At 73.4% G+C, this 55178-nt stretch carries 53 protein-coding genes and 1 pseudogene (2 of these 54 only partly in view); 29 read left to right on the forward strand and 25 right to left on the reverse strand.

Going from position 1 to position 55178, the window contains the following annotated elements:
• Together ACIBCJ_RS02725 and ACIBCJ_RS02730 are read left to right on the forward strand one after the other, a co-directional pair.
• On the forward strand, positions 1-1028 hold the 3' portion of the coding sequence (locus ACIBCJ_RS02725; RefSeq protein ID WP_399281855.1) for a FecCD family ABC transporter permease. The gene continues 1 nt to the left of window position 1, outside the view; only the last 1028 of its 1029 coding nucleotides appear in the window; the start codon is cut by the window's left edge — 2 of its three bases fall inside, at positions 1-2; its stop codon occupies positions 1026-1028.
• Positions 1025-1798 (forward strand): ABC transporter ATP-binding protein, encoded by a 774-nt coding sequence (locus tag ACIBCJ_RS02730; protein WP_365978703.1) that lies wholly within the window; start codon positions 1025-1027, stop codon positions 1796-1798. Before ACIBCJ_RS02725 ends, ACIBCJ_RS02730 begins: the two co-directional genes overlap by 4 nt.
• 40 nt (positions 1799-1838) lie before the next feature.
• On the opposite strand, the gene ACIBCJ_RS02735 is transcribed toward ACIBCJ_RS02730, so the two are convergent.
• Both ACIBCJ_RS02735 and abc-f read right to left on the reverse strand, forming a co-directional pair.
• Positions 1839-2294 (reverse strand): NAD(P)H-dependent oxidoreductase, encoded by a 456-nt coding sequence (locus ACIBCJ_RS02735; RefSeq protein ID WP_365978702.1) that lies wholly within the window; start codon positions 2292-2294, stop codon positions 1839-1841.
• Positions 2295-2371: 77 nt separating this feature from the next.
• The gene (gene abc-f, locus ACIBCJ_RS02740) at positions 2372-4006 is read right to left on the reverse strand and encodes a ribosomal protection-like ABC-F family protein (RefSeq protein ID WP_362092510.1); all 1635 of its coding nucleotides are present in this window, start codon (positions 4004-4006) and stop codon (positions 2372-2374) included.
• Between the two features lie 511 nt (positions 4007-4517).
• On the opposite strand from abc-f, the gene ACIBCJ_RS02745 reads away from it, so the two are divergent.
• The 7 genes from ACIBCJ_RS02745 to ACIBCJ_RS02775 all read left to right on the forward strand — a co-directional run bounded on the left by ACIBCJ_RS02745 (position 4518) and on the right by ACIBCJ_RS02775 (position 13121).
• A complete protein-coding gene (locus ACIBCJ_RS02745) occupies positions 4518-5036 on the forward strand; it encodes an N-acetyltransferase (protein ID WP_365978701.1) in 519 nt (172 codons plus the stop codon).
• Between the two features lie 201 nt (positions 5037-5237).
• Entirely contained in the window at positions 5238-6299 is a 1062-nt protein-coding gene (locus ACIBCJ_RS02750; protein WP_365978700.1) for a LacI family DNA-binding transcriptional regulator, read from the forward strand.
• 66 nt (positions 6300-6365) lie between these two features.
• Positions 6366-7964, forward strand: a complete 1599-nt coding sequence (locus tag ACIBCJ_RS02755; protein WP_365978699.1) for an FAD-dependent oxidoreductase — start codon at positions 6366-6368, stop codon at positions 7962-7964.
• 101 nt (positions 7965-8065) lie between these two features.
• Positions 8066-10195 carry a hydantoinase/oxoprolinase family protein gene (locus tag ACIBCJ_RS02760; RefSeq protein ID WP_365978698.1) on the forward strand — a complete coding sequence of 710 codons (2130 nt, stop codon included), beginning with the start codon at positions 8066-8068 and terminating at the stop codon, positions 10193-10195.
• The gene (locus ACIBCJ_RS02765) at positions 10192-10806 is read left to right on the forward strand and encodes a hypothetical protein (RefSeq protein WP_362092522.1); all 615 of its coding nucleotides are present in this window, start codon (positions 10192-10194) and stop codon (positions 10804-10806) included. Before ACIBCJ_RS02760 ends, ACIBCJ_RS02765 begins: the two co-directional genes overlap by 4 nt.
• A 3-nt stretch (positions 10807-10809) precedes the next feature.
• A complete protein-coding gene (locus tag ACIBCJ_RS02770) occupies positions 10810-12090 on the forward strand; it encodes a TRAP transporter large permease subunit (protein WP_362092525.1) in 1281 nt (426 codons plus the stop codon).
• Between the two features lie 26 nt (positions 12091-12116).
• Positions 12117-13121: a twin-arginine translocation signal domain-containing protein gene (locus ACIBCJ_RS02775; RefSeq protein WP_365978697.1), complete on the forward strand. Its 1005-nt coding sequence runs from the start codon at positions 12117-12119 to the stop codon at positions 13119-13121.
• A gap of 83 nt (positions 13122-13204) precedes the next feature.
• On the opposite strand, the gene ACIBCJ_RS02780 is transcribed toward ACIBCJ_RS02775, so the two are convergent.
• The 3 genes from ACIBCJ_RS02780 to ACIBCJ_RS02790 all read right to left on the reverse strand — a co-directional run bounded on the left by ACIBCJ_RS02780 (position 13205) and on the right by ACIBCJ_RS02790 (position 16241).
• Positions 13205-14776: an MDR family MFS transporter gene (locus ACIBCJ_RS02780; protein WP_362107694.1), complete on the reverse strand. Its 1572-nt coding sequence runs from the start codon at positions 14774-14776 to the stop codon at positions 13205-13207.
• A gap of 92 nt (positions 14777-14868) precedes the next feature.
• Positions 14869-15528 (reverse strand): helix-turn-helix domain-containing protein, encoded by a 660-nt coding sequence (locus ACIBCJ_RS02785; protein ID WP_362107643.1) that lies wholly within the window; start codon positions 15526-15528, stop codon positions 14869-14871.
• A gap of 92 nt (positions 15529-15620) precedes the next feature.
• Positions 15621-16241, reverse strand: a complete 621-nt coding sequence (locus ACIBCJ_RS02790) for a rhodanese-like domain-containing protein (RefSeq protein ID WP_399281857.1) — start codon at positions 16239-16241, stop codon at positions 15621-15623.
• A 110-nt stretch (positions 16242-16351) separates the two neighbouring features.
• Between ACIBCJ_RS02790 and ACIBCJ_RS02795 the strand changes: the two genes are divergently transcribed.
• A complete protein-coding gene (locus ACIBCJ_RS02795) occupies positions 16352-16630 on the forward strand; it encodes a metal-sensitive transcriptional regulator (RefSeq protein ID WP_003978241.1) in 279 nt (92 codons plus the stop codon).
• 23 nt (positions 16631-16653) lie between these two features.
• On the opposite strand, the gene ACIBCJ_RS02800 is transcribed toward ACIBCJ_RS02795, so the two are convergent.
• Together ACIBCJ_RS02800 and ACIBCJ_RS02805 are read right to left on the reverse strand one after the other, a co-directional pair.
• A complete protein-coding gene (locus tag ACIBCJ_RS02800; RefSeq protein WP_365978696.1) occupies positions 16654-17397 on the reverse strand; it encodes a sulfite exporter TauE/SafE family protein in 744 nt (247 codons plus the stop codon).
• On the reverse strand, positions 17394-18776 hold the full coding sequence (locus ACIBCJ_RS02805; protein WP_365978695.1) for an MBL fold metallo-hydrolase: 1383 nt from the start codon (positions 18774-18776) through the stop codon (positions 17394-17396). Before ACIBCJ_RS02805 ends, ACIBCJ_RS02800 begins: the two co-directional genes overlap by 4 nt.
• A 424-nt stretch (positions 18777-19200) precedes the next feature.
• Here ACIBCJ_RS02805 and ACIBCJ_RS02810 point away from each other — a divergent pair, with 424 nt between their 5' ends.
• Both ACIBCJ_RS02810 and ACIBCJ_RS02815 read left to right on the forward strand, forming a co-directional pair.
• The gene (locus ACIBCJ_RS02810; protein ID WP_362513513.1) at positions 19201-21591 is read left to right on the forward strand and encodes a phosphoketolase family protein; all 2391 of its coding nucleotides are present in this window, start codon (positions 19201-19203) and stop codon (positions 21589-21591) included.
• Positions 21588-23963, forward strand: coding sequence for a glycosyl hydrolase family 65 protein (locus ACIBCJ_RS02815; protein ID WP_365978694.1), 2376 nt, complete (start codon positions 21588-21590; stop codon positions 23961-23963). Before ACIBCJ_RS02810 ends, ACIBCJ_RS02815 begins: the two co-directional genes overlap by 4 nt.
• Positions 23964-24014: 51 nt before the next feature.
• Here the strand turns inward: ACIBCJ_RS02815 and ACIBCJ_RS02820 are convergent, their stop codons facing one another.
• A complete protein-coding gene (locus ACIBCJ_RS02820; protein ID WP_365978693.1) occupies positions 24015-24473 on the reverse strand; it encodes a hypothetical protein in 459 nt (152 codons plus the stop codon).
• Positions 24474-24759: 286 nt separating this feature from the next.
• On the opposite strand from ACIBCJ_RS02820, the gene ACIBCJ_RS02825 reads away from it, so the two are divergent.
• A complete protein-coding gene (locus ACIBCJ_RS02825; RefSeq protein WP_362107662.1) occupies positions 24760-25065 on the forward strand; it encodes a hypothetical protein in 306 nt (101 codons plus the stop codon).
• Positions 25066-25225: 160 nt separating this feature from the next.
• Here ACIBCJ_RS02825 and ACIBCJ_RS02830 read toward each other — a convergent pair whose 3' ends face one another.
• From ACIBCJ_RS02830 to ACIBCJ_RS02850, 5 genes and pseudogenes are all read right to left on the reverse strand, one after another.
• Positions 25226-26089, reverse strand: a complete 864-nt coding sequence (locus tag ACIBCJ_RS02830) for a DMT family transporter (RefSeq protein ID WP_362107667.1) — start codon at positions 26087-26089, stop codon at positions 25226-25228.
• A 68-nt stretch (positions 26090-26157) separates the two neighbouring features.
• Positions 26158-27036: a hypothetical protein gene (locus ACIBCJ_RS02835; protein WP_365978692.1), complete on the reverse strand. Its 879-nt coding sequence runs from the start codon at positions 27034-27036 to the stop codon at positions 26158-26160.
• 154 nt (positions 27037-27190) lie between these two features.
• Entirely contained in the window at positions 27191-27529 is a 339-nt protein-coding gene (locus ACIBCJ_RS02840; RefSeq protein ID WP_399281664.1) for an SCO0607 family lipoprotein, read from the reverse strand.
• A 91-nt stretch (positions 27530-27620) separates the two neighbouring features.
• Positions 27621-28574, reverse strand: a complete 954-nt coding sequence (locus ACIBCJ_RS02845) for a hypothetical protein (RefSeq protein ID WP_365978691.1) — start codon at positions 28572-28574, stop codon at positions 27621-27623.
• Between the two features lie 89 nt (positions 28575-28663).
• Positions 28664-29211 (reverse strand): annotated as a pseudogene (locus ACIBCJ_RS02850) (DUF488 family protein).
• Positions 29212-29420: 209 nt separating this feature from the next.
• Between ACIBCJ_RS02850 and ACIBCJ_RS02855 the strand changes: the two are divergent.
• The gene (locus ACIBCJ_RS02855) at positions 29421-30584 is read left to right on the forward strand and encodes a GDSL-type esterase/lipase family protein (protein WP_365978690.1); all 1164 of its coding nucleotides are present in this window, start codon (positions 29421-29423) and stop codon (positions 30582-30584) included.
• A gap of 49 nt (positions 30585-30633) precedes the next feature.
• On the opposite strand, the gene ACIBCJ_RS02860 is transcribed toward ACIBCJ_RS02855, so the two are convergent.
• Both ACIBCJ_RS02860 and ACIBCJ_RS02865 read right to left on the reverse strand, forming a co-directional pair.
• Positions 30634-31335 (reverse strand): type 1 glutamine amidotransferase, encoded by a 702-nt coding sequence (locus ACIBCJ_RS02860; RefSeq protein WP_362513494.1) that lies wholly within the window; start codon positions 31333-31335, stop codon positions 30634-30636.
• A 24-nt stretch (positions 31336-31359) separates the two neighbouring features.
• Positions 31360-32481, reverse strand: a complete 1122-nt coding sequence (locus ACIBCJ_RS02865; RefSeq protein WP_365978689.1) for a peptidoglycan bridge formation glycyltransferase FemA/FemB family protein — start codon at positions 32479-32481, stop codon at positions 31360-31362.
• Between the two features lie 254 nt (positions 32482-32735).
• Here ACIBCJ_RS02865 and ACIBCJ_RS02870 point away from each other — a divergent pair, with 254 nt between their 5' ends.
• Positions 32736-33860, forward strand: a complete 1125-nt coding sequence (locus tag ACIBCJ_RS02870; protein ID WP_365978688.1) for a Ku protein — start codon at positions 32736-32738, stop codon at positions 33858-33860.
• A gap of 14 nt (positions 33861-33874) precedes the next feature.
• Here the strand turns inward: ACIBCJ_RS02870 and ACIBCJ_RS02875 are convergent, their stop codons facing one another.
• From ACIBCJ_RS02875 to ACIBCJ_RS02885, 3 genes are all read right to left on the reverse strand, one after another.
• Positions 33875-34720: an RNA polymerase sigma factor SigF gene (locus ACIBCJ_RS02875; protein WP_365978687.1), complete on the reverse strand. Its 846-nt coding sequence runs from the start codon at positions 34718-34720 to the stop codon at positions 33875-33877.
• Positions 34721-34846: 126 nt separating this feature from the next.
• Entirely contained in the window at positions 34847-35776 is a 930-nt protein-coding gene (locus tag ACIBCJ_RS02880) for an anti-sigma factor RsbA family regulatory protein (protein ID WP_365978686.1), read from the reverse strand.
• Positions 35773-36126, reverse strand: a complete 354-nt coding sequence (locus ACIBCJ_RS02885; RefSeq protein WP_365978685.1) for an STAS domain-containing protein — start codon at positions 36124-36126, stop codon at positions 35773-35775. The genes ACIBCJ_RS02880 and ACIBCJ_RS02885 overlap by 4 nt, the downstream gene beginning before the upstream one ends.
• Positions 36127-36299: 173 nt before the next feature.
• Between ACIBCJ_RS02885 and ACIBCJ_RS02890 the strand changes: the two genes are divergently transcribed.
• Positions 36300-36656: a PRC-barrel domain-containing protein gene (locus ACIBCJ_RS02890; protein ID WP_003978264.1), complete on the forward strand. Its 357-nt coding sequence runs from the start codon at positions 36300-36302 to the stop codon at positions 36654-36656.
• 72 nt (positions 36657-36728) lie between these two features.
• Here the strand turns inward: ACIBCJ_RS02890 and ACIBCJ_RS02895 are convergent, their stop codons facing one another.
• Entirely contained in the window at positions 36729-37292 is a 564-nt protein-coding gene (locus ACIBCJ_RS02895) for a Dps family protein (RefSeq protein WP_133884787.1), read from the reverse strand.
• Between the two features lie 93 nt (positions 37293-37385).
• The gene (locus ACIBCJ_RS02900; protein ID WP_362107996.1) at positions 37386-37991 is read right to left on the reverse strand and encodes a flavodoxin family protein; all 606 of its coding nucleotides are present in this window, start codon (positions 37989-37991) and stop codon (positions 37386-37388) included.
• Between the two features lie 320 nt (positions 37992-38311).
• On the opposite strand from ACIBCJ_RS02900, the gene ACIBCJ_RS02905 reads away from it, so the two are divergent.
• A complete protein-coding gene (locus tag ACIBCJ_RS02905) occupies positions 38312-39034 on the forward strand; it encodes an FAD binding domain-containing protein (protein ID WP_362107999.1) in 723 nt (240 codons plus the stop codon).
• Positions 39035-39064: 30 nt separating this feature from the next.
• Here ACIBCJ_RS02905 and ACIBCJ_RS02910 read toward each other — a convergent pair whose 3' ends face one another.
• Positions 39065-39904: a lysozyme gene (locus tag ACIBCJ_RS02910; protein ID WP_365978684.1), complete on the reverse strand. Its 840-nt coding sequence runs from the start codon at positions 39902-39904 to the stop codon at positions 39065-39067.
• Positions 39905-39972: 68 nt separating this feature from the next.
• Positions 39973-40833 carry a PhzF family phenazine biosynthesis isomerase gene (locus tag ACIBCJ_RS02915; protein ID WP_365978683.1) on the reverse strand — a complete coding sequence of 287 codons (861 nt, stop codon included), beginning with the start codon at positions 40831-40833 and terminating at the stop codon, positions 39973-39975.
• A gap of 86 nt (positions 40834-40919) precedes the next feature.
• Here ACIBCJ_RS02915 and ACIBCJ_RS02920 point away from each other — a divergent pair, with 86 nt between their 5' ends.
• The 6 genes from ACIBCJ_RS02920 to ACIBCJ_RS02945 all read left to right on the forward strand — a co-directional run bounded on the left by ACIBCJ_RS02920 (position 40920) and on the right by ACIBCJ_RS02945 (position 46673).
• Positions 40920-41807, forward strand: coding sequence for a LysR family transcriptional regulator (locus ACIBCJ_RS02920; protein ID WP_365978682.1), 888 nt, complete (start codon positions 40920-40922; stop codon positions 41805-41807).
• A 297-nt stretch (positions 41808-42104) separates the two neighbouring features.
• A complete protein-coding gene (locus ACIBCJ_RS02925; RefSeq protein ID WP_365978681.1) occupies positions 42105-43829 on the forward strand; it encodes an ATP-binding protein in 1725 nt (574 codons plus the stop codon).
• 148 nt (positions 43830-43977) lie between these two features.
• Positions 43978-44397: a roadblock/LC7 domain-containing protein gene (locus tag ACIBCJ_RS02930; protein ID WP_166661561.1), complete on the forward strand. Its 420-nt coding sequence runs from the start codon at positions 43978-43980 to the stop codon at positions 44395-44397.
• A complete protein-coding gene (locus ACIBCJ_RS02935; protein WP_362514214.1) occupies positions 44394-44750 on the forward strand; it encodes a DUF742 domain-containing protein in 357 nt (118 codons plus the stop codon). The genes ACIBCJ_RS02930 and ACIBCJ_RS02935 overlap by 4 nt, the downstream gene beginning before the upstream one ends.
• The gene (locus ACIBCJ_RS02940; protein ID WP_365978680.1) at positions 44731-45414 is read left to right on the forward strand and encodes an ATP/GTP-binding protein; all 684 of its coding nucleotides are present in this window, start codon (positions 44731-44733) and stop codon (positions 45412-45414) included. Before ACIBCJ_RS02935 ends, ACIBCJ_RS02940 begins: the two co-directional genes overlap by 20 nt.
• Positions 45411-46673 carry a cytochrome P450 gene (locus ACIBCJ_RS02945; RefSeq protein ID WP_362107710.1) on the forward strand — a complete coding sequence of 421 codons (1263 nt, stop codon included), beginning with the start codon at positions 45411-45413 and terminating at the stop codon, positions 46671-46673. The genes ACIBCJ_RS02940 and ACIBCJ_RS02945 overlap by 4 nt, the downstream gene beginning before the upstream one ends.
• A gap of 15 nt (positions 46674-46688) precedes the next feature.
• Here ACIBCJ_RS02945 and ACIBCJ_RS02950 read toward each other — a convergent pair whose 3' ends face one another.
• From ACIBCJ_RS02950 to ACIBCJ_RS02960, 3 genes are all read right to left on the reverse strand, one after another.
• The gene (locus ACIBCJ_RS02950) at positions 46689-47912 is read right to left on the reverse strand and encodes a cytochrome P450 (RefSeq protein WP_365978679.1); all 1224 of its coding nucleotides are present in this window, start codon (positions 47910-47912) and stop codon (positions 46689-46691) included.
• 226 nt (positions 47913-48138) lie between these two features.
• On the reverse strand, positions 48139-48864 hold the full coding sequence (pepE, locus tag ACIBCJ_RS02955) for a dipeptidase PepE (protein ID WP_365978678.1): 726 nt from the start codon (positions 48862-48864) through the stop codon (positions 48139-48141).
• A gap of 34 nt (positions 48865-48898) precedes the next feature.
• Positions 48899-49741, reverse strand: coding sequence for an IclR family transcriptional regulator (locus ACIBCJ_RS02960; protein ID WP_362514201.1), 843 nt, complete (start codon positions 49739-49741; stop codon positions 48899-48901).
• Positions 49742-49872: 131 nt separating this feature from the next.
• Between ACIBCJ_RS02960 and ACIBCJ_RS02965 the strand changes: the two genes are divergently transcribed.
• From ACIBCJ_RS02965 to ACIBCJ_RS02990, 6 genes are all read left to right on the forward strand, one after another.
• Entirely contained in the window at positions 49873-50826 is a 954-nt protein-coding gene (locus ACIBCJ_RS02965) for a DUF1177 domain-containing protein (RefSeq protein ID WP_362107721.1), read from the forward strand.
• Positions 50827-50828: 2 nt separating this feature from the next.
• Positions 50829-52232 (forward strand): cytosine permease, encoded by a 1404-nt coding sequence (locus tag ACIBCJ_RS02970; protein ID WP_362107724.1) that lies wholly within the window; start codon positions 50829-50831, stop codon positions 52230-52232.
• Complete coding sequence (locus ACIBCJ_RS02975; protein ID WP_365978677.1) at positions 52229-53566, forward strand: M20/M25/M40 family metallo-hydrolase; 1338 nt, start codon at positions 52229-52231, stop codon at positions 53564-53566. The genes ACIBCJ_RS02970 and ACIBCJ_RS02975 overlap by 4 nt, the downstream gene beginning before the upstream one ends.
• Before the next feature lie 104 nt (positions 53567-53670).
• The gene (rpmG, locus tag ACIBCJ_RS02980; protein ID WP_003978292.1) at positions 53671-53835 is read left to right on the forward strand and encodes a 50S ribosomal protein L33; all 165 of its coding nucleotides are present in this window, start codon (positions 53671-53673) and stop codon (positions 53833-53835) included.
• 29 nt (positions 53836-53864) lie between these two features.
• Positions 53865-53987, forward strand: coding sequence for a type B 50S ribosomal protein L36 (gene ykgO / locus ACIBCJ_RS02985; RefSeq protein ID WP_003978293.1), 123 nt, complete (start codon positions 53865-53867; stop codon positions 53985-53987).
• 229 nt (positions 53988-54216) lie between these two features.
• Positions 54217-55178 carry the 5' portion of a polyprenyl synthetase family protein gene (locus ACIBCJ_RS02990; protein ID WP_365978676.1) on the forward strand. The gene runs 112 nt beyond the window's last position, so the window shows 962 of its 1074 coding nt (coding positions 1-962); the start codon lies at positions 54217-54219; its stop codon lies off the right edge, out of view.

Here is a 55178-nt window from a genome sequence, read left to right on the forward strand (position 1 = left end):
TACGCGCGCTGCGCCGCGCCCTCCCCGTGTGGGCGGCGGCCGGGACCGTCGCCCTGTGCGCGTCGGTGGCCGTCGCCGTCACCGTCGGACCCGCGGACATCGGCGTCGCCGACGTGTGGTCCGTGATCGCCGCCCACCTCGGGGCGGGCACCACCGCCGGGGACGTGACGCCGATCCGCGACGGCATCGTCTGGGACCTGCGGCTGCCGCGCACCCTCCTCGCGGCGGTCTGCGGCGCCGGACTCGCCGTGTGCGGGGCCGTTCTCCAGTCCCTGCTGCGCAACCCGCTCGCCGACCCCTTCGTGCTGGGCGTCTCCTCCGGTGCCTCGACCGGCGCCGTCCTGGTCGTGGTGCTCGGCGTGGGCGGCGGGGCGCTGTCGGTCCCGGGCGGGGCGTTCATCGGCGCGGTCTGCTCCTTCGCGCTGGTGATGCTGCTCAGCCACAGCCTGGGCGGCACCACGGACCGGGTGGTGCTCGCGGGCGTGGCGGCGATGCAGCTGTTCTCCGCGCTCACCTCCTTCGTGGTCATGACCGCGGCCGACGCCGAGACCACCCGCGGCGTGCTGTTCTGGCTGCTCGGCTCGCTCGGCGGCGCGGGCTGGAGCGACGTGTGGACCGGCGCCGCGGCGCTGTCGCTGGTCCTGGCCGTCTGCCTCGGGCACGCCAGGACCCTGGACGCCTTCGCCTTCGGCCAGGACGCCGCGGCCGCGCTCGGCGTCCGGGTGGCCCGTACCCGCCTGGTGCTGCTGTGCGCCACGGCCCTGCTCACCGCCGCCCTGGTCGCCTCGGCCGGCGCGATCGGCTTCGTCGGCCTGGTGCTGCCGCACGCGGTACGGGCGCTCACCGGCCCTGGACACGCCCGGCTGCTGCCGGTCTGCGCACTCGCCGGGGCCGTGTTCCTGGTGTGGGTCGACACCCTGGCCCGCACCGTCCTGGAACCGCAGGAGGTCCCGGTGGGCGTGGTGACCTCGCTGATCGGGGTGCCCGCCTTCGTGCTCGTGCTCCACCGCACCCGGAGGACACGGTGACCCTGAGCGCCGAACGGGTCTCCCGCACCGCCGGCGGACGGCTCGTCCTGGACGGCGTCGACCTGAGCCCGCGCACCGGCGCCACGACCGGACTGCTCGGGCCCAACGGCTCCGGCAAGTCCACCCTGCTGCGGATGCTCGCCGGTGTACTCGCTCCGGCCTCCGGCGTCGTCACCCTCGACGGACGCCCCCTGGACCGGGTGGCCCGCCGGGACGTCGCCCGCCGGGTCGCCGTGGTCGAGCAGCAGACCGACACCCAGGTGGAACTGACCGTCCGGGACGTCGTCCGGCTCGGCCGCATCCCGCACCGCCGCGCCTGGGCACCGGCGTCGGCGGCCGACGAGGAGGCGGTCGCGGACGCCCTCGACCGCACCGGCCTGACGGGGCAGACCCAGCGGCTCTGGCACACGCTGTCCGGCGGCGAACGCCAGCGGGTCCAGATCGCCCGCGCACTGGCCCAGCAGCCGCGCGAACTCCTCCTCGACGAACCGACCAACCACCTCGACGTCCAGCACCAGCTCGACGTGCTGGCCCTCGTCGCCGCCCTTCCCGTCACCAGCGTGATCGCCCTGCACGACCTCAACCTCGCCGCGATGTACTGCGACCACCTCGTCGTCCTCGCCGAGGGACGGGTCGTGGCCCGCGGCGCACCCGAGGAGGTCCTGACGGCCGACCTGGTCGCGAAGGTCTACCGGGTCGACGCCGAGATCACCCGTACCGGCCCGGGCGGCCGCCCGCACGTGCGCTACCTGGGCACGCTGCCCGGCTGAGAGACGGCGCGCGGCTCCCCGGGCCACCGGACCGGGGAGGTCAGCCGTCCATCAGGCCGGCGGCGAGCGTGGCACCCAGCTCCCAGCAGGCGGCCAGGTCGGCCTTGCCCGGCTCACCGGCCACCGTGACCGCGGGCGCCGCGCGCCGCCAGCCGAGGCCGGTCGTGACCGACTCGACGGCGCGCACCGCGCCGGTGGTGTCGCTGCCCCCGTGCACGTAGTAACCGAAGGGGCGGCCGCGCGTCCCGTCCAGGCACGGGTAGTAGACCTGGTCGAAGAAGTGCTTGAGCGCACCCGACATGTAGCCCAGGTTGGCCGGGGTGCCCAGCACGAAGCCGTCCGCCTCCAGCACGTCGACGGCCGTGGCCGCCAGGGCCGCCCGCCGGACCACCCGCACCCCCTCGATCTCGGGCGCGCTCGCCCCGGACACGACGGACTCCAGCATCGCCTGACAGTTCGGCGACGGCGTGTGATGCACGATCAGCAAAGTGGCCACCCCGGCAGCCTGCCGCCCGGCACCCTCCGACCGCAAACGCAGACCATCGCGCCCGGGCGGCCTGCCCCACCGTCGCCTCACACCTCGGGCGCTCCCGTCTCCGTCAGCTCGCCGTCCGCCAGCCGCAGCCAGCGGTCGACGCCGATCTCGCGCAGGAACCGCCGGTCGTGGCTGACGACCACGAAGGCTCCGCGGTAGGAGTTCAGCGCGCTCTCCAGCTGGCCCACCCCGACCAGGTCGAGGTTGTTCGTCGGCTCGTCGAGGAGCAGCAGGTGCGGGGCCGGTTCCGCGCACAGGACGCAGGCCAGGGTGGCCCGCAGCCGCTCGCCGCCGGAGAGCAGCCCGACGGGCAGGTGGGCGCGCGCGCCCCGGAAGAGGAAGCGGGCGAGGAGGTTCATCCGCTCGGCCTCCGGCCGGTGCGGGGCACTGGCGGCGAAGTTCTCGGCGACGGTGCGCTCCTCGTCCAGCAGGTCCAGCCGCTGGGAGAGGTACGCGACGCGCCCGTCGGCCCGCCGGATCTCGCCGCCCGCCGGCTCCAGGTCACCGTTGACCAGACGCAACAGGGTGCTCTTGCCCGCGCCGTTGGCGCCGGTCAGCGCGATCCGCTCCGGGCCCCGGACCGTCAGGTCGGCCCCCGCCGGGCCGAACACGTCCCGCTCGCCCAGCCGGATCCGCAGCCGCTCACCGAGGAAGAGGGTGCGCCCGGCGGGGACACGGGTGTCCGGCAGGTCCAGCGTGATGCGCTCCTCCTCGCGCAGCGACCGCTCCGCCTCGTCCAGCCGCGCCTTCGCCTCCCCGACCCGGTTGGCATGGGTCTGGCCCGCCCGGCCCGCGGACTCCTGCGCCCCGCGCTTCATGTTGCCGGCGAAGATGCGGGGCAGCCCGGCGTTCTTCAGGTTGCGGGCGGCGTTGCTCGCCCGGCGGTCGGCGCGCTCGCGGGCCTGCTGCAGCTCCCGCTTCTCCCGCTTCAGCTCCTGCTCGGCGTTGCGGACGTTCTTCTCGGCGACCTCCTGCTCCGCGCGGACGGCCTCCTCGTACGCGGTGAAGTTGCCGCCGTACTGGCGCAGTTCGCCGCGGTCGAGCTCGGCGATGCGCTCCATGCGGTCGAGCAGCTCCCGGTCGTGGCTGACGAGGAGCAGACAGCCGTTGTAGTCGGAGAGCACGTCGTGGAGCCTGCCGCGGGCGGCCGCGTCGAGGTTGTTGGTGGGCTCGTCGAGCAGGAGCACGTCGGGCCGCTTCAGCAGCTGGGCGGCGAGCCCGAGGGAGACCACCTGGCCGCCGCTGAGCGTGCCGAGGCGCCGGTCAAGGGCGAGGTCGGCCAGGCCCAGGCGGTCGAGCTGGGCGCGGGTGCGCTCCTCGATGTCCCAGTCGTCGCCGATGGCGGTGAAGTGCTCCTCGGCCACGTCCCCGGACTCCACGGCGTCGATGGCCCGGATCACGGCGTCGACGCCGAGGACCTCGGCCACGGTGAGGCCGGAGGTCAGCGGGAGGGTCTGGGGCAGGTGGCCGAGGACACCGGAGACCGTCACGGAGCCCGCGGTGGGCCGCAGCTCTCCGGCGATCAGCTTCAGGAGGGTGGACTTGCCGGCCCCGTTGGGGGCCACCAGACCCGTGCGCCCCGCGCCCACGGTGAACGACAGGTCCTCGAAGACAGGGGTGTCGTCGGGCCAGGAGAAGGACAGGTGGGAACAGCGAAGGACAGCGTCGGACATGGAGACGACCTCGTCGCGGTGAGGGGCAGCGGCAGGAATCAGACCTCTGCCCGGGAGGGAGGACAGGAAAAAGGGAACGACGAAGGGGCCACTGCGACGGCGCTCGAGAACGCCCACTGCGGCCTACCGGAACCGGGTCTCACCCGGAGATGTCGTCGTCACCCACCATGTCCGCGACTCCTCGCTGCACGATCAACGTCTCCACCAGCCTAACAGCCGGTTCCCCTGCCGTCCGGGCGCCGACCCGGCCCGCGCAGCCCCTGCGGCCACGCACGGCGCGCACACCCGCCCGGCTACAGTGTTCGTCGTTCGCGTTTCGATCGAGCTCCGCGGGAGCGGAAGGACAGGGAGGTGGGGCAGATGACCGAGCCCGACGCCGTCCGCCGCGACGCCCGGACCTCCCCTGCGGCCTGAGCCCCGCAGCCCCGGCAGGCTCCCTCGTGTCAGAGCGGCGGCCTGGACCCCGCATCCCTCGAACCGAACGCACACGGAAAAGGACCCCAGTCCCGTCATGCCTTCATCTCGTTCCTGGACCACCCGCACCGAGACCGGCGCCGACATCCCTGCCGTCCGCGCCCTCGTCCGCGCCGCCTTCCCCACGCCGGAGGAGGCCGCCCTCGTGGACGCCCTGCGCGCCAACCCCACGGCGTGGATCGACGGCCTGTCCCTCGTCGCCGTCGACGCGTCGGACCGGCCCGTCGGGCACGCCCTGCTGACCCGCTGCCACATCGGTGACAGCCCGGCGCTGTGCCTGGCGCCCGTCGCCGTCCGGCCCGAGCACCAGAACTCCGGTGCCGGCACGGCCGCCGTACGGGCCGGGCTGCGCGCGGCCGAGCGCCTCGGCGAGCACCACGTCGTCGTGCTCGGACACCCGGAGTACTACCCCCGGTTCGGCTTCACCCGGGCCTCCGCCCACGGCATCCGCCTGACCGTCGACGTGCCGGACGAGGCCCTGATGGCCCTCACCCTGGACGCCGCTCACCCGCTGCCCGCCGGAACGGTCCGGTACGCGGCACCGTTCGGCATCTGATCCGGCACCGCGCGGGGCGGCGGGGAAACCCCGCCGTCCCACGCGTTTTCCTTCGCGCAACCCCTTGACCCGGCGGCCCCGGTCCTCCACATTACTCGGTAATGCGCATGAGGTAATGCGCATTAACAGCGTCGGTCACGACGGGGAGGAGCAGTGGTGGCGAAGGAAGCCGCAGGGCGGGGCAGGCCCGGGAGGGCCCCCGTGCAGCCCGGCCGGCGGGCCCGGCCCCGGCAGGCGGAGGTGGCCGGGCTCGCCGGTGTCTCGCAGGCGACGGTGTCCCTGGTGCTGTCCGGGCGCGACCTCGCGACGGGCCGGCCGATCTCGGCGGAGACCCGCGCCAAGGTCCTGGACGCCGCCCGCAGCCTCGGCTACGTCCCCGACCCGGCCGCCAGCCGCCTCGCCGCCGCCCGCAACAACCTGCTCGGCGTCTTCAGCTTCACCGCCACCTTCCCGACCGACGTGCGGCACTCGTACTACCCGTTCCTCGTCGGCGTGGAGCAGGAAGCCGCCGCGCAGGGCTACGACCTGGTGCTGTTCACCGGGTCGAGCACCGGGGGAGCGGGCGCCCGGGGAGCGGGCGCGCTCAACCGCGTTCGGCTGGCGGACGGCTGTCTCTTCCTGGGACGCCACGCCCCCGCCGACGAGTTGGGCCGCCTGGTGGCCGACGGTTTCCCCGTCGTCCACGTCGGCCGCCGCGACGAACCGGAGGGTCTCGCCTGGGTCGGCGCCGACTACGTCAGCGCCAGCCGCGAGGTCGTCACCGCGCTCGCCGGACTCGGCCACCGCCGGGTCCTGCTGGTCCGCGAGGACGACGACGCGCCCGCCTCCACCGACCGTGAACGCGGCTTTCTCGACGGGCTCGCGGACAGCGGCCTGCCCGCCGGTGCCGGCGCCGTGTTCCGTTCCGGCGACCCGCGCCGCGACCTCACCGCCGACCGGGTCAGGGACTGGCTGGCCGAGGGCGTCACCGCCTTCGTCGCCGAGGAGACCGACACCGGCGCCGCCTGGCGGGCCCTGCGCGCCGCCGTGGACGAGGCGGGGCTGGACTGCCCCGGCGAGGTGTCGCTCGCCCTGCTCGGCAGCCCGCCCGCCGACCTCGCGGACGAACCGGTGCCGACGGGCTTCGACATCCCGCGGCCGGCGCTGGGCGCCGAGGCCGTAAGACTGCTCGCCGCCCGTATCGCGGGCGGCCCCGCCGAGGGCACCCTCGTCGCCTGCGCCTTCAGACCGGGCACGACCGCCGGCCCGCCGGCCGCCCCCTGACCCGGCGGCCCCCCGGCCCACCCGACCCATCCGCGAAACCGACCGCACCACCGAAGGAGCAGCAGCGTGATACCGGAACCCGACATCCTCGTCGTCGGCGGCGGCCTCGGCGGCGTCGCCGCGGCGCTCGCCGCCTGCCGGGCCGGCCGCAGCGTCGTCCTGACCGAGGAGACGGACTGGATCGGCGGCCAGCTCACCAGCCAGGCCGTGCCGCCCGACGAACACCCCTGGGTCGAACAGTTCGGCACCACCGCCTCGTACCGGCGCCTGCGCGAGGGCATCCGCGGCTACTACCGCCAGTGGTACCCGCTGCGCGCCGAGGCTCTGGCGCTCACCGACCTGAACCCGGGCGCAGGCCGGGTCAGCAAGCTCTGCCACGAGCCGCGCGTCGCCCTCGCCGTCCTGGAGGGCATGCTCGCCCCGCACCGGGCGGCCGGACGGCTCACCGTCCTCACCGAGCACCGTCCGGTGGCCGCCGAGACCGACAACGATGTCGTCCGGGCCGTCACCCTGGAGGACCTGCGCGACGGCACCCGCCGCACGGTCTCCGCCCGCTACGTCCTGGACGCCACCGAGACCGGTGAACTGCTGCACCTCGCGGGCGTCGAACACGTCAACGGCGCCGAGTCCCGGGCGGAGTTCGACGAACCGCACGCACCCGACGAGGCCCAGCCCGGCAATCAGCAGGGCATCACCGTCTGCTTCGCCCTCTCCCACCACGAGGGCGAGGACCACACCGTCGACCGCCCCGCCGACTACGGCTTCTGGCGCGACTACAAGCCCGACTTCTGGCCGGGGCCGCTGCTCGGCTTCGAGGCTCCCGACCCGCGCACCCTGGAACCGGTGCCGCGCACCTTCGAACCCAACCCCGACCTCGACCCGCTGGCCGTCAGCGCCGACCAGAGCGCCGACGCGGGCGACAAGGAACTGTGGGGCTTCCGCCGCATCCTCGCCCGCAAGCTGCACACCGACGGCGCCTTCGACTCCGACATCACCCTCGTCAACTGGCCGCTCAACGACTACTGGCTGAAGCCCTACATCGGCCAGGAGACCGAAGCCCTGCGCGAGGCACGGCAGTTGTCCCTGTCGGTGCTGTACTGGCTGCAGACCGAGGCACCCCGCACCGACGGCGGCACCGGCTTCCCCGGACTGCGCCCGCGCCCCGACGTGACCGGCACCGCCGACGGCCTCGCCAAGGCGCCCTACGTCCGCGAGTCCCGCCGTATCAAGGCCGTCACCACCGTCACCGAGCACGACGTCTCCATCGACCTGCTCGGCCCCTACGGCCGCACCCGCCACCGCGACTCGGTGGGCGTCGGCAACTACCGCATCGACCTGCACCCCTCCACCGGCGGCGACGGCTACGTCGACATCGGCTCCGTCCCCTTCGAGATCCCGCTCGGCGCGCTCGTCCCGCGCCGGACGCGCAACCTGCTGCCGGCCGGCAAGAACCTCGGCACCACCCACATCACCAACGGCTGCTACCGCCTGCACCCGGTGGAGTGGAACGTCGGCGAGGTGGCCGGAGCCCTCGCCGCGCACTGCCTCGCCGAGGACGTCGAGCCGCACGCGGTGCAGGCCGAGGACAAGCGGTTCGAGGAGTTCGCCAGGGTGCTTGACCGCGACGGCGTGCAGCGCCACTGGCCCGACGTCAGGGGGTACTGAACTGCCCCGCGCGGGACGGGAGTCCGGGCGGGGCAGCACCACCTGCCCCGCCCGGTGACCGCCCACGCGTGGACCGACCCAGCACAAGGAGGTGCCCGGACATGACCACCCACCGCATCCGCGTCGGCATCGACGTGGGCGGAACCTTCACCGACGCCGTGGCGGTCGACGCCACGACGCTCAGGCTCGTGGGCCAGGTGAAGGTCCCCACGAGCCACCACCACGAGGACGGTGTCGCGCACGGCATCGTCGAGGCGCTCGACCGGCTGCTGACGCAGACCGGGCACGCACCCGCCGACGTGGCCTTCCTGGCGCACGGCACGACCCAGGCTACCAACGCCCTGCTGGAGGGCGACGTCGCCACCGTCGGCCTGCTCGGCATAGGCACCGGCGCGGGCACGTACTTCACCCGCAGGCTCGCCACGCTCGCCAAGCTCGAACTCACCCCCGGCAAGCGCCTGCCGTTGCACTACGCACACGTGTCCGACCCCGAGGACGCCCCCGCCGTCCGGGCCGCCGTCGAACGGCTCACCGCCGTCGGCGCCCAGGCCCTGGTGGCCAGCGAACCGTTCGGCGTCGACCGTCCGGAGGGCGAGGAGGCGGTCGCCGACGCCGCCCGCGCCACCGGCCTGCCCACCACCGCGGCGCACGAGATCACGTCCCTGTACGGGCTGCGCAAACGCACCCGCACCGCCGTCGTCAACGCGGCGATCCTGCCGCGCATGCTGGCCACCGCCGACCTCGTCGACGCCTCCATCACCAAGGCCGGCGTCACCGCGCCGCTGATGGTGATGCGCTGCGACGGGGGAGTGATGTCCCTGGACGAGATGCGCCGCAGGCCCCTGCTGACCGTCCTGTCCGGGCCGGCCGCCGGCGTCGCGGGCGCGCTGATGCAGGAACGCGTCAGCGAGGGCGTGTTCCTGGAGACGGGAGGCACCTCCACCGACATCAGCGTCGTCCGGCGCGGCAAGGTCGCGGTGCGGCACGCCGTCCTGCTCGGGCAGACCTCCTACCTCAGCGCCCTCGACGTCCGCACCGTCGGCGTCGGCGGCGGCTCCATGGTGCGCGTCGCCGGCGGCCGCATCACCGGCGCCGGACCGCGCAGCGCCCACATCGCCGGGCTGCCGTACGCCTGTTACGCCGACCCGGCCGACCTGCGGGACGCGAAGCTGACCACCGTCAGCCCGCTGCCCGGCGACCCCGCCGACTACGCCGTCCTCGACGCGGCGGGCGGCCGGTTCGCCCTGACCATGACCTGCGCCGCCAACGCGCTGGGCCGGGTGCCCGAGGGCGACTTCGCCCACGCCGACCCCGACACCGCCCGGGCCGCCCTGGCCCCGCTCGCCGCCGCCCTCGGCACCGACGTGCCCACCGCGGCCGCCCGGTTCCTGGATGCCGGGACGGACCAGGTGAAGTCCGTCGTGGACGACCTGGTCCGCGAGTACCGCCTGGACACCGACGCCGCTCTGCTGGTCGGCGGGGGCGGCGGCGCGGCCTCCGTCACTCCGCACCTGGCCGCCCGCACCGGCATGACCGGCCGCATCGCCCGGCACAGCGAGGTCATCAGCCCCATCGGCGTCGCCCTCGCCCTGGTCCGGGAACAGGTCGAGCGGATCGTGCCCGGCGCCACCCAGGAGCAGATCCTCGCCGTGCGGGCCGAGGCCGAGCGCGCCGTGGTCGACCAGGGCGCCGCCGCCGACGGCGTCGAGGTCGAGGTCACCGTCGACCCGCAGACCAACGTCGTACGCGCCGTCGCCACCGGCGCCACCGAACTGCGCACCCAGGACCGCGCCCACCGGGCCGACGACGCCGAGCGCCTGCGGCTGGCCGCCACCAGCCTCAGGACCGACGTGTCCCAGGTGCGCGTGCTCGCGGGCACCCCGGCGCACACCGTCTACGGCGCCGAGACCCACCGCCGGTTCCGTCCCGTCCGCCACCCGGTACGGGTCGTCGACGCCGACGGTGTCGTCCGCCACCACGCGACCGACGCCCGGGTCGAGGCCACCACCGTCGCCGCCGCCCCCGAGGTGCTGGCCGAGCTGGTCGCCGAGCACACGTCCTACGGCGACGGAGGCGTCCGTGCCCCCGCCGTGCGGCTGCTGCTCGGCTCCCGCATCGCCGACCTCTCCGGCGTCCTGGACCCGCAGCCGCTGCTCGCCCTGGCCCGCAGCGAGCTGCGTTCCCGCGCCGCCGACGAACCGGTGGTCGCCGTACTGGAGGTGCGCGAGTGACCGTCGAGAACGCGCCCGCGCGGGCGGATCTCGCCGCCACCGACGACATCGGGTGGGCGGTGCGGCTGCTGGCCGCCACCCCGACCCACGAGCACCGCGAACCGGAGCTGCTGCGCCGGTGGGCACGGGCGGCCGACGCGTTCGGCGCCGCACTCGCGCCCGTCGAGTGCACCGCCCGGATCGTGGAGAGCGAGGGCGGACTGGAACTCGGGCTGCTCGCCCGGTACACCTCCAGGCCGCCCACGGTCGAGCTGTACACCGACACCATCGACCTGGCCGAACGGACCGTCGACGCCCGCGGCTGGCGTGACTGGTACCCGCCCGGCTCCGTGAGGGCGGCCGCTCTCGCCCACGAAGCGGTGCACGTCCGTCTCCACCACGGTCCGGCGAAGGCCGCGCTGAAGCGCGCCCTCGGCCACAGCGCCCTGCGGCTGGGCCGGCTGCGCGTACCCGGACACGTCGCGGGCGCGGAGGAGGTGGCCGCGCACGCCTACGCCCGTACCGTCTGCGGGCTCGGCCGCAGCCCCCTGCTGCTGACCGCCGCCGTGGCCGCCGAAGCCGAGGGCGCGTCCACCCCACCACTCACACGTGACGCAAGAAGAGAGAACTGACCCATGGGTGTCGTCATCCTCCTCGTCATGGCGGCCGGCGTCGCCGCGATGCTCACCCGCAAGCTCCCCACCGCCTTCGCGCTGGTGCTGCTGGCCGTGGTCATCGCCTTCCTCTCCGGCGCGCCCCTGACCGGCGAGAACAGCGTCCTGGACACGGTGCTCCAGGAGGGCGCCCCGGCGCTCGCGGCGACGATGGTCGCCATCATCCTCGGCTCCTGGCTCGGCAAGCTGCTCGACGAGACCGGCATCGCCGGCACCCTCGTCCGCAAGATCGTCGAGTTCGGCGGCGACCGTCCCACCGTCGTCGCCCTCGGCGTCCTCGCCGTCTCCGCGCTCGTCGGCACCGTCACCGGCTCGGCGCCCGCCGCGATGCTGGCCGGCATCATCGGCATCCCCGCCATGGTCGCCGTCGGCGTGCCGAAGGTGACGGCCGCGGGCACGGTGCTCATGGGCATCGCCGTCGGTGTGCCCTTCGAACTGCCGGTCTGGCAGTTCTTCTCCACCGCGCTCGACCTGCCCGTCGACACCGTCCGCGGTTTCATGGTGAAGCTGTTCCCGTTCGCCCTGGTCGCGGCCGTCGCCTACGTCGTCATCGAGAACCGGCGGCGCGGCACCGAGCACGCGTGGTCGCTCAGGTCCGCCTCCGCGCGCCCCGCCCCGCGCCGCGAACGCCTCGGTGACGCACCCTGGTACGCGCTGCTCGCCCCGGTCGTCCCGCTGGTCCTGGCCCTCGGCCTGGACGTGGCCATCATCCCCTCGATGCTGGCCGGGGTGCTCTACGCGCTGGTCACCACCACCCGGCCGGGCGAGATGAACAAGCGGCTGCTGCGCACCCTGTACGGCGGCTTCGAGGTGGCCGCGCCGCCGCTCGCCCTGTTCGTGGCGATCGGCATCCTGCTCGCGGCCGTCAAGCTCCCCGGCGCGGTGGACGCGCTGGAGCCGCTGATGAAGGCGGTCAGCCCGCAGAACCCGGTGCTGTTCGTCGTCGTCTTCACCGCGCTGGTGCCGCTGTGCCTGTACCGGGGCCCGCTCAACGTGTTCGGGCTCGGAGCGGGCATCGCGGGCGTCCTCATCGCCACCGGCATCTACCCGGCCGTCGCCGTCCTCGGCATGGCCACCTCGTACAACCAGGTCTTCGGCGTCGCCGACCCGACCAGCACCCAGACCGTGTGGGCCGCCCAGTACGCGGGCGTCGGACCGCAGCAGGTCATGGTCCGCACCCTGCCCTACGTGTGGCTGGTCGCCCTCGGCGGCCTGTGCGTCACCGCCGCCCAGTACCTGTGACACCTCCCCTCTCCCCAGGAGTCGACATGCCCGAGCCGCACCTCGACCGCCGTCTGTTCCTGAAGGGCACGGCCGCCACCGGCGCCGCCCTCGCGCTGGGCGCCACCAGCGTGCCCACCGCCTCCGCCGCGCCCGGCGGCTTCCCCGACTACACCTACGTCCGCACCCTGCTGACGCCGTCCCGGCTGGCCTACAACCCCACCGGCGAGATCATCTTCCCGACCGTCCGGGGCGTCTACGACCGGCTGCCCGCGAGCGGCCGGCTCGGCCGCTACTACCTGTACTACGCCCCGCACGACGCCCCCGGCGGCATCTGCCTGGCCTACGGCGACTCGCTGGAGGGCCCCTTCACGGAGTACCCGGACAACCCGATCGTCTCCAACACGTGGTCGCCGCACTACTCGGTCAGCCACGTCTCCTCGCCGCACGTGATGTGGCACGAGGGGAACAAGGAGATGTGGCTGTACTTCCACGGCGAGAACACCACGACCAGGCTCGCCCGCTCCGGCGACGGCATCCACTTCAGCTACGACAAGGTCGTGCTGAACACCTCGATGCTGCCGTCCGGCACCACAGAGACCTCGTACGCCCGGGTCTTCCCGCACGAACTGCCCGCGCGCGGCGCCCACTACGTCATGGTCTTCATGCTGAACAACACCACCAACCACCGTGACATCGGCTGGGGCTGGTCCGCGGACGGCCGCACCTGGACGTTCTCCCAGGAGCCCCTGGTGCGCCACACGGACGTCGGCGCGGTCAACGTGGGCGGCCCGCACCTGCTGCACCGGAACGACAGCACCTACGTCGTCTACAACAAGGACAAGGAGAGCGGCGGCGACCTGATGATCACCGAGGTCGGCAACGACTTCTCGCTCCGCAGGCACCTGGGTGTCTTCTACGACTCCCGCGGCACCGCGCCGGAGAACGGCCGTGCGGCCTCCCCGTCCTTCGGCACCGACCACGGCGTCCCGTACATGGTCTACGAGGCGGGGGAGCGGCTGGCCGGTTCGATCGCGGTGGCCCGCGGCTGATCCCCGGTCCGCCGCCGCACACGGCGGCGGGGCCGCCCGTCCGGATCGGACGGGCGGCCCCGCTGTCATCTCGCCGGGTCGCCTCAGGCGACCGGCGCCGGGTCCTTCTCGGTCGGCGCCGCGCCGCCCTCGCCGGACTCCTCGGCGAGCCGCTCCATGCCGCTGGTGGTCTTCAGCGGCTTCTCCTTGATGAAGACCACCGCGACCAGCGCCAGTACGGCGAACGGCGTGGCGATCAGGAACAGGTCGGCCGTGGCGACCGCGTAGGCGTGCTCGACGATCGTCCGCATCGGGCCGGGCAGCGTGGACATGTCCGGGACGCTGCCCTCGCCGGAGCCGCCGCCGTCGGGCACGGTGACGCCCGCGCTGCTGAGCCCCTTGGCCGTCTCACTGGCGACCCGGTTGGCCAGGATCGCGCCGAGGACGCTGACGCCGATGGTGCCGCCCATGCTGCGGAAGAACGACAGCACGGAGGTCGCGGCGCCCAGGTCGGTGGCGGCCACGTCGTTCTGCGCGGCCAGCACCAGGTTCTGCATCAGCATGCCGACGCCGACTCCCAGGATCGCCATGTAGAGGCTGAGCAGACCGAAGTGGGTCTTCGCGTCGATGGTGGCCAGCAGGGCGAGGCCCACGGCCATGATCACCGCGCCCGCCACCAGGTACCGCTTCCACTTGCCGGTGCGGCTGATGACCTGTCCGGCGACGGTGGACGACACCAGGAGGCCGAGGATCATCGGCAGGCTCATCAGACCCGCCACGGTCGGCGACTTGCCCAGGGAGATCTGGAAGTACTGCGAGAGGAACACCGTCCCGCCGAACATGGCGACACCGACCAGGAGGCTGGCGACGGTGGTCAGGGTGACCGTGCGGTTCCTGAAGATGCCGAGCGGGATGACCGGCTCGGCGGTGCGGGCCTCGACGAACACCGCGGCGACGAGCAGCAGCACACCGCCGCCGGTCAGGACGCCGGTCTGCCAGGACGCCCAGTCGAACTCGTTGCCGGCCAGCGACACCCAGATGAGCAGGGCGCAGACACCGGCGACGATCAGGAACGCGCCGAGCCAGTCGATGCGCACCTCGCGCTTGACGGTGGGCAGGCGCAGGGTGCGCTGGAGCAGGGCGATGGCGAGCAGCGCGAAGGGCACGCCGATGAAGAAGCACCAGCGCCAGCCCAGCCACGAGGTGTCCACCAGGACACCGCCGACCAGCGGTCCGGCCACCGTGCCCACGGCGAAGACGGCACCGAAGATGCCGGCGTACTTGCCCAGCTGGCGGGGCGGGATGACGGAGGCCATCACGACCTGCGCGAGCGCGGTCAGGCCGCCCGCGCCGATGCCCTGCACGACCCGGCTGAAGATCAGCAGCCCGACGCCGTGCGAGAAGCCGGCCAGCAGGGAGCCGACCACGAACATGCTCAGCGACAGCTGGAGCAGCAGCTTCTTGTTGAAGAGGTCGGACAGCTTGCCCCACAGCGGCACCGTCGCGGTCATCGCCAGGAGTTCGGAGGTGACGACCCAGGTGTAGGACGACTGGCTGGCGCCCAGGTCGGCGATGATCGTGGGCAGTGCGTTGGCCACGACGGTGCCGGCCAGGATCGCGACGAACATGCCGGCCATCAGGCCCGACATGGCCTGGAGTATCTGCCGGTGGCTCATGGAGGTGGGCGGCGCGTCGGCGGGCGCCTGGGTAGCGGTCACGACTTCTCTTTCGGTGGTGGTCTGATGGGACGCGCGGTGCGGCGCCGAGGCTACGCGGGGGGCGCCGGGAGACCGGCGGCGAGGAGGGTGAACACCTCGTGGAAGACGTCGAGGAAGGCGGCTTCCTCCTGGTGGGCGGACCAGTGGTCCACACTGGTGCGCACCGCGGCGCCCGCCACCGCGGCCAGCAGCCGCGGGTAGAGCCCGGATCCGGCCTCCGCCCCGGGCCCTGTGCCGCTCGTGCCGCCGGCCCCGCGCAGGCGTTCGGCGATGGCGTCGGCGAGGTCCGCCTCGGCCGCCATGTGGGCCCCGACGCCGCGCGCCAGGAGGTGCGGCGAGGCGTGCAGGACCTCGGCGTGCAGCCGCCACAGCTCGTGCTGCTGCTCCGCCTCGGCCAGCTCCGCCGCCATGGCCTCGCGCAGGGCCGCCAGCGGGGAGAGTTCGGCCGGTGCTTCGAGGACGGCACGCCGCATGCGTGCGCCCGCGTCCGCGTCGATGACCACGAAGGCGTCGTCGCGGCTGTCGAAGTAGTTGAAGAAAGTGCGCACGGACACCCCGGCCGTGGCGCTGATCGCCTCGACGGTGACCTTCTCCGCCCCGTGTTCGGCGGCGAGCCGTACCGCGGCCTCGGCCAGAGCGGCCCGTGTGGCCCGCTTCTTCCGCTCCCGCAGACCGCCCCCCGCGGCACTCTTCTCCGACATAAGTTGCATGGTATGCAAAGATGCACGTCATGCAAAATTGACGGGCCCCGACCCTGGAAAAGGGTCGGCGCCCGTCGTCACCGGCGCGGCGCGGCGCGGCCTCAGGCCGCCAGGCGCGTCAGCGTCTCCTCGAAGGGCACGGCGCCGGGGGCGGGCCGGTTGTGAGGCAGCCGGGCCAGCGCGGCTGCCATGCCGCAGGTGCCGGTGATCCCGGAGAAGACCAGTCCCGCGCCGATCGCTCCGGACAGCCAGTGCGCGGGCCGCCAGAACCGGCCCGCCACGAAACCGGCGGCCACCAGCGACCCGGCCGCCAGGCGCACCTGCCGGTCCATGGGCCAGGGCGCCCGTGCCCCGGCCGAACGCTCGACAGGGTGACCGGCCGCGGTCCAGCCGGTCGTGCCGCCGTCGAGAGTGGCCGCCTCGACGCCCCGCGCCGCCAGTCGCGCGCAGCCCCTGGCGGACCGGTTGCCGGAGGCGCACACGAGCAGCAGCGGTCCACGCGCGGCGGCCGCCGTCAGGGCGTCGGCCGCCTGGTCGAGGCGTTCCAGCGGCACGTTGTACGCACCGGGCAGGTGGCCGCCGGCGTACTCGCCGGGGGAGCGGACGTCGACGACGGTGAACTCGGACAGGCGGGTCGCCGCTTCTCCTATGGCCACGGCGGCCGGAGTCGTGGCGGCCGGGATCGTGGCGTTCGGGGTGGTGTCGGGTTCGACGGGGTTGATCACGGGGTGGAACCTTTCTCGTTGTTCTCCCCCCGCACGGTAGGATACCCGCGGGGGTATATGGGCTCGGTGAGGCGCCGGGTGCGACCGGGCGGAGGAGAGGAAGAGGCATGGAACTCGACATGTCGGCCGACGAGCTCAAGTCGGCGCTGAACCGGCTGCGGCGCGCCCAGGGGCAGCTCGCCGGCGTCATCCGGATGATCGAGGAGGGCCGCGACTGCGAGGACGTGGTCACCCAGCTCGCCGCCGTCTCCCGCGCCCTGGACCGGGCCGGTTTCTCGATCATCGCCACGGGGTTGCAGCAGTGCATGACCAGTGACGACCCGGAGGTCCGGGACTCGGCGCAGATGCGGGCCCGGCTGGAGAAGCTCTTCCTCTCCCTGGCCTGACGTCCACCGGGCGTGGTACGGGATCACAGGACCGACGCCGCGCCCATCGCCAGGGCCACGCCCAGGAGCACCGCGCCGAAGACGCGCCGCAGCGTCTGCGGGGAGACCCGTGCGGCCAGCCGCCTGCCGTCCCACGCGCCGAGGACCGCGGCCGCGAGGAACGGCAGGAGCAACGCGAGGTCCAGGTGCACGGCGGTGTACGCCCGGCCGGCGAGGGCCACCAGCGCGTTGGCGCCGACCACCAGCAGGCTCGTACCCACCGCCGCGTCCATCGGCACGGCCAGCACCGTCACCAGCGCGGGCACCGCGAGGAAGCCGCCGCCGACTCCGAGGAACCCGGTCACGGCACCGAGACCGGCCCCGGCCCCGACCGCACGCGCCCCCGAAACGGTGCCCTCGGCCCGTGGCGCGCGCCGGCCCAGCATGTGCAGGCCGGCCAGCGCGGCCAGGGCCGCGAACAGCAGCGTCAGTACCGCCCCCGGAATGCGCGCCGACAGGGCCCCGGCCCCGGCGGCCGGCAGCACACCCGCCGCCGCGAACAGCAGCCCGGCCCGCCACCGCACGGCTCCCGCCCTGGCGTGGGCCACCAGCGCGGTGACCGACGTGACGATCACGACGGCCAGGCTCGCGGTGGTCGCCGCCGCCGGGGTGAAGCCGAGCAGGTAGACGAGCGCGGGCACGGTGAGGATGCTGCCGCCCGCACCCAGCGCGCCCAGGGACGCACCGGCCACGGCCCCGGCGAACAGGGCGAGGATCAGCGGCGTCATGCGGCGGCGTCGCCCGAGGGCGTCACGAGCGGGAGACCGGCCTCGGCCGCCGCGGCGAAACCGTCGTCGACCGCGACCACCTCTCGGCCGGCGGCGTCCAGCACGGACGCGGCCACCGCCGCGCGCATCCCGCCCGCGCAGTGCACCCACACGGTGCCGGGCGGCACTTCGTCCAGGCGGTCCCGGATCTCGTGGACGGGCAGGTGCACGCTGCCCCGGACCCATCCGTCGGCGCGTTCGGCCGCCCGGCGCACGTCGACGACGACCACGTCCTCGCCGTCCCGCCGTGCATCGGCCAGCTCCGCGAACGTGGCACGGCGGAACGAGGCCGGCCGGTCCCCGTCCACCACCCAGTCGGCCGGGGAGCCCACCGCCGCCGCGGCCGGCCGGTCGATGCCCACCCGGGCCAGCTCGCGCTGGGCCCGGGACAGGTCGTCCGCGCTGCGCGCCAGCAGCGTCACCGGCCTGCCCCACGGGATCATCCAGGCCAGGTAGGTGGCGAGCTGTCCGTCGACCTCGAAGTTGAGCGACCCGGCGACGTGACCGGCGGCGAAGGCCACCCGGGAGCGCAGGTCCACGACCCACTCGCCGGCGGCGAGACGCCGGGCTATCTCGTCCGCGTCCGCGCGGCGGGGTTCGCTCAGGTCCACGGGAGCGGGGCCGTCGCTGTTCACCGGCGCCATGTGGGCGTAGTAGGCGGGCACGTCGTCCAGTCCCGCCAGCAGCTCCCGGACGAAGCTCTCCACATCCTGGAGGAGTGCCGGATTGGCCGCCTTCTCGGCGCCGACGGTGCTGTGTTCGCCGCCGGAGGCCGAGGAGGAGCAGAAGCTGCCGAAGCCGTGTGTGGGGAGCACCCTCACGTCGTCGTCGAGCTGGTCGGCGAGGCGGTGCGCGGAGGCGTGCTGGGCGCGGGCCAGTTCCTCGGTCAGCCGCGGCTCCACGAGGTCGGGCCGCCCCACGGTGCCGATCAGCAGCGAACCGCCGGTGAAGGCGGCCACGGCCCGCCCCGCCCGCCGGAGGACGTACGAGGTGTGGTGCGGGGTGTGTCCCGGCGTGGCCACCGCGCGCAGCTCCAGCTCCTCGTCGACCGGTTCCACGTCGCCGTCGGCCACCGCCACGCGCGCGTACGCCACCTCTGCCCCGGCCGGCACCAGATAGCGCGCGCCGGTGAGGCGGGCCAGCTCCGGGCCGCCGGTGACGTAGTCGTTGTGGACGTGGGTCTCGGCGACGGCGGTGATCCGCACCCCGCGCCGGGCGGCCGCGGCGATGACGCGGTCGACGTCCCGCGGCGGGTCCACCACCACGGCCGAGCGGGATCCGCCCGCCAGGTAGCCGCGGTTGCCCAGCGACTCGGTCTCCAGGACGTCGACAAAGAACACGGCGCGCTCACCTTTCCGATTACCCCCCGGGGTATTTCTCCGTCCCGCCACCGTAACAGATACCCAGGGGGGTATCCCTGCGTCGCGGGTGGCCGGCGTCGGACGGTATCGGGTGGGCCGCCGTCCTGCCGCCGCGGAGGTCCGCCGCCCGGTGCACACAACCACTGTGTAGTGACAGGAAGTTGGGGTACACGCTGCCCAGCGCGGTCGACACCGGGGTCGGCGCCGGTGACGGCCGTGCTGCCCGCCGTCACGCACCGACGCCCGCCACCGGGCGCGGGCCGCGCCCTGCGACTCGTCCGGAACACCACGTGACCCGAACGGCCCTCTCGGGTACCCGCCCGGTCGGCGCAGGGTTGGGATGTGCACGGGCACCCCGTGCCCGCGCGCCCCGACCGGCTGTCCCGACACGGAAGGACCAGCGATGTCCGCCGACACGCAGCAGGCGCCCACCGAGCTCACCGACGAGGAACTCGCGGGCCTGGACGCCCACTGGCGCGCCGCGAACTACCTCGCCGTCGGCCAGATCTACCTGATGGCCAACCCCCTGCTGGCCGAACCCCTGCGCCCCGAGCACGTCAAGCCGCGCCTGCTCGGCCACTGGGGCACCTCACCCGGCCTCAACCTGGTCCACACCCACCTCAACCGGGTCATCAGGGCCCGTGACCTCGACGCCCTGTGCGTCTGGGGCCCCGGCCACGGCGGGCCCGCCGTGCTGGCCAACGCCTGGCTGGAGGGCTCGTACACCGAGACCTACCCGGACATCACCCGGGACGCGGCCGGCATGGCCCGGCTGTTCAGGCAGTTCTCGTTCCCCGGCGGCGTACCGAGCCACGTCGCGCCCGAGACGCCGGGCTCGATCCACGAGGGCGGCGAGCTGGGCTACGCGCTCTCGCACGCCTACGGCGCCGCCTTCGACCACCCGGACCTCACGGTCGCCTGCGTGATCGGCGACGGCGAGGCGGAGACCGGCCCGCTGGCGACGTCCTGGCACTCCAACAAGTTCCTCGACCCGGTGCACGACGGCGCCGTCCTGCCGATCCTGCACCTCAACGGCTACAAGATCGCCAACCCTACGGTCCTCGCCCGTCTCCCCGAGACCGAGCTGGACGAACTGCTGTGCGGCTACGGCCACGACCCGATCCACGTCACCGGCGACGACCCGGCCGCCGTCCACCGCGCCATGGCCCGCGCCATGGACACCGCCCTGGACCGCATCGCCGCGATCCAGCGCGCCGCCCGCGAGGAGGGGGCCACCGGCCGCCCCCGCTGGCCGGTGATCGTCCTGCGCACCCCCAAGGGCTGGACCGGTCCCTCCGAGGTCGACGGAGTACCCGTGGAGAACACCTGGCGCGCCCACCAGGTGCCCCTGCCCGCCGTACGGACCGACCCGGAGCACCTCGCGCAACTGGAGCAGTGGCTGCGCTCCTACCGGCCCGAGGAGCTGTTCGACGACGCCGGGGCACCCCGGCCCGCCGTCCTCGCCGCCGTGCCCGAAGGACCGCGCCGCCTGGGCGCCACGCCCTACGCCAACGGCGGCCTCCTCCTGCGCGAGCTGCCCATGCCGCCGCTGGAGAAGTACGCCGTCCCGGTCGACGGCCCCGGCACGAGCACCCATGAGCCCACCCGGGTCCTCGGCGACCTGCTCCGGGACGTCATGGAGGCCACCGGCGACCGGCGCGACTTCCGGCTCGTAGGCCCCGACGAGACCGCCTCCAACCGCCTCCAGGCCGTCTACGCCGCCAGCGGCAAGGCCTGGCAGGGAGGGACGCTGCCCGTCGACGAGGACCTCGACCGGCACGGCCGGGTGATGGAGATCCTCTCCGAACACACCTGCCAGGGCTGGCTGGAGGGCTATCTGCTCACCGGCCGGCACGGACTGTTCTCCTGCTACGAGGCCTTCGTCCACATCGTCGACTCGATGGTCAACCAGCACGTCAAATGGCTGCGCGTCACCCGCCGCCTGCCCTGGCGCGCCCCCATCGCCTCCCTCAACTACCTGCTCACCTCGCACGTGTGGCGCCAGGACCACAACGGCTTCTCCCACCAGGACCCGGGCTTCGTCGACCACATCCTCAACAAGAGCCCCGAGGCCGTGCGGGTCTACCTGCCGCCGGACGCCAACACCCTGCTCTCGGTGGCCGACCACGCCCTGCGCAGCCGCGACTACGTCAACGTCGTCGTCGCCGGCAAGCAGCCCTGCTTCGACTGGCTGACCATGGAGGAGGCCCGGACGCACTGCGCGCGAGGCGCCGGCATCTGGGACTGGGCCGGGACCGAGGACGGCACCGGGGAACCCGACGTGGTGCTCGCCTGCGCGGGCGACGTCCCGACCCAGGAGATCCTGGCCGCCGCCCAGCTGATCCGGGACCACCTGCCCGACCTCGCCGTGCGCGTGGTCAACGTCGTCGACATCGCCCGCCTGCTGCCGAGCGGGGAACACCCGCACGGCATGAGCGACTTCGAGTACGACGGCCTGTTCACCGCCGACAAACCGGTGATCTTCGCCTACCACGGCTACCCCTGGCTGATCCACCGGCTCGCCTACCGGCGCACCGGCCACGCCCACCTGCACGTGCGCGGCTACAAGGAGATCGGGACCACCACCACGCCGTTCGACATGGTGGTCGGCAACGACCTGGACCGCTACCGGCTGGTCATGGACGTCATCGACCGAGTACCAGGACTCGCCGTGCGCGCGGCCGCCGTACGGCAGCGGATGGAGGACGTCCGGCAGCGGCACCACGCCCACATCCGCGAGCACGGCGTGGACCTGCCCGAGGTCGCCGACTGGACCTGGAACGGCTCGCGGTGACCGCGACCCCGTCGACCTGGGACTACGACCACTACGACGCCGCGGAGGAGCGGCTGCGCGAATCCCTGTGCACCCTCGGCAACGGCTACTTCGCCACCCGCGGCGCCCTGCCCGAGTGCGCCGCCGACGACACCCACTACCCGGGCACCTATGCCGCCGGCTGCTACAACCGCCTCACCTCCACCGTCTCGGGTCGGGAGGTGGAGAACGAAGACGTCGTCAACCTTCCGAACTGGCTGCCGCTGCGCTTCAGACCCGCCGGCGGGGACTGGCTCACCCCGGACACCGCCGAGGTGCTCGACCACCGGCAGACCGTGCACCTGGACTCGGGCGTGCTGGAGCGCCGCACCAGCTTCGGGCTCGGCGAAGACCGCGTGCTCTCCGTGCGCCAGCTGCGCCTGGTGCACATGGCCGACCCCCACCTCGCCGCCCTGCGCACCGAGTTCACCACCGAGGGCGGCCCCGTCGACCTGGAGGTGGAGGCGGCCCTCGACGGCGGCGTCACCAACTCCGGGGTGCCCCGCTACCGGGACCTGGAGGGCCGCCACCTCGTCCACGTGCACACCGGCAGCGCCGCCGACGACACCGTGTGGCTGCGCTGCCGGACCCGCACCTCGGACATCCGGATCGGCCTGGCCGCCCGCACCACCGCCGGCGCTCCGGTCAGCGCGGCGCGCGAGCACCTGTGCGTCACCCAGCGCACGACATTGCGCGCCGAACCGGGCCGCACCGCCTCCGTCGACAAGGTCGTCGCCCTGCACACCTCGCGCGACCCCGCGATCAGCGACCCGCTCCAGGCCGCCGTGGACCGGGTGGCGGAGGCTCCCGGCTTCGACGACCTGCTCGTCTCCCACCGCACCGCCTGGGGTCAGTTGTGGCGCCGCGCCGAGCTGGAGGTCCCCGGCGAGGCGGGCAGCATCCTGCGCCTGCACCTCTTCCACGTGCTGCAGACCCTGTCCCCGCACACCGCCGACCTCGACGTGGGCGTGCCGGCGCGCGGACTGCACGGGGAGGCCTACCGCGGCCACGTCTTCTGGGACGAACTGTTCGTCCTGCCCTACCTGAACCTGCACTTCCCCGAGGTGTCCCGCGCCCTGCTGCACTACCGGCACCGCCGCCTGGAGAGGGCACGCTCCGCGGCCCGCGCGATCGGCAGACGCGGCGCGCTCTACCCCTGGCAGAGCGGCAGCGACGGCCGCGAGGAGACCCAGCAACTGCACCTCAACCCCCGCTCGGGGCGCTGGCTCCCCGACCACTCGCACCTCCAGCACCACGTCGGCTCCGCCATCGCGTACAACGTGTGGCAGTACTGCGAGGCCAGCGGGGACGCCGAGTTCCTGCACACCAAGGGCGCCGAGATGCTGCTGCAGATCGCCCGCTTCTGGGCCGACTCCGCCACCTGGGACGAACGGCTCGGCCGGCACCGCATCCGGGGCGTCGTCGGCCCCGACGAGTACCACGAGGCCTACCCGGGCGCCGCCCGGCCGGGCCTGGACGACAACGCGTACACCAACGTCACGGCCGCCTGGGTCCTCTCCCGCACCCTCGACGTCCTCGCCGACCTGCCCGAACCCCGGCGCCGCGAACTCGTCGAACGGACCGCCCTGGACGCCGCGGAACTGGAACAGTGGGACAGCGTCTCCCGCACCCTCCACGTCCCCTTCCACGACGGCGTCGTCAGCCAGTTCGAGGGGTACGGCGAGCTGGCCGAACTCGACTGGGCGGGCTACCGCGAGCGGTACGGCGACATCCGCCGCCTCGACCGCGTCCTGGAGGCCGAGAACGACAGCGTCAACAACTACCAGGCATCCAAGCAGGCCGACGTCCTCATGCTCGGCTACCTGTTCTCCCCGGCCGAACTGCGCTCACTGTTCAGCCGCTTGGGATACCGCCTCGACGAACTGACCTGGCAGCGCACCGTCGACCACTACCTGGCCCGCACCAGCCACGGCTCCACCCTCAGCGGACTCGTCCACGGCTGGATCCTGGCCCGCGCCCGCCGCGCCGAGGCCTGGTCCTACTTCCACGAGGCACTCAAGGGCGACGTCGCCGACCTCCAGGGCGGCACCACCGGCGAGGGCATCCACCTCGGTGCCATGGCGGGCACCCTGGACCTCGTCCAGCGAGGCCTGACCGGCCTGGAGACCCGCGCGGGCGCCCTCTGGCTGGACCCGGTGCCGCTGCCCGAGCTGTCCTCGTACGGCTTCTCCGTCCGCTACCAGGGCCACTGGGGCGTGCGCTTCCGGCTGGAGCACGGACGGCTGGAGATCGCCGTGCCCGCGGCCGGCCCGCTGCCCATCGACGTGCGGCTCCCGGACCGCGAGGTGCGCCTCCAGCCGGGCGACGCCTGCCGGCTCGTGCTGCCGGACTGAGCCCGGGCGACGCCTGCCGGCTCGTGCTGCCGGACCGACCCGGCCGGCCCGTCAGCCGGGCAGCGGCAGGGTCACCGTACGGGGAGACCCGTCGGGCCTGCCGTCGGTGTAGGTGAGGGTGATCCGGGTGAAGTGCCGCTCGCCGCCGCCCTCGCCCCCGCCCGTCGGCTGGTCGAGCCGCACCGTCACCGGATACGAGTGGAAGGCGCCCGCTGCGCAGTACGGGTCGCAGTCGTTGACGGCGTTCGTGCCCCGCCCCACGGCGGCCTCCGGGTCCCAGCGGTACCAGCGCAGGGACACCAGGCGGCTGTTCCCGTCACCGCAGGCGAGCACGTACGACTCGGGGCCGATCTGCGGCTGCCCGGAGCAGTCGACCAGCGCCGGATCCTCCGTCTGCTGGGTGCGTGCCGCCGACGGCGCCGACGGTGCGGCCGAGGCCGCGCCCAGGGGTACTGCCAGCGCGGCCGCGGCACAGAGTGTGACCGCTGCCCTCATCGGGTTCCTGCCCATGTCTGCTCCCGGCCGTCTGGGGGGCGCCTGTCTCCGCGTCCCGCATGTCCCGTCCGACGACCGTACGACCGCCTTCGGGAACGCACCACTCGTACGGAGCAGTGACCGGCATCCCGGGGACGCCGGCCCGGGCCTCCGCGAGGCCGCCCGGTTCGTGCGACAAGCCGCCGATTGCATCCCCCGTGTGGTCCTCGGGACGGTCCGCAACCACCGTCGTCGCCGCGGTGTCTCATGCCGTCGAGAATGGCGACCCAGCCGGGCGAACCCATCAGTGGAGGACCGCGGTATGCACCCGACGACTGCTCCGACCGCCGCCGCCCCGACGCGCTCACGCGCCTGCGACACCCGGGGTGACTTCCTGCTCCAGCCACCCGACCCCGCCCAGCGCATTCCCCACCCCGCCGAGCGCGTCCCCTGCCGCGTCGACCCCGTCGACCTGCGCCGACTCGACCTGCTCGCCCTGCTCACCGCGGCCGGCATCGCACCCTCCGCCGGGGACCGCGCCGCCATCGCGCAGCTCAGCGTGCTTCCCGGCAGTGTGCACACCGCGCTGCACCGGTGGCTGGAGCAGGCGTACGGGTTCTGCCGCTGAGGCGGGAAGCCGACGCGGCAGGAGGCGGACGGGACCGGAGGGCGACACGGTCGGAAGCCGGGGTCGCGCACCGGCGGACACGTCACGCGGTGCGCGCCGCCGCGTGACGTGTCCGCCGGCCCGGCTCGCGCCCACGCGGGTGCGGGCCTCCACCGGAGGCTCACTGCGCGGTGCGCAGGTCCACGCCCCGCCGGGCCAGGTGGAGGACGCCGACGACGATCAGCGCCACCCCGAGCAGTTGCGGCACCACCCACCAGTGGCCGCGCACGTCCTCCCGGTACAGGACCACGCCGAGCAGCAGACTCACCGTCGCGTCGCCGAGGGTGAGGGCCGGCTGGGAGGCGACGAGCGGCCCGCCCTGCATGGCGTGCTCCAGCAGGAGTACGGCGCACACCCCGGCCAGGGCGAAGCCGTAGGTCTGCCAGGCGGTGAAGAAGCCCACCACGCCGTCGGCGTCCAGGACCCGCATGGAGTCCTTCATCAGAGCCGCCGTCAGCGCGTAGCACACCGCCGTGGCCGCGCCGAGACAACCGGCGCGGGCCTTGCCGACCGGCCGCCTCAGGCCCGCCGCCGCCAGCAGCACGGCCGCCCCGGCGCAGGCCGCCAGCGCCGGCACCCAGCGGTCCAGCGGCACGTCGGCCTCTCCGCCGTCCGGAGCGGCCGAGGCCAGCGCGACACCGAGCCCCACGACGACCCCGCCCACGGCCAGCCACATGGCCTCCGGCAACCGGGTCCCGGTCAGCAGCGAGGCGAGCAGCAGCGCCAGCGGAAGCTCCAGCACGAACAAGGGCTGTACGAGTGACAGCGGCCCGGTCGCCAGCGCCACCGCCTGCCCCACGCCTGCCACCACGACGGCCAGCATGCCCCCGAGCCACACCGGCCGCCGCAACAGGTCGAGAACGAGCCCGGGGCGGAACCCCTGGGACTGCGGCACGCTCAGCGCGGCGCGTCGCTGGAGCACGGTGGCCAGCGCGTTGCTGAACGCCGCGAGGAGTGCGAAGAGCACCGGCAGGACGAAACCCATCCACCGATACTCACCCCGTTCGCCGCCCGCCGCGCGGCGCGACGGTACCGGGGTGGTCCGGTGACCGCTCAGCTGCCGCTCTGCGCGGACCCCTCGTTCGCCGCGTCCTGCTCCGGCGCGGGTGCGGTGGCGTCGGTGGCGGTGTAGTAGACCGAGGTGCCCTGCTTGCTGCGCTGCGCCTGGTTCTTGGCGACGAGTCCCTCGAGCGTGGTGCGCACGACCGTGTTCTTGACGGTGCGTCCGGAGTGGGCCTGCCCCAGGGCCGCGGCGACCTCGGCGGCGGAGCGCGGTTCCCGCTGCCCGGCGAGGTGCTCGCGTACCAGCTCCACCAGCGTGGGCCGGGCGGCCTCCCGCGCCGGCGCCTTCTTCGCCGCCTTCGCCGGGGACTTGGCGGCGGGCTTGGCGGTCGGCTTGCGCGGCGACTTTCCGGTCTTGCCGGCGGCCGCCGCCTCGGCGGTCTTCTTCGCGGGTGCCTCGGTGGATGCCTCGGCGGTCGTCCCGGCGGGTGCGCCGGCGGCGGCCCCGTTCGCGGAGGCGGCGGTCGACCTGGTGGCCTTCTTCGCCGCCGGCTTCGAGGCCTGCTTGGCACCCGGCTTCGCGGCGGCGCCACGCTTGGGAGCGGAGCCGGCCTTCCTGCTCCGCGTCCGGCTGCCCGCGGCCGGCTTCGTGGCGGCACCGTCGCGCGGCGCCGGCACGCCGGCCGCCTCGGTCTCCGGTGCGGTCTCCGGCGAGGGCGCGGGACGGGGCGGCGAGGTGATGCCGAGTGCCTGCTGCATGTTCACCAGCAGGGCGTGGTCGTGCTGCAACGCGGCCAGTTGCTGCTGGAGAGCCGTGATCTCCGTGCTGACACGTTCCTGCTCCTTGACGTTGCGCTCCAGGTCGTCGGTCACCCGGACGCTGTACTGCGACGCCAGTTCCGTGGCGGACTGCATCGTGCTCTCGGACATGGTGTGGACTCTCCTTGGTTCGCGGCCGTGAAGGCTGGCGTACAACCCTGGTTGGCGGCCTGTTCGCTGCCGAGTCGGTATACCACGTATGGCCGTCCGCGTGGGATGTGCCACCGCAACCTCGTGCGTGTGTTCGGACCGCGGAGAGTGTCGGTCACCTGCCCTCGGGCACCTCCACGATCTTCCCCTTCTCGTCGACGGTGTGTGTCTGCCAGTAGGTGTCCCACTTGTCGCCGACGTGCTCCGGGACCTTCCCCTCGGGGTAGCGGGTGTAACCCTCGGGCGGTTCCTCGCCGTTGGGCGCACAGGCCGAGCCGGTCCCGCCGACGGAAAGGACCGGGTACTCGCCGCCGCCGCAGGTGGCCTCCTCCATGGAGCAGCCGGTCAGGACGGCCGCCGCGGCGACGCAGGCCAGGACGAGACCGCGGACGGACCGCGTGGCGGGAAAGGTTCGGGTGGCCGACGGCCGGTGAACTCGAAGAACGGTGCGCACGGTTGACTCCCTGAAGGCGACTGGTGCGGCAAGCGTCCCCCGGCGGGGGGAAGCACCTCATGAGTACGGGTACTCAATCGGACGAGCCGTATTACCTGACCCGGCCGGCCAGCCGCTCCACCCGTCGCGCACTCGCCCGCGCCTCCCGCTCGGCCTCGGCCACCGCGTGCGCGGCCGTACGGCCCCGCTCCTCGGCCTCCCGCCGGTCCCCTTCGGCCCGGCCGAGGTCCTCCCGCGCCGTGCGCAGCCGCTCCTCGGCGGCGGCCACCGACTCCCGGAGGCGGGCCAGTTCGTCGTCGGCCCCGCGCAGTGACTCCTCCGCGTCCGCCTGTTCCGCGCGTGCGTCCCGCAAGTGACGCTCGGCATCGGCGGCCTCCCGTTCGGCCCGCGCGAGTTCCTCCTGCCGCTTGCGGCGCCGTTCGGCCAGTTCGTCCTTCGCGCGGGTGCCGGACGGGGCGCGGTGGGGCGTCGGGCGGGGCGCCGGTTCGCGTTCCGTCCGGGCCGGTGCCGCCGGGGCGGCGCCCGAGGGAAAGACCGACGGCGGGGTGAGGGACACCTCGAGACGCCCCCCGGCCCACTGTCCGGCCGCGTCCGGGTCGGCGAGGACCGCGCGCAGGGTGGACTCGACCTCCCGCTGGGCCGCCTGTGAGAGGCGGTGCCCGGCCTCGCCGGCGAGCTGTGCGGCCTGTGCGGAGAGGGCGGTGACGACACGTCGGCGCTGTGCCGACAGTTCCCTGAGCCCGGCGGCGTCCAGGCTGCGGTGCGCTTCGCGCAGTGCCTGCCCCAGTTCCAGAAAACGCCGGGTCTCCTCCGGCCGGGCTCGGGTCAGCAGGTTCGCCGCCCAGGCGGCGAGGGTGGGCCGGCGGGCGGCGTGGATGCGGCGGGCGTCCTCCTTGCGCCCGTCGGTCCGCGCGGCCGCGGCGCCTTCCTCACGGCGCGAGACGAAGGCCGGCGGGGGCGTGGCGTAGAGCTCGTCCAGGACCTGCTCGACCGCCTCCGCGTCCCGGCCGCCCGTCTCACCGGACCGCGCTCCCTTGCGCCGCATGACCCTCCGTCTCCGTGTCCGTCTCCGGGGCCGCCCTCTCCGTCCCCGCCGCGACCGCTACGACCGCCTCACTACCGCCCCGTGATGCGCTACGACCGCCCCGAGGCCGGTGCGGACGACTTCGCCGCCGCCTCCTCGTCGTCGTAGACGAGCAGGCCGTCCGCCCGCAGGCGGGCGCCGGGAGTGGGGGAGTGGGCCGTCAGCCGGCCGTCGTGCATCAGGTGGTCCGCCGCGGTACCGCGGGCGAGCACGGCGAAGTCGGCGACGAGGCGCCGGTGGCACCGCCACCACACGGCCTCGCCGCACATGACCGCGGTGCGCTCCTGTGCCGTCTGCGCCAGCAGTTCGTCCATGGCGGCGACGAACTCGGGCGACCGGGTGTGTCCGGCGTACGCCCGGAAGGAGGCGTTGCGCCAGACGACGTCGGGGGAGTCGGGCGCCGGCTTGCGGAAACCGCCCAGACGCCGCTCCCACCGGTAGGCGAGACCCTCCTGGGGCATCCACCGGGCCAGGCGTTCCCGCAGCAGGTCGGGGTCGCGGCGGCTGCCGGGCGCCGTCCTGATGTCCACCACAGTCCGGCCAGTTCCGCGCGTCCCGCGGTGCCGTGCCCGAACGTGACCAGGTGAGGTGGCGACATGCCGTTGCCGGTCCCCTCGCTGCCTGCGCTCATGCCTCCTGTCTACGGTCACTCCGGCCGGGCCGCGACCGGGACCGGGCCCGCGGGAGGCGGGTGGGGACGGAGGAGATGCTACGGCGATAAGGAATTTGCCTAGTTCAATTAGGTGAGTGCACAATCGGTGAAGGAAGAAGAAGTGAACGGCGGGACGCACCACTGCGGAGGGCGACATGCACACCAAGGACGGCTGGATCAGCACGCCCCTCACCCGGGACCTGTTCCGGGGCGCCCTCGACCTGGAGCGCACCGAGCGCGGCCTGCTGCCCCACCGGCTGCCCGCCCGGGCCCGGGCGCAGAACACCGACGGCCAGCTCGCCATGGCCGAGTCGCAGCCCTCGGGCGTGCGCCTGGCCCTGCGCACCCGCGCCACCGCCCTCGAACTGGACACGCTGCCCACCAAGCGCGTCTACGTCGGCGCCCCGCCACGCCCGGACGCCGTCTACGAACTGCTCGTCGACGGCCGCCCGGCGGGCCGGGCCAGTGTCACGGGCGGCGACACCCTGACCATCGACATGGCCGCCGGCACGGCGGACGTCGAGCCCGGTCCGCCCGGCACCCTGCGCTTCGCGGACCTGCCCGAGGGCGACAAGGACATCGAGATCTGGCTGCCGCACAACGAGACCACCGAACTGGTCGCCCTGCGCACCAACGCCCCCGTCGAACCCGCGTCCGACCCCGGGCGCCGGGTCTGGCTGCACCACGGCAGCTCCATCAGCCACGGCTCCGACGCCGCCGGCCCCACCACCACCTGGCCGGCCCTCGCCGCCCGTCTCGGCGGCGTGGAACTGGTCAACCTGGGCCTGGGCGGCGCCGCCCTGCTCGACCCGTTCACCGCACGGGCGATGCGCGACACCCCCGCGGACCTGATCAGCGTCAAGATCGGCATCAACGTGGTCAACGCCGACGTCATGCGGCTGCGCGCCTTCGGTCCCGCGGTGCACGGCTTCCTGGACACCGTCCGCGAAGGCCACCCCACCGCTCCGCTGCTGGTGGTGTCACCGCTCCTGTGCCCCGTGCACGAGGACACCCCGGGCCCGCTCGCCCCCGACTTCTCCGGCGACCGGCTGCGGTTCGTCGCCACGGGCGACCCGGCGGAGCGCGCGAGCGGAAAACTGACCCTCAACGTCATCCGGGAGGAGCTGTCCCGGATCGTGGCGCAGCGGGCCGCCGAGGACGAGCACCTGTACTACCTCGACGGGCGCGACCTCTACGGCGAGGCCGACGAGGCGGAGCTGCCGCTGCCGGACAACGTCCACCCGGACGCCGCCACCCACCGCCTCATCGGCGAACGCTTCGCCAAGCTGGCCTTCGCGGACGGCGGTGCCTTCGGCTGAAGCCCCGCGGTGCCTTCGGCCGAAGCCTCGCGGTGCCTTCGGCCGAAGCTCACGAACCGGCGACGACCGCGGCGAAGCGCCTGGCCACCTCCCGCCAGACGGCTTCCGCCGCGGGTTCGTCGAGTTCCGCCCGCCGGGACAGCTCCACCGGATCCAGCCCCCGGGCCCGAAGCCGGCCCGCGTCCCACGACCTCACCCGCTCCGCCCCCGCCTCGGGGTGGAACTGCACGCCCCAGGCCCGCTCGCCCACCCGGAACGCCTGGTACGGGCACCGCTCGCTCGTCATCAGCCACGCGGCGCCGGGCGGCAGGGCGGTGACGGCGTCCACATGGTGCTCGACCGCCGTGACCCGCTCCGGCAGTCCGCGAAAGAGCGGATCGGCCCGGGCCTCCGGCCGCAGCGTCAACGGCGTGCTGCCGACCTCCGGCTCGCCGTGCCTGCCCCGCACCTCGCCGCCCGCGACCCGGGCGAGGAGCTGCCCGCCCAGGCAGATGCCGAAGACCGGGGCGCCCCGGTCCACCGCCCCGGCGACCAGGGCCCGGGTGGGCGCGAGCCAGGGCGCGCGCACGTCGTCGTCGGGCAGGTAACCCCCGCCCAGCACCAGAACGCCGTCGTGCTCGGCACGCCGGGGGAGCGGCGCACCGGCGTAGGCGTGCACCACGTCCAGGGTCACCCCCTGGGCGACCAGCCAGTCACCGAAACGGCCCGGCCCGCCGCCCCCGTGGTTCTGCACCACCAGCAGTCGTGCCATCCCCACCCCCTCGCGGCGCGCTCCTCAGCGGCGCGCCATGTACAGGGCCACCGCCTTGTGCAGCACCCGGTTCAGCGGATACTCCCACTCGCCCAGGTACTCGACGGCCTGCCCGCCCGCGCCCACCTTGAACCGGAGCAGTCCCAGCAGGTGGTTGTCCTCGTCCAGGGTGTCGGTGATGCCGCGGAAGTCGTAGACGGCGGCTCCGCGTTCATGGGCGTCGCACATCATCCGCCACTGGAGGGCGTTGTTCGGCTGCACCTCGCGCCGACGGCTGGTGGACGCGCCGTACGAGTACCAGACGTGTTCGCCGACCGTCAGCATCGTGGCGGCGGCGAGCACCTCCCCGTCGTGATGGGCGAGGTACAGGCGCATACGGTCCGGGTCCTCGGCCGTCAACGCCTGCCACATGCGCTGGAAGTAGCCGAGGGGACGCGGCACGAACCGGTCCCGCCGCGCGGTCTCGACGTACAGCTCGTAGAACGTGGGCAGGTCCTCCTGGTCGCCGCGGACCACCTTGACGCCGGCCTTCTCGGCCTTCTTGACGTTCCGCCGCCACTGCTGGTTGAAGCCGCCCTGCACTTGCTCCAGCGACCGGCCCGCGAGCGGTACCTGGCACACGTAGCGCGGCTGGCCCGCCGCGAAGCCCTCCTCGCCTCCCGTCCCGGTGCGCCGCCAGCCCATCCGGCGCAGCCGCTCGGCGATGTCGTCGGCCCCGGGCTCGTGCACCGTGGCCTCCACGTCGCCCAGCCGCCGTGCCCCCGGGTCGGCGATCGCCGCCTTGACCGCGTCGGCACTCCAGCGCCGCGCCACCACCGGAGGCCCCATCCGGACCGTGAAGGCGCCCCGGCCCCTGAGATACGTCGTCAGCGGCTCCAGCCACCGCCCCAGGTCCTCCGCCGACCAGTCGATGACCGGTCCCTCGGGCAGATAGGCCAGGTACCGCTTCGTCCTCGGCAGCGGCCGCAGCAGCACCAGCCCGGCCCCCACCAGCTTCCCGCCCTGATCGAACCAGCCCAGGCTCTCCGCCCGCCAGTCCGGCTTCACATCACCCCAGGAGGGGACCTGCAGGTGGCTCACGGAAGGCCGGGCCGTGACGAAGCGCAGATGCTCCTCGCGGGTGATCGGCTCCAGGCGAAAGCTCATGGCGCGTCCCTCTGTTCGACTCGGTCCCGGCCCGGCCCCCCTGCTGACGGGGAGGACGGCACGAGGCGCGGGCGCGATGGCTGTCCCGCACCTCACAGGGAACAACGGCCGCGGCCGTTCCGCGCGCTGTCGTCCCGCGGCCCACCCGTGTGCACCGTCCGGCGCGCGGTGCCGCGGGCCGGGTGGCAGCGTGGCATGGCCCGGCGGTGCGGACGGGACCGGGCGGACGCGGCGGCACACAGGGAGCGGACGGCATGGCACGGGCGATCTGGACGGGCGTGATCACCTTCGGGCTGGTCTCGGTGCCCGTCGGACTGTTCACGGCGACCGAGGAGCACACGGTCCGCTTCCACCAGTTGCAGCGCGGCACCTCGGACCGCATCCGCAACCGGCGGGTCAACGAGCGCACCGGCAAGGAGGTCGGTCCCGACGACATCGTCAAGGGCTACGAGGCGAGCGAGGGCGAGTACGTCGTCGTGGAGCCCGAGGAGCTCGACGAGATCGCACCGGGACGCTCCCGCACCCTGGAGATCACCGACTTCGTGGACCTGGACCGGATCGACCCGGTCTACTTCGGCCGTACCTACTACCTCGCCCCGCGCGGCAAGGAGTACGTCAAGGTCTACGAACTGCTGCGCACCGCCCTCGCCGAGACGGGCAAGGTGGGGGTCGCCACCTTCGTCATGCGCAACCGGCAGTACCTGACCGCGCTGCGCGCCGAGGACAGGGTCCTGCTGCTCCAGACCCTGCACTGGGCCGACGAGGTGCGCGACCCCGTCGAGGAGCTGCCGGAACTGCCGTCGGACCGGGTGGGCCGCGGCAAGGAACTGGACATGGCGCTGCGTCTCGTCGACGCCCTCAGCGGCGACTGGGAACCCGACCGCTATCACGACACCTACCAGGAGAAGGTCCGCGAACTGGTCCGGGCCAAGGCCGAGGGCCAGGAGGTCGCCGTCGCCGAGGAGGCACCCAGGGCCACCGACGTCGTCGACCTGATGGAGGTCCTGCGCGGCAGCCTGGAACAGGCACAGGGCGCCGGGGGCAAGCGGACGCCGAAGAAGGCGGGCAAGGACGCGAAGGCAGAGCGGGCAGACAGGACCGAGAAGCCGGGCAGGCCCGGCGGCCGCGGCGGCGAACGGGCGTCGTCCAAGGCCGGAGAAGCGGGCGCCGGCCAGTCTCCCGCGGCGCGGAAGAAGGCCACCGCCGCCTCCCGCCGCACATCGTCCGGCCCCGGCGAGCTGCGGGAGCTGAGCAAGGCCGAGCTCTACCGGCTGGCCACCGAACGGGACATCGCCGGCCGGTCGAAGATGAGCCGTCGGCAACTCGTCGACGCACTCGGCAAAAGCGGCGGCCGCCCGAAGAGGACGACCGCCGCCTGAGCCGTACCGCGCTCTCAGCTCGTGCTGAGCATGCCTTCCCGCAGGCGGGTCAGCAGCCGCGAGATCAGGCGGGAGACGTGCATCTGGGAGACGCCGAGGCGCTCGCCGATGTCCTTCTGGGTGAGTTCCTCGACGAACCGCCAGTGGATGATCTGCCGGTCGCGCTCGTCCAGCTCGGCGATCATGGGGGCCAGGGCGTGGAAGTCGTCCACCAGGGCCAGCGCGGTGTCCTCGGTGCCGATGAAGTCGGCCAGGGCCGACTCGCCGTCCTCGCTGCCGTTGATGGCCGCGTCCAGGGAGGCGGAGTTGTAGCCGTTGGCCGCCAGCCGGGCCTCGACGACCTCGTCCTCGGGCAGGCTCATCAGCTCGGACAGCTCGCGGGTGGTGGGGGTGCGGCCCAGGCGGGTGCGCAGCTCCTCGGTGGCCCGGGCCAGCTGGACGCGGGCCTCCTGCAGCCGCCGGGGCACGTGCACCGCCCAGGAGGTGTCCCGGAAGAACCGCTTGATCTCACCGACGATGTAGGGCACCGCGAAGGAGGTGAACTCGACCTCGCGGGACAACTCGAACCGGTCGATGGCCTTGATCAGACCGATCATGCCGACCTGGACGATGTCCTCCATCTCCTCCGGGCCGCGGCTGCGGAACCGGCCGGCCGCGAAGCGGACCAGGGACATGTTCATCTCGATCAGCGTGTTGCGCGCGTACTGGTACTCGGGCGTGCCCTCCTCCAGCACCGTCAGCTGCTCGAAGAACAGCTTCGACAACTCCCGCGCGTCCTTGGGCGCCACCTTGGACGGGTCCGCGATCTCCGGCACCGCCGTAGTGGCGTGCTCGGTGGCCCGTGCGGTCGTCGTCGTCATGATGTGCCCTCCCGGTGGATCGGTCGTCCTTGTCACCTTGTCGGCCGACGCCCGATCGCTTACCCCGGCTCAGGCCGTACACGCCCCCGTATGCAGAAATTTTTTGGCGGCGGTCCAGGGCGGTCCTCAGACGCCCAGGTAGAAGCGGATCGTGGTGCCCGCGTCGCTCGTGTGCATCCGCACCAGATCGGCGACGTGGTGCACGAGCAGCAGCCCGCGTCCTCCGATCTGTCCCCGCTCCGGCGGCCTGCGGCCGGCGAGGGGATCCGTCAGCCGCCCCGTGTCGCGGACCTCGCAGACCACCTGTCCCGCCTCGGTCCACACCGCCAGTCTCCCCTCGCCGCCGCCGTGGACGACGCTGTTGGTGGTCAGCTCCGCCACCGCCAGCTCCAGGTCCTGCAGCCGCTGCCCGGCCAGCCCGAGCGAAGCGGCCCGGGCGACCGCGAAGTGCCGCACAACGGGCAGCTCCGCGGCCGCGAAGCCGAGGAGGTCGGCGTCGGGCGGACCGGTGAGCGGCTCGTTGTAGCGGGTGACGACCGCGTGCCAGTCGTACGCCTCGCTGACCCGCTCACGCCCCTGGGCGATCACCGTCGGGTGGGTGACCAGGGCGTCCGCCAGGACCGACGCGGACAGCGTCGTCTCGTCGTAGGGGCACAGGATCGTCACGGCACGGCCCGCGAAGGCCGCGTTGATCAACGCCTCGTGCTGGGCGCACGCCGGGTACTCCGCAGTGCTGCGCCCGGCCCACACCGGCTCCCCGATGATCCGCACCCGTCCCCGTGGGTGACGGTCGGCGAAAGCCCTCAGCACACCCGGGATGATCCGCCCCGGATTGCGCCCGGCCTCGGTCATGTCCAGGAAGGTGACGTCCCGCGCGTCCGCGCCGAGCCCGGCCCGGACCAGGTCCAGGTTGGAGCCCGGCACGGCCACCGCCACGGGTTCGCCCGCGGCCAGTCCCTCCCGGACGAAGGCTGCCGTCCGGTCGGCGTACTCGGCACCCGAGCGGTAGAACAGCGCCGGATGGGTGAAGGTCCCGTCGGTGGTCGCCGTACTCATCGTGGCTCCACCTCGATCCGCTGCAGGGACGGCCAGAACAGGTTAAGGACCCGCGCCAGCTGCGGGGGCGGCCGCTCCACCACGAACCGGCCGGCGGGCAGGTTCATGGCGGTGACGGCCAGCGCGGTCACCCCGGCCACGTCGACGAACCGTACGCCGGACAGCTCCACGTACGAGACGTCCGTGTGCCGCCGGGACAGTTCGGTCAGGGCGCTCTCCCAGGACCGCCGGGTGCTCACGCCGATCTCACCGCTGGCCCGGATACCGGGACGGCCGGGCAGCGGACCCACGTCCAGTACGGCACCGCTCCCCACGGAGGCCGGGCCACCCGTGGCACCCGTGCGATCCACACTCGATCCCCTTCGGTGCTCCACCGGCACCCGTCCGCCGTCCGGGCACCTCTTCCGGCCAGGCAGCTTATCCCGACCGGAGCGCGGTACGCCGGTGAGGGGACAAGGAGGCGACAGCCGGGCGAAGCGGGGAACACGTCAGTGAGCGCGTCCTCGGAAAGGGATGACTGATCATGTTCGAAGCCGAGAACATTCGTGACTGGCGCGGCCTCGACGTCGTGGACTACGACGGCCGCAAGATCGGGACTCTGGAGTCCATCTACTTCGACACCCTCACCGACCGGCCGGCGTTCGCCACGGTCACGATCGGCCTGCCGACGCGTCGGCGGCTGGTGTTCGTCCCCGTGGACAAGGCCACTGTGGGACCGTCGTACCTGAAGGTGACCTACGACAAGTCGCTGGTCAAGGACGCGCCCGGGATCGATCCTGACGGTGAGCTGGCCGCCGAGGACGAGGGCGCGGTCTTCGCCCACTACCACCTGCCCCACGAGCCGGGCAGCCGCGGCGAACGCCGCCTCGGCCGCCGCTGAAGCCCCCGCGGGGCCGTGCCCGGGTCGCGGGACCGGGGCACCGCCCCGCGACCCGGCGGCGCGACTACGCGACTACGAGACGTCCGCGCCGCGTGCCGCCGCCTCGGACTCGGACGTCGCGCTGCCCGTCGCCAGGGTGCCGCCGGAGCTCTCCAGGTGCGCCCGGACGAACCACTGGAACTGCTCCAGGTCCCTGAGCTGGCCGATCAGGAGGTCCTCGGTGGCCGGATCGATCTTGCCGGCCTCCTCGACCGCCGCGCGCATGTCCTCGATCACGCCCGTGTACACCACGTCCAGCGCGCCGAGGTGGGCGATGGCGTCCGCCCGTCCGATGGAGTAGTCGTCCCACTTGCGCTCGGCCACCAGCGACCCGGGCGTGCCCTGGGCCACCCCGCCGAGCGCGGCGATGCGCTCCGCGACGTCGTCGGCCATCTCGCGCACCTGGTCCACCTGGGGGTCGATCATCTCGTGCACGGCGATGAAGTGCGGACCCACCACGTTCCAGTGCACGTGCTTGAGGGTCAGGTGCAGGTCGTTGAGGGCGTGCAGGCGCAACCGCAGCACACCGATCAGCCGTCCGGCGGCCTCGCGCTCGATGCCGGGGACCGTGTACTTCGGGGTCAGGTCGTGCGTCATGGCGGACCTCAGCTCCTCATGCGTTTCGTACGTCGTTGCTCGTGGACGAATGCCCCGAATCGGCTGCGGCAGACATGCCCGGACGGTGCCGGATCAGGACGGCGGGGCGGGCAGCGGCATCGCGCCCAGCGCGCGCGCCGCGTGCACCAGGTTGGACGCCATGGCCCGGCCGGTGGACACCGACCAGTCGTGCCCCCGCTGGTCGTCCAGGAAGTCGGGGCCGGGGCCCGGGCCGAGGTGCCAGTAGGTCCAGGCCTGGCCCGGAATGGTGTAGCCGATGTCCGCGAGACCGCCGCTGATCTCGCTGATGACGTGGTGGGCGCCGTCCTCGTTGCCGGTGACGAGCACACCGGCGACGCGGTTGTAGGCGATCGGCCGCCCCTCGTCGTCGGTCTCGCCGAGCATGGCGTCCATGCGTTCCAGGACCCGCTGGGCGACGGAGGAGGGGCGGCCGAGCCAGGTCGGCGAGGCGATCACCAGGATCTGCGAGGCCAGCACCTTCTCGTGCACGGCCGGCCAGTCGTCCCCTTCGCCCATGTCGGTTTCGACGCCCGGTTTGAGGTCGAGGTCGACGGCGCGTACGACGTCCACCTCCACCCCGTGCCCCTTGAGCGCCGCGATGACGGTGGCCGCGAGGGCCTCCGTGTTCGACGGCTGGGGGGACGGCTTGAGAGTGCAGTTGATGACGAGTGCGCGCATGTCTACCCCTGTTCCCCGGCAGACCCGCCGCTATCGCGGCCGTACGGCTGACGACTGCCCGGCAGGAGTGACCCGCGACCACACGGAGTACGGGGGGCCGGAGGGGCGCCGGCCCGCCCGTCCGGCAGGAGCCCGCCGCCGCGGACAGCACGCGAGGCGACACCCGCGAGGACGGACGGGCGCGTGGAGAGCGCATACGGGAAACGAGTGAGCCCTGTACGCGCCCCCTTCGCGGTACGGACAATCCCCTTGACCGTGATCGCCCGGCGGGAGGCGCGGTGCCGTCCGACCGCCGACTCCCGGGAAGCAGGTCGATCGCCATGCTGCTGCGTCAGCCCACGTCCGTGTCCGAAGCGCAGGAGTGCCTGGCGCAGGGGGCGGTGCCCGTCGGCGGGGCCACTCTGGTGTGGGCCACCTGGCAGCGCGACGGTTTCCCGGACCTGGCCATGTCGCTGCGCGGGCTGCCGGAGGCGACCGCCGTAGAACCCGAGTCGCTGGGTGCCGCCGTCGTGCTGCACCGGATAGACGACCGGGTGCCGGAGGTACTGCGCCGAGCGGCCGGCTCCGTGGGCACCGGAGCCGTACGGCGGACGGCCACCGTCGGCGGCAACCTCGTCGGCAGCAGCCTGCGCTGTCTGCTGCCCGCGGCCCTCGTGCTGGACGCGCGCGCCACGGTGCTGGGCCCCGACCTTCCCTACGAGACCGACCTGGCCGAGGTGATGGCCAAGCGGCACCTGCTGCTCTCCCTGCGCTGGCGCACCCCCCTGATCAGCGGCTACCGCAAGCAGCCCGCCGAAGCCGGCGGGCCGCCGCCCCTGGTGGTCGCCACCGCCGTGCACGCCGACGGCGAGGGACGGCACCGGCTGCGCGTCGCCGTCCGGTACGGCTACGACGTGCTCAGCGAGAGCACCGGATGCGACGCGGGTGCCGAGGACGCGCTCGGCGCCCTGGAGCGGACGGACGTCGGCGCGCTTCCGGCCGGGGCCCGGGACGTGGTGCGCGAACAGGTCGCCGACGTCCTGGGCACCCTCGCCGGCCGCTGAGCTGCGGCCGGCGCTCCGCCGGTCCGCGCGTCAGCCGTTGGCCAGGGCCTTGACGCGGTCCAGTGTTCCGTTGAACTTGTCGTGGTCCCCGACGGTCGGCCCGGAGGAGGTGTACTGCCACATGGTGTGGAAGTCCCAGCCTGCCGGGAGCGTCCCCGCGGTCGAGGCGTACCGGGCGATCCACAGCGGGTTGTTCGCGCCGAAACCGCTGTAGTTGCCGGTGCACTGCGTCCACCAGTTGGTGGAGGTGTAGACGGCGGCGTGACGGCCGGTGCGCTGCTTGTACCGGTCCAGGAAGGACCGGATCCAGCTCACCATCTGACTGTGCGTCCGCCCGTAGCAGGTGGCGCCGTACGGGTTGTACTCGATGTCGAGGACGCCCGGCAGCGTCTTGCCGTCCTTGGACCAGGCGCCGCCGTGGTCGACGAAGTAGTCGGCCTGGGCGGCGCCGCCCGCGGTGTCGGGGGTGGCGAAGTGGTACGCGCCGCGGAGCATGCCGACGTCGTACGAACCTCCGTACTGCTGGGCGAAGTTCGGGTTCCGGTAGGAGGTCCCCTCGGTGGCCTTCACATAGGCCCACTTCACGCCGCTCTTCCAGAGGGTCGACCAGGCGACGTTGCCCTGGTGGCTGGAGACGTCCACCCCCTCGGTCTGGGCGACGCGGGTGCCGACGGGCCGGCCCCGGACGCCTTCGTGGGCGAGGACGCCGGTGCCCATGTGGGCGGTGCCGCGAGCGGGCGTCCGGGTGTCGTCGGCGGAGGCCGTGGCCGGTACGGCGACCGAGGTCAGGAGGAGTGACTGGGCGGCGAGGACGACGCCTGAGGTGAGCAGGCGTGAGTGGCGTTTCGCCACGGTTATGGGTCTGCGCATGGCACCCATCCGAACCGCAGTCGGGCCGTACCGCATCCCACAGTCGCCCAGACGGTGTTGAGGCGGTCTCAGACAGCCGCACCGGAGACGGGAACGGCCTGTCCGGTGACCCGGGTGCGCGGATCGCCCGGACTCACCTCGATCAGCAGCTCGCTGGTCCGGCCCATGTCCTCACCCTGGCGGATCGCGATCGTGCCCGGCCCGGTGACCAGCCCCAGCTCGCGGAGGTACCCGCCGAACGCCGCGGCCGCCGCCCCCGTCGCCGGGTCCTCCACGACGCCGCCGACGGGGAACGGGTTGCGGGCGTGGAAGCGCTCGGCCGACTCGCGCCACACCAGGTCCACCGTCGTCCAGCCGTACCGCCGCATGATCTCGGCGAGCGCGTCGAAGTCGTAGTCGAGGTCGGCCAGCCGGGCCCGGGAGGCGGCCGCGAGGACGAGGTGGTCGTTGCCCCCGAAGGCCACATGGGCGGGCAGGTCGGGGTCCAGGTCGGCGGAGGTCCAGCCGAGCGCCCGCAGCGTGCCGTCGAGTTCGGCGGGCAGGGCCGGGCGCGAACGGGTCGGCACGCTGGTGAGGGTGGCCCGCACGGCTCCGCTCCCGTCGGACGTGGTCGACACCGGGATCTCACCGGCGGGCGTGTCGAGGACGATCTCTCCCGGACCCAGCCGCTCGGCCAGGGCGACGGCCAGCGCGACCGTCGCGTGCCCGCAGAACGCCACCTCGGCCAGCGGACTGAAGTAGCGGACCTCGAAACGCCGTCGCTCCACGTCGCGGGCGGTGACGAACGCGGTCTCCGAGTAGCCCACCTCGGCGGCGATCTTCAGCATCGCCGCCTCGTCCAGTGCGGAGGCGTCGAGGACCACTCCGGCCCGGTTGCCGCCGTCCGGGTCGTGGGTGAAGGCCGAGTAGCGAAGGATCTCTGTCGTCATGACGGACACGCTGCCAGCCGGGCACCGATCGTGTCCAACGATCGTTCGTGATCCCTTCCATCGGAAAACCGCATACCCTGAGGGCCGTGGACACCCGACTGCTGACGACCTTCACCGTGCTCGCCCGTACCGGTGGCTTCACCGCCGCCGCCGCCGAACTGCACCTTGCCCAGTCCACGGTCACCGTGCACATCCGCACCCTCGAACGGGACCTCGGCGTACGGCTCTTCGACCGGCTGCCGGCCGGCGCACTGCTCACCGACGCGGGCCGCCGGCTCCTGGAGCGGGCCGAGGAGGTGCTGGACGCGGTGGCGCGGCTGCGGGCCGGGAGCGAGGAGGCCGGTGCCGTGTCCGGGCGGGTCGTGATCGGCAGTCCGGAGTCCCTGTGCGCGAGCCGGCTGCCCGGCCTGGTCGCCGCCCTGCGCGCGAGCCACCCGGAGGTGGACGTCCACCTGTACGCCGCCGGGACCCCGGAGAGCGTGGCGGGGCTGCGCTCCGGACGCCTCGATCTCGCCCTGCTGCTGGAGGAGGAGGCCGAGTTCCCCGACGTGACGTCCGAACCGGTGGGTCGCGAGCCGATGGTCCTCGTGGCCGCTCCCGGACATCCGCTGGCCGGCCGGCCGCGTCCGGCGAGCTGGCCGGAACTGGCGGGGGAGAGCTTCTTCCTGCTGGAAGAGGGCTGCTCCTACAGCGACGCGCTGGCCCGCCGGCTGCTCGAAGTGCCGGACGGCAGTCCGCGGCTGACCAGGTTCGGCAGCGTCGACGCGGCGCGCAACTGCGTCGCCGCCGGGCTGGGACTGGCCCTGCTGCCCCTGACCACGGTGGCCGAGGAGCTGCGGCGGGGACGCCTGGTACGGGTCGACGGCCCCGACTTCCCCGACACACCGGTGCGGCTCGCCCGGCACCGCAGGCGGTGGACGGCGCCGGCCGCGCGGGAGGTCGCGCAGGTGCTGGCACGGCATCTGGGCGACTGAGCGGCCGTCGCGTCCGGCGGCTCTCCGCTCCACGACGTCCGAATCCCCTCCCGGAACATCCGGCCCAGGCAGAACGCGCGTACCACAGTGGTGCGTTCGATCGGCGGGATGTCGGGAAAGTTCGCTCCTCGGTGGGGTCTGCGGCCGGTCCGGCCTGCGTGGTCGACGCGGTGACTAGCATGAGCCGCAAGCCCGCCGGAGTGATCACCACGCACCCGGTGGCACGGCTTCGGCCCGCGGCCGACACACGTCGACCGGCCCTTTTTCCCCGTTCTCAAGGACCCGAGGGACCGCGGAATGCCAGTGTCTGCACCCCCCACCCCGCCCCGGACGCAGAAACCCCGCCGCTCCACCCCAGCCGTCCCCCTGCTCGTGCTGCCGGCCGCCGCCGCGGCCGCGGGTGCCGCCTGGGCGGCCGCTCCCGAGGCCGCCCGGAGCTGGACCGCGACCCTCGCCGTCACGTCCTGGCTGTGCGTCGCCGTGTCCGTCTGCCTCGCCTCCCACCTGGTCGCGCGGGCCCGCAGGACGGCGGCGGCCCGCCGCACGGAGATCGGCGCCCTCAGGTCCCAGCTGACCCAGGAGAACGCCGCACTCGTGCACCTGGTCAACGTCGCGTTGCCGGGCGTCGCGCAGCAGGTGCGCGACGGTACCGGTGCGGACGAGGCCGTCGCCCGCACCGCCCCGTCGGGTCCGCACCTGCGTCAGGTCGTCCAGAGCTTCGCCACTCTCGTGGAGGACGCCGTACGGCAGGCCGCGGACGCCGAGTCGCGGCGGCAGCGGGCGGTGCGGGAGGAACGCCGGGGCACCGCCGAACTGGAGCACCTGACGCACAGCACCCTGCCCGCCGCCGTGGAGAAGCTGCGGGACGGCACCTCGGCGGAGATCGTCCTCGCCGAGCTGGAGTGGCCGCGCGGAGCGCAGGCGCGTGCCTGTGCCGAGCTGTTCGTCCGGGAGCTGGCCCGCAGCGAACGGCGCACCCACGCCGCGCAGGCCGCCTCCGCCAAGTCGCTCAGCCGGGTCCAGGCCAAGGCCGTCAGCATGCTCGCCGACCTGAGGGACATGCAGGATCGTCACGGCGAGGAGGTCCTCGGCGACCTCCTGCGCCTGGACCACAGCACCTCGCAGCTCGGCCTCATCACCGACCGGCTGGCCCTCCTGATGGGCGGGCGCTCCAGCCGGGCCTGGAACAGGCCCATCGTGATGGAGAGCATCCTGCGCGGCGCCGTCGGCCGGATCGCCGCCTACCAGCGGGTCCGGATGCACTGCTCCACCGACGCGGCGATCTCCGGCTACGCCGCCGAGGGCGTCATGCACCTGCTGGCCGAACTCATGGACAACGCCGCCAACTTCTCGCCGCCCATCGACGAGGTCCACGTCTACGTGGAGGAACGTACCGCCGGAATCGTCGTCACCATCGAGGACAGCGGACTGAAGATGGCCGACGCGGCCATGCGCCACGCCGAGCAGGCGGTGTCGGGGCGGACGAACGACCTGGCCTCGCTGCAGGGCACGCGCCTCGGCCTCGCCGTGGTGGGACGGCTGGCCGCCAAGTACGGCGTCTGCGTGAGCTACCGGCCCTCGTCGCGCGGCGGCACGGGCGTCGTCGTCCTGGTGCCGCCCCAGCTGCTCGCCCAGCAGCGGGCCCCGGCGTTCGCCCTGACCGGCCGTACCCTCGGTGGCCGCGCCGCCGCCACCGTTCCCGGGCCCGCACCCGCCGCGGAAGCCCCGCCGCGCGCGCGGCGCGTGCCGGACGTCCGGCCGGCGGAGCGGACCGGCCCGCCCGAACAGGCGGCGCGGCCCGGCCCCGCGGCCGCCACGCCGGGCGGCCTGCCCATGCGCTCCCCGGGCCGCACGATGGCCGAGGCGGAGGCCGAGCGGGAACACCGGGCCCCCCACCGGCCGCCCGCCGACCCGGCGGCGTCGGCCCCCCGCGACGCCGGGGCCAGCTTCGGCGCCTTCCACCGCGGACGCCGGTCCGGGGCGACCGGGGCGCCGGAGGCCGAACGGCCCGCCCCGGGCTGAGCAGCCGGACCGTGCCGCCCGCACCGCACCGGCGCCGCTTCACAGGACGCGCACCGGTGCCCACCCGCCCCACAGCTCGTGTCGCACGTGAGATTGGAGGACCGGGCCGGTGACCGCAGCACCATCGACCACCGCCCCCGCACCCATCATGCAGACCACCGACAACAGCCTCACCTGGCTCCTGCAGAACCTCCTGGACCGCACCCCCGGTACCCGCCACGCCCTCGTCCTCTCCCGGGACGGTCTCAAGCTCTGCTGGACCGAACACCTCATGCTCGACCGGGCCGACCAGCTCGCCGCGATCTGCTCCGGCATCCAGGCACTCGCCCAGGGCGCCTCCGTCGAGTTCGGCAACGGCACCGGCGGCGTACGGCACTCCATGACCGAGTTCCACGGCGGGCTGCTGTTCATCGTGGAGGCGGGGGAGGGCGCCCACCTGGCCGTCGTCGCGGTGGAGGACGCCGACCCCGGCGTCGTCGGCCACCAGATGACCGAGATGGTGGAGCAGATCGGTGAGCACCTGAGGGCCGAGCCGCGCCACGCCGTCCCCGGGAGCGGCGCGTCGTGAGCCGCGGGCCCGTGGACACCGGTCCGCCGGACCGGCTCTACACGGTCACGGGCGGGCGCAGCCGCGCCGACGACTCGTTCGACCTCGTCACCCTGGTCGTCGCCGAGTGCGGGCCGTCGGCCGGCATGCAGTCGGAACACGTCCGCATCCTCGACCTGTGCCGGCACCCCACGGCCGTGGTCGAGATCGCCGCCGAGCTGGCCCTGCCGATCACGGTGGTCCGCATCCTGCTCGGCGACCTGCTCGCCACCGGCACCATCACCGCTCGCCACCCGCGCCTGGGGCGGACCGCCGCGTCCCAGCCCGACACCGCCCTGCTCCAGGAGGTGCTCCATGGACTCCGTAACCTCTGACGCCTCCGGCACGCCCGGCACCCCCGGTCCGACGGCCTTCCGGCCGACCGCCGTCCGGGGCTCCACCGCGTCCCCCGGTCGCAAGCCCCTGACCGACGCCGCGGAGACCGGACTGAAGATCGTCGTCGTGGGCGGCTTCGGAGTCGGCAAGACCACCCTCGTCCGCTCCGTGAGCGAGATCAGGCCGCTGAACACCGAAGAGGTGATGACTCAGGCCGGTCTCGGAGTCGACGACACCGGCTCGGTCACCGCGAAGACGACCACGACCGTGGCCTTCGACTTCGGCCGGATCAGCCTCAACGACCGGGTGGTGCTCTACCTGTTCGGCGCCCCGGGGCAGGAACGCTTCTGGTTCCTGTGGGACCGGCTGTTCGCCGGCACCCTGGGCGCGGTCGTGCTCGTCGACACCCGCCGGATGGACGACTCCTGGTACGCGATAGACCGGCTGGAACACCACCGCACCCCGTTCGTGGTGGCCGTGAACCGCTTCGACGGCGACGCCGCCCGGCACTCCCTGGACGAGATCCGGCTGGCCCTCGCACTGCCCGACCACGTGCCTTTGATCGACTGCGACGCGCGGGTGCGGACGTCGGGCAAGAACGTGCTGGTCACCCTCGTGGACCACCTCTACCAACTGGCCCTGGCCCAGGAGAGCGCATCGTGACCGACCTCGACCCCTCGCCCCGCCCCGTCGCCGCACCGGGCTGCCCCGCGCACCCGGACGCCGTACCGCTGGCCGGACTGGAGTACCAGCAGACGCCGTCGGAGCTGTACCGCGGACTGCGGGGCGAACACGGCGCCGTCGCGCCCGTGCTGCTGGACGGCGGCATCCCCGCCTGGCTGGTCCTCGGCTACCCCGAGGTCAGCTATGTGACCAGCCACGACGAGTTGTTCGCCCGGGACTCGCGGCGCTGGAACCAGTGGGGCGGCATTCCGCCCGACTGGCCCCTGCTGCCCTACGTCGGCCACCAGCCGTCCGTCCTGTTCACCGAGGGCGAGGAACACCGGCGGCGGGCCGGCGTCATCAGCCAGGCACTGTCCGGCATCGACCAGTTCGAGCTGGCCCGGGACTGCGGGCAGCTCGCCGACCGGCTCATCGCGGCCTTCGCCGGCAGCGGCCGGGCCGAGCTGATGAGCGGGTACGCGCACCCCCTGCCGATGATCGCCGCCGTGCGTATGTGCGGGATGCCGCACCACGGCCCCGAGACCCGGGAACTCGTCGAGGACCTGCGCATCTCCCTGGACGCGGCCGAGGGCGACGACCCCGTCGCCGCGTACACGCGGGTGGGCGAGCGCATCCACCGACTGGTCCGCCACAAGCGCGAGAGCCCCGGACCCGACGTCACCTCCCGCATGCTGACCCATCCGGCGGGGCTGACCGACGAGGAGATCGTCCAGGACCTGATCTCCGTCATCGCCGCCGCCCAGCAGCCCACCGCCAACTGGATCGGCAACACGCTGCGCCTGCTGCTCACCGACGAACGCTTCGCGCTCAACGTCTCGGGCGGCCGGCTCAGCGTGGGGGAGGCCCTCAACGAGGTGCTGTGGCTGGACACCCCAACGCAGAACTTCATCGGCCGCTGGGCCGTCAACGACACCCAGCTGGGCGGCCGGCACATCCGGGCCGGCGACTGCCTCGTCCTCGGCCTCGCCGCGGCCAACACCGATCCGCAGCTCTGGCCCGAGGCTCACGTCGGTGCCGAGAACTCCGCGCACCTGTCCTTCAGCAACGGCGAGCACCGGTGCCCCTACCCGGCGCCGCTGCTCGCCGACGTCGTGGCCCGCACCGCGGTCGAGACCCTGCTGGAGCGCCTCCCCGACCTCGTACTCGCCGTCGAACCGGGGGAGTTGACCTGGCGGCCGTCCATCTGGATGCGCGGTCTGACGACCCTGCCCGCTCTCTTCACGCCCGTGGTGGCCTGACCGCCGTGCGCCCGCTCAGGCCGCCGGAGTGAAGCGCACCGGCAGGGACTGCGGGCCCCGGGTGAACACGCCCCGCTCCACCACGTCCGCGCCGTCGGCGATCCGCAGGTCGGGCAGCGCGTCCAGGAGCTGTCCGACGCCGGTCTCGACCTCGGCCTTCGCCAGCAGCGCCCCGACGCAGAAGTGACGGCCGAGCGCGAAGGCGAGATGGTCGGCGGCGGCCGAGAAGGCGGTCGTCGTCGTCAGGTCGTCGCGCATGATGTCGAAGCGGTCCGGGTCGCGGTAGCGGCTCTCGTCCCGGTTGGCCGCGCCTATCAGGCAGGTGACGGTGGCGCCGGCCGGTATCGTGCCGCCGCTGAGCGTCACGTCCGTCGCCGCCTGACGCATGATCATGTGCACCGGCGGGGTGTAGCGGAGCGTCTCGGCGAAGGCCCGCGGGATCAGGCTCCGGTCCGCGCGCACGGCCGCCAACTGCTTCGGGTGCGCCAGCAGGTTGGCGAAGATGCCGGCGATCGCCTTGTCGGTGGTCTCGCCGCCCGCCGTGAGCAGCAGGCTGCAGAACGCCTTGATGTCGTCGTCGCTCATCCGGACCCCGTCCACCTCCGCGGCGCACAGCGTCGACAGCAGGTCGTCGCCCGGCTTCTCGCGGCGCTCCCGGATGACCGGGATCATGTACTCGGCGAACTCGGTCCGGGTGCGCGCACCGGCGGCGGCGACCGCGGGGTCCCCCGACAGGTTGCTCAGGAAGGCGATGACCGACGTGTACCAGCCGTGGAAGCGGTCGTGGTCGGCCTTGTCCAGGCCCAGCATGTCCGCGATGACGTCGACCGGGAACCGGGTCGCGTAGTCGGCGACCAGGTCGGCCCGCCCGGTGTGCCGGAACGCGTCGATCAGCTCACGGGAGTTGCGCTCGATCACCGGCAGGAACCGCTCCTGGAGGTCGGCCCCGCGGAAGGCGGGGGCGACCAGGGCACGCCGGACGGCGTGCTCGCGGCCGCTCAGCTGGAGGATCGTCCTCCCGTGCACCGGCTCGAGCTGCCAGTCGTAGTTCTCGGTCGTGAACTGACCGGCGCGGTCCTTGAAGACGCTCTCCACGTCCTCGTAGCGGGAGACGATCCAGCTCTGCGTGGCCTCGTGCCGGACGAGGGGTGCGCTCTCCCGCATCATCCGGTAGACCGGATACGGGTTCGCCGCGAACTCGGCGGAGAGGATGTCGGGGATCTGCTGCGCGGTGGACATGGGGCTCCTCGTTCGTCAACGGCTCGGCATCATCAGGCTATTGACGACGCGCCGGCTTCGACAGACCGCGCGGCGAGAGGGCCCGGGCGCGGGCCCGCCTCGCCGTCCACCGAGGTACGCGGCCGCGCGGCGCGGCGCCCCGGACGGTGAAGACCGGGGGAAGCGGGTACCGACCCGCCCTGCGGCGGACGCCGAAGGCCCGTACGGGCCACCGGCGTCCGCGTGCTCAGGAGCGGGAGTCGAACTCGCCCTTCACGTGCAGCAGTCCGGAAAGATCGGAGCCGACCGCCAGCTCGCGCGGAGCCGTACCCCGCCGGAACAGCCGGGCGTCGCGCTCGCCGCCGAGCACGGCCCGCTCGCCCTCGACCCGCAGCCAGGAACCCTCGCGCAGCCCCAGCACGGGTACGTCGTTCTCCTCCAGGAACTCCCGCAGCCGCTCCTCGCGCGTCTCGCCCTTGTGCGTGGAGTCGGGGTCCGGGTCGAGGTAGTGCGGATTGATCTGGAAGGGGACCAGGCCCAGCGTCTCGAAGGACGGCGGCTCGACGATCGGCATGTCGTTGGTGGTGCGCAGCGAGGGCGCCGCCATGTTGGTCCCGGCGCTGGCCCCCATGTAGGGCAGCCCGCCGTTCACCGCGTGGACCAGCGCCTCCCGCAGCCCCGTGCGGTACAGCGCGGAGAGCAGCCGGAAGGAGTTGCCGCCGCCGACGAACACGGCGTCCGCCTCGCCGAGCCGGGCGAGCGGGTCGCCGCCCTCGTGCACACCCCGCACGTCGATCCCGGCGTCACCGAGTGCGCCGCGGACCCGGGCGGTGTAGGCGTCGTGGTCGGCCAGCGCGTAGGGGACGAAGGCCAGCCGTGCTCCGGTGGGCAGGAAGCCGGTCACGGTGTCGAGAGCGTGTTCCAGGTAGCCGCGGCCGTGCTGGGTGGAGTTGGACAGGAGCAGGAGGTTCACGGGGTCGGTCCTCACAGACGGGTGGTTCGGTGGGTCAGGCGGTCGGTGCGGATCGGGGTGAGCGCGGACGCCGGTGGTGCTGGGGCGGGTGCGTCAGGCGCTGTTCCAGCAGCCGGACGGCGCGGGTCAGCGCCTCAAGCCGGTCCTCGGGCCCCTCGGGGAAGCGCTCCTTGGCGGCGCCGAGACTGAGGCTGCCGTAAGGCTCCGAGCCGAGGAAGACCGGCATCGCGACCGTGCCGATGCCGGCGTCGTACTCGCCGACCGTCCACGCGTAGCCCTGCGCGCGGACGGTGCGGAACTCGCGCTCCAGCTGGTCCGGGTCGGTGACCGTGCGCTCGGTGAAGCGCGCCATGGGGCGCCCGCGGAAGAGCCGGTGACGCTGGTCGTCGGGCAGGAAGGCGTAGAACGACTTGCTGGTGGCGCCCGCGTGCGCCGGGTACAGCTCTCCGACCAGCGGGTAGTAGCGCAGCGGCCCCTCCTCGCCCTCGACGGCGGCGACGCAGCGCATGTGGAAGCTGTCGGGCAGGCAGAAGAGCACCGTGTCGCCGGTCGCCGCCCGCAGTTCTTGCAGCACCGGTTCCGCGAGCAGCTCCAGGGAGCCCGACCGCTCCCACAGCCGGCCCAGGCGCAGGGCGGCCGGGCCGATCCGGTAGCGGCGGGTCGCCGGGTCGGAGACCAGGAAACCGCGGCCCGCGAGGGTGGACAGCAGGCGCTGGGCGACCGAGGTGTCCCAGCCGAACTCGGCGGCGATCTCGGTGACGCCCCAGTCCGGACGGGTGCGCTCGAACGCCAGCAGCACCAGCAGCGCGCGGTCGACGGTCTGCAGCGCCCCGGCGGGGGTCCTGCGGTCCACGGGCTGGACGGCGCGTCCGGCCATGGCGGCTCCTCTCCGTCGGATCTCATCATGCAGACCCGTATTGCAGATAACGGGAAACAGTTGCGGACAACGCTAATCGATCCCGAACCTGCTGTCAGCACCGCCCCGGTGCGGATCAGGAGAACTGCCCCATGTTGAAGTACGTCCTGGACCTCGTGGATCTGCTCGACGATCCCGACGTCGACGGCAAGCGCGTCGCCGCCCACCTGGACTCCGTGGCGGGTCCCGAGGGCTCCGGCGCCGAGGTCACCACCGTCACCGGTGAGCGCGGCTCGACGGACTTCGTGCTCGTGCGGATACCGGGCCGGGCCGGCCGCACCGGCGGCGGCCGCGCACGGACGCTCGGCGTGGTGGGGCGCCTCGGCGGCGTCGGGGCACGCCCGGAGGCGGTCGGTCTGGTCTCCGACGCCGACGGCGCCGTCGCGGCCCTCGCCACCGCGGCCAAGCTGCTCGACATGCGCCGCCGGGGCGACGTGCTCGACGGCGACGTGATCGTCGCCACCCACATCTGCCCGAACGCCCCGACCGCGCCGCACGACCCGGTGCCCTTCATGGACTCGCCCGTCGACATCGCGACCATGAACCGGCACGAGGTCACCGGCGAGATGGAGGCGGTGCTCTCCGTCGACACCACCAAGGGCAACCGGATCATCAACCACAAGGGCCTCGCCCTGTCGCCCACCGTCAAGGAGGGCTGGGTGCTCAAGGTGAGCGAGCGCCTCGGCGAGCTGCTGGCCGTGGTGACCGGTGAGCCCTTGGTCACGTACCCGGTGACCACCCAGGACATCACCCCGTACGGTAACGGTGTACACCACATCAATTCGATCCTGCAGCCGGCCACGGCGACGGCCGCACCGGTGGTCGGTCTCGCGATCACCTCCGCGGCGGCGGTGCCCGGCTGTCAGACGGGCGCGAGCCACGAGACCGACATCGCGGCCGCCGCCCGGTTCGCCGTCGAGACCGCGAAGGCCTACGGCGGCGGGCAGCTCGACTTCCACGACGACCAGGAGTTCCACGCCCTCGTGTCCCGCTACGGCCCGCTGACCCGGCTGCAGACCCTCGGCCGCGAACCCGAAGGGTCGTGATCATGACCACGCACGAGAACCCCGCCGGGGAGACGGCCGCCCGGGAAGCCACCGGTGCCGTGGGCAGCGACGACTACGCCCTCTCCCGCGTCCCCCGTGACAAGCGGCTCGGCTTCTGGACCATGCTGCTCCAGTGGCTCGCGCAGTCGGGCTCCATCTCGCAGTTCACCCTCGGCGCCACCATCGGCGTCGGCATGACCTTCGGCGACGCCTTCCTCGCGTTCACCCTCGGCGCGGTGATCCTCGAAGTCGTGATCTTCGCGATCGGTCTCGCGGGCATGCGCGAAGGGCTGGCGACACCCCTGCTCACCCGCTGGGCCGGCTTCGGCCGCAACGGGTCCGCGCTGGTCAGCCTGGTGATCTCGGTCAGCCTCGTCGGCTGGTTCGGCGTACAGAACACGATCTTCGGCGACAGCGTGTCCGCGCTCGTCGGCGGTCCCTCCTGGCTCTGGTGCACGGTCGCCGGCGTCGCCATCACCGTGCTCGTGATCTTCGGCTTCCGGTACATGGCCGTCTTCGCGAAGATCGTCACGCCGCTGTTCTTCGCCATGGTCGCCTGGTCGGTCACCGACGCGCTGAGCGACCACTCCTTCTCCGAGCTGATCCACTCCCCGGCGCCCGGCGAGTCCATCCCGCTCGCCGTCGCCGCGACCGCCATCGCGGGCGGCTTCATGACCGGCGCGATCGTCTCCCCGGAGATGACCCGCTACAACCGCAAGGGCAGCCACGTCTTCCTGCAGAGCGCCTCGTCGATGATCCTCTCCGAGTACATCGTCGGCCTGACCGGCGTCCTGCTCGGCCACATGGTCGGCAGCGGCCAGGTCTCCCAGATCGTGCTCTCCACCTCCGGCGTCTTCGGCGTGCTCGTCGTCCTGATGTCCACCGCGAAGATCAACGACTGGAACCTGTACGGCTCCTCGCTCGGCGTCGTCAACTTCTTCCAGGTCGTCTTCGGCAAGCGCGTGCACCGCGGGGCGGTCACCATCGTCCTCGGCATCGCGGGCACCGTCCTGTCCGCCGTCGGCATCATGACCCACTTCACCGACTTCCTGTCCGTGCTGGGCGTCGCCATCCCGCCGGTCGGCGGCATCATCGTCGCCGAGTACTGGGTGGTGCGCCGGATGCGGGCACCCCTGGACGCCACCCGCGAGGCCGGGACCCTGCCCGCCACCTCGCCGACCTGGGTGCCGATGTCCCTGGTGATCTGGGCGGCCGCCTTCTGCGTCGGCAAGTTCTACGACGGCGGCATCCCCGCCCTGAACTCCCTGCTGACCGCCTTCGTCCTCTACTGCGTCCTCGGCCTCGCCGGAGGGATCAGGGCCTACGGCACCACGGCCCTGGACGACGACACCACCGAACCCACCCCGGCCGCCGCCTCCGGCACGGCCACCGTAGGAGCACCGTGAGCACCACCGCACCCGGCCCCGTTCCGGCCGTTTTGGCCTCCGAAGAGGCGCAGCGGGAAGTCGTCGACCTGTGCGCGGAGCTGATCCGCTTCGACACCTCCAACCCCACCAGCGACGAGCGGGCCTGCGCCGACTGGGTCGTGGCCCGGCTCGCCGAGGCGGGGATCACCTCCGAACTGGTGGAGAGCGCCCCGGGCCGTGCCAACGTCGTCGCCCGCATCCCCGGCGCCGACCCGGCGCGCGGCGCGCTGCTGGTCCACGGCCACCTCGACGTCGTACCGGCCGACCCGGCGGAGTGGCGGGTGCCGCCGTTCTCCGGGGAGATCCGGGACGGCTACCTGTGGGGCCGCGGCGCGATCGACATGAAGGACACGGTGGCCGTGATGCTGGCCACCGCCCGACACTTCGCCCGTACCGGCACCCGGCCCGCCCGCGAGATCGTCCTCGCCTTCCTCGCCGACGAGGAGGCGGGCGGCAAGTACGGCGCCCACTGGCTGGTCGAGCACCGGCCCGACCTGTTCGCCGGCGTCACCGAGGCGATCGGCGAGGGCGGCGGTTTCAGCTACGCGCTCGACGACACCCGGCGCCTCTACCCGATCGAGAACGCCCAGCGCGGCATGGCCTGGATGGAGCTCACGGCCGAAGGGCGCGCCGGACACGGCTCCTCCCCGAACGACGAGAACGCCGTCACCGACCTCGCCGAGTCCCTCACCCGCATCGGCCGGCACACCTTCCCCGTCCGGCTGATCGAGCCGGTACGCGCCCTGCTCACCGAGGCCGCCCGCCTCAAGGGGACCGACCTGGACCTCGACGCCGAGGACCTGGACGCCGAACTGGCCAAGCTCGGGCACGTGGCCGACTTCATGCAGGTCGTGCTGCGCAACTCGGCCAACCCCACCATGTTCACGGCCGGCTACCAGACCAACGTCATCCCGGGCCGGGCCACCGCCCGCGTCGACGGCCGCTTCCTGCCGGGCCACGAGCAGGAGCTGATCGACACGATCGACGCCCTGCTCCTGCCCTCGGTCTCCCGCGAGTGGGTCAACCACGACATCGCCATGGAGACCGCCTTCGACGGCCCGCTCGTCGACGCCATGTGCGCCGCCGTACGCGCCGAGGACCCGGACGGCCACCCGGTGCCGTACTGCAACCCGGGCGGCACCGACGCCAAGGCCTTCACGAAACTCGACATCCGCTGCTTCGGTTTCAAGGGGCTCAAGCTGCCGCACGACCTCGACTACGGCCGGCTCTTCCACGGCGTCGACGAACGGGTGCCGCTGGAGGGGCTGCGCTTCGGGGTGCGGGTGATGACCCGGCTGTGGCGGGAGTGCTGACCGGCACGCCCGTCGGGAATGCGGCCGACGCCGTCGGCGTTGTACCGCGCGACTGACATGCGCGGGACAGAATCGCAGCCCGCGCCGCGGTCGGAAGGAGCACCATGGCACGCAGCACCGCACGCCCGGTCGTCAAGCTGAAGTCGACGGCGGGGACCGGCGTCACCTACGTCACCCGCAAGAACCGCCTCAACGACCCCGACCGGCTCGTCCTGCGCAAGTACGACCCGGTGGCGGGGGAGCACGTGCCGTTCCGCGAGGAACGCTGAACGGCGCCCAGGAGCCGGAGGAGGCAGTCATGAAGGTCCGCAACTCCCTGCGCGCCCTCAAGGCCAGGCCCGGCGCCCAGGTGGTGCGCCGCCGGGGCGTCACCTACGTGATCAACAAGAAGGACCCGCGCTTCAAGGCCCGCCAGGGCTGACACGCGTCCGCACGGCCCGGCCCCGCGATCCGCGCGGGGCCGGGCCGTGGCGTGTGTGCGGGCACCCCGGGACCGCCGGTGGCGACCGGCCGTGCGGCGTCGTGCGACCCGTGGCTCGGTGTACCCGACCCGACCCGACCCGACCCGACCCGACCCGCGCCGCACGGCACCACCGACCCTCCTGACACACTGCTGAGCGCGCCCTTGCCCACCTCAGGAGGACTTCGTCATGACCGAGCGGCCACCGGCCCGCGTCGCCGGGTACGAGCGCCGGTTCAACGCGCTCTTCGCGGAGTACTTCGACTCCCTGGCCGCGACGCTGGACAAGCCGTCCTTCAGCCGCTTCACCCCGGACTGCGTCGAGCTGCTGCGCGACCTGTCGCTGCGCGGCGGCAAGCGGATGCGGGTCGTGCTGCTGCACGAGGCGGCCCGGCTGGTGACCGACGAGCCGGTCGCGGGGCTGGACGCCGCCGCGCTGAGCATCGAACTGCTGCAGACCCACGGCCTGGTGCACGACGACCTCATCGACGACAGCGCCACCCGCAGGGGCGGGCCCACCACGTACTACGCCTACCGGGAGAAGTTCCCACGGCACCCCCGGGCCGCGCTCGCCCTCACCGTGCTCGCGGGCGACCTCGCGCTCGCCCTGAGCCTGCGCGTGCTCCTGGAGGCCGGGCTCCCCGTCGAGGTGCGGCAGGCCATGGTCGAGGTGCAGACCCGGGCCGCGACCGACACGTTCGTGGGACAGATCGCCGACCTGGAACGGGACTTCGGCGCCACCGTCCCGGACGAGGACGTCCTGCACGCCGTCGCCGACCACAAGTCGGCCCGGTACTCGGTCCTCGCCCCGCTGCGTCTCGGCCTCCTGGCCGCGGGGGCACAACCGGCCGACCACGAACCGGGCTTGAGCGAGTACGCCCGCCTGCTCGGCATCTGCGGGCAGATGCGTGACGACTACCTGGACCTCTTCGGCGACGCGGAGACGATGGGGAAGCCGACCGGAACCGACATCCGCGAAGGCCGGCATACGTACACCGTCGCCCGTCTCCTGTCCGCCGCGAGCGGATCCGAGCTGACCCTCGTCCACCGTGCCCTGGGCGACCCCGCCTGCACGCCGGAGACCATCGCCGCCGTCCGCGCGATCGGCGAGCGCGCCGGAGTTGCCGAGCGGATGCGCGCCGACATGCGGCG

It is taken from the genome of Streptomyces sp. NPDC051136 (assembly GCF_044455745.1).
Lineage (GTDB): Bacteria > Actinomycetota > Actinomycetes > Streptomycetales > Streptomycetaceae > Streptomyces.

What these genes read in the sequence shown, in the direction of transcription:
- abc-f (WP_362092510.1), bottom strand. Translation starts at nt 4,006, where the DNA reads ATGTCCGACGCTGTCCTTCGCTGTTCCCACCTGTCCTTCTCCTGGCCC.
- ACIBCJ_RS02745 (WP_365978701.1), top strand. Translation starts at nt 4,518, where the DNA reads ATGCCTTCATCTCGTTCCTGGACCACCCGCACCGAGACCGGCGCCGAC.
- ACIBCJ_RS02760 (WP_365978698.1), top strand. Translation starts at nt 8,066, where the DNA reads ATGACCACCCACCGCATCCGCGTCGGCATCGACGTGGGCGGAACCTTC.
- ACIBCJ_RS02770 (WP_362092525.1), top strand. Translation starts at nt 10,810, where the DNA reads ATGGGTGTCGTCATCCTCCTCGTCATGGCGGCCGGCGTCGCCGCGATG.
- ACIBCJ_RS02775 (WP_365978697.1), top strand. Translation starts at nt 12,117, where the DNA reads ATGCCCGAGCCGCACCTCGACCGCCGTCTGTTCCTGAAGGGCACGGCC.
- ACIBCJ_RS02780 (WP_362107694.1), bottom strand. Translation starts at nt 14,776, where the DNA reads ATGAGCCACCGGCAGATACTCCAGGCCATGTCGGGCCTGATGGCCGGC.
- ACIBCJ_RS02785 (WP_362107643.1), bottom strand. Translation starts at nt 15,528, where the DNA reads ATGCAACTTATGTCGGAGAAGAGTGCCGCGGGGGGCGGTCTGCGGGAG.
- ACIBCJ_RS02795 (WP_003978241.1), top strand. Translation starts at nt 16,352, where the DNA reads ATGGAACTCGACATGTCGGCCGACGAGCTCAAGTCGGCGCTGAACCGG.
- ACIBCJ_RS02800 (WP_365978696.1), bottom strand. Translation starts at nt 17,397, where the DNA reads ATGACGCCGCTGATCCTCGCCCTGTTCGCCGGGGCCGTGGCCGGTGCG.
- ACIBCJ_RS02810 (WP_362513513.1), top strand. Translation starts at nt 19,201, where the DNA reads ATGTCCGCCGACACGCAGCAGGCGCCCACCGAGCTCACCGACGAGGAA.
- ACIBCJ_RS02820 (WP_365978693.1), bottom strand. Translation starts at nt 24,473, where the DNA reads ATGGGCAGGAACCCGATGAGGGCAGCGGTCACACTCTGTGCCGCGGCC.
- ACIBCJ_RS02825 (WP_362107662.1), top strand. Translation starts at nt 24,760, where the DNA reads ATGCACCCGACGACTGCTCCGACCGCCGCCGCCCCGACGCGCTCACGC.
- ACIBCJ_RS02830 (WP_362107667.1), bottom strand. Translation starts at nt 26,089, where the DNA reads ATGGGTTTCGTCCTGCCGGTGCTCTTCGCACTCCTCGCGGCGTTCAGC.
- ACIBCJ_RS02835 (WP_365978692.1), bottom strand. Translation starts at nt 27,036, where the DNA reads ATGTCCGAGAGCACGATGCAGTCCGCCACGGAACTGGCGTCGCAGTAC.
- ACIBCJ_RS02845 (WP_365978691.1), bottom strand. Translation starts at nt 28,574, where the DNA reads ATGCGGCGCAAGGGAGCGCGGTCCGGTGAGACGGGCGGCCGGGACGCG.
- ACIBCJ_RS02855 (WP_365978690.1), top strand. Translation starts at nt 29,421, where the DNA reads ATGCACACCAAGGACGGCTGGATCAGCACGCCCCTCACCCGGGACCTG.
- ACIBCJ_RS02860 (WP_362513494.1), bottom strand. Translation starts at nt 31,335, where the DNA reads ATGGCACGACTGCTGGTGGTGCAGAACCACGGGGGCGGCGGGCCGGGC.
- ACIBCJ_RS02865 (WP_365978689.1), bottom strand. Translation starts at nt 32,481, where the DNA reads ATGAGCTTTCGCCTGGAGCCGATCACCCGCGAGGAGCATCTGCGCTTC.
- ACIBCJ_RS02870 (WP_365978688.1), top strand. Translation starts at nt 32,736, where the DNA reads ATGGCACGGGCGATCTGGACGGGCGTGATCACCTTCGGGCTGGTCTCG.
- ACIBCJ_RS02875 (WP_365978687.1), bottom strand. Translation starts at nt 34,720, where the DNA reads ATGACGACGACGACCGCACGGGCCACCGAGCACGCCACTACGGCGGTG.
- ACIBCJ_RS02880 (WP_365978686.1), bottom strand. Translation starts at nt 35,776, where the DNA reads ATGAGTACGGCGACCACCGACGGGACCTTCACCCATCCGGCGCTGTTC.
- ACIBCJ_RS02890 (WP_003978264.1), top strand. Translation starts at nt 36,300, where the DNA reads ATGTTCGAAGCCGAGAACATTCGTGACTGGCGCGGCCTCGACGTCGTG.
- ACIBCJ_RS02895 (WP_133884787.1), bottom strand. Translation starts at nt 37,292, where the DNA reads ATGACGCACGACCTGACCCCGAAGTACACGGTCCCCGGCATCGAGCGC.
- ACIBCJ_RS02900 (WP_362107996.1), bottom strand. Translation starts at nt 37,991, where the DNA reads ATGCGCGCACTCGTCATCAACTGCACTCTCAAGCCGTCCCCCCAGCCG.
- ACIBCJ_RS02905 (WP_362107999.1), top strand. Translation starts at nt 38,312, where the DNA reads ATGCTGCTGCGTCAGCCCACGTCCGTGTCCGAAGCGCAGGAGTGCCTG.
- ACIBCJ_RS02910 (WP_365978684.1), bottom strand. Translation starts at nt 39,904, where the DNA reads ATGCGCAGACCCATAACCGTGGCGAAACGCCACTCACGCCTGCTCACC.
- ACIBCJ_RS02915 (WP_365978683.1), bottom strand. Translation starts at nt 40,833, where the DNA reads ATGACGACAGAGATCCTTCGCTACTCGGCCTTCACCCACGACCCGGAC.
- ACIBCJ_RS02925 (WP_365978681.1), top strand. Translation starts at nt 42,105, where the DNA reads ATGCCAGTGTCTGCACCCCCCACCCCGCCCCGGACGCAGAAACCCCGC.
- ACIBCJ_RS02930 (WP_166661561.1), top strand. Translation starts at nt 43,978, where the DNA reads ATGCAGACCACCGACAACAGCCTCACCTGGCTCCTGCAGAACCTCCTG.
- ACIBCJ_RS02940 (WP_365978680.1), top strand. Translation starts at nt 44,731, where the DNA reads ATGGACTCCGTAACCTCTGACGCCTCCGGCACGCCCGGCACCCCCGGT.
- ACIBCJ_RS02950 (WP_365978679.1), bottom strand. Translation starts at nt 47,912, where the DNA reads ATGTCCACCGCGCAGCAGATCCCCGACATCCTCTCCGCCGAGTTCGCG.
- ACIBCJ_RS02960 (WP_362514201.1), bottom strand. Translation starts at nt 49,741, where the DNA reads ATGGCCGGACGCGCCGTCCAGCCCGTGGACCGCAGGACCCCCGCCGGG.
- ACIBCJ_RS02965 (WP_362107721.1), top strand. Translation starts at nt 49,873, where the DNA reads ATGTTGAAGTACGTCCTGGACCTCGTGGATCTGCTCGACGATCCCGAC.
- ACIBCJ_RS02970 (WP_362107724.1), top strand. Translation starts at nt 50,829, where the DNA reads ATGACCACGCACGAGAACCCCGCCGGGGAGACGGCCGCCCGGGAAGCC.
- rpmG (WP_003978292.1), top strand. Translation starts at nt 53,671, where the DNA reads ATGGCACGCAGCACCGCACGCCCGGTCGTCAAGCTGAAGTCGACGGCG.
- ykgO (WP_003978293.1), top strand. Translation starts at nt 53,865, where the DNA reads ATGAAGGTCCGCAACTCCCTGCGCGCCCTCAAGGCCAGGCCCGGCGCC.